Origin of the sequence: Streptococcus sp. 27098_8_66 (assembly GCF_041431945.1) — a bacterium.
GTDB classification, from domain to species: Bacteria; Bacillota; Bacilli; order Lactobacillales; family Streptococcaceae; genus Streptococcus; species Streptococcus dentalis.
The window spans coordinates 1-57,671 of the sequence record NZ_JAPVYS010000008.1 but is presented as its reverse complement, the minus strand read 5'-3'; the positions used below and the strand labels follow the sequence as shown (position 1 = coordinate 57,671).

Sequence of the window (57,671 nt, the reverse complement as noted above, 5' to 3'; positions counted from 1 at the left end):
CGCAAGGTTACAATGTCCTTCACCCAATGGGATGGGATGCTTTTGGTTTGCCTGCTGAGCAATACGCTATGGATACAGGGAATGACCCAGCGGAATTCACAGCAGAAAACATCGCTAACTTCAAACGCCAAATCAATGCGCTTGGATTCTCTTATGACTGGGACCGTGAAGTCAATACGACAGATCCAAACTACTACAAGTGGACGCAATGGATCTTCACTAAGCTTTACGAAAAAGGTTTGGCTTATGAAGCTGAAGTACCAGTAAACTGGGTTGAGGAACTAGGAACAGCTATCGCTAACGAAGAAGTTCTTCCAGATGGAACCTCTGAGCGTGGTGGCTATCCAGTTGTCCGCAAACCAATGCGCCAATGGATGCTTAAAATCACTGCCTATGCGGAACGTTTGCTCAACGACTTGGATGACCTTGACTGGCCAGAGTCTATCAAGGACATGCAACGCAACTGGATTGGGAAATCAACTGGTGCCAATGTCACTTTCAAAGTAAAAGGAACAGACAAGGAATTCACAGTCTTTACCACTCGTCCAGATACTCTTTTTGGTGCAACCTTCACTGTTTTGGCTCCTGAGCATGAACTAGTAGATGCGATCACAACACCTGAACAAGCTGAGGCTGTAGCTGACTACAAACACCAAGCCAGCCTTAAATCAGACTTGGCTCGTACAGACCTTGCTAAGGAAAAAACAGGGGTTTGGACTGGTGCTTATGCGATTAACCCTGTCAATGGCAAAGAAATTCCTATCTGGATTGCGGACTATGTTCTTGCTAGCTACGGAACAGGTGCTGTTATGGCTGTACCTGCCCACGATGAGCGTGACTGGGAATTTGCTAAACAGTTTGGTCTTCCAATCGTAGAAGTCTTGGAAGGTGGAAACGTTGAAGAAGCTGCCTATACAGAAGACGGCCTTCACGTCAACTCTGACTTCTTGAACGGTCTCAACAAAGAAGAAGCGATTGCTAAAATCGTGTCTTGGCTAGAAGAAAAAGGCTTTGGTCAAGAAAAGGTTACCTATCGTCTCCGCGACTGGCTCTTTAGCCGTCAACGTTACTGGGGTGAACCAATCCCAATCATTCATTGGGAAGATGGGACTTCGACAGCTGTTCCAGAAAGTGAACTCCCACTTGTCTTGCCAGTCACCAAGGACATCCGCCCTTCAGGTACTGGTGAAAGCCCATTGGCTAACTTGACAGACTGGCTGGAAGTGACTCGTGAGGATGGTGTCAAAGGTTGTCGTGAGACCAATACGATGCCACAATGGGCCGGTTCAAGCTGGTACTACCTTCGCTATATCGATCCACACAACACTGAGAAATTGGCTGACGAGGATCTCCTCAAACAATGGTTGCCAGTCGATATCTACGTAGGTGGTGCAGAACACGCTGTGCTTCACTTGCTCTACGCTCGTTTCTGGCATAAATTCCTCTATGACCTTGGTGTTGTACCGACTAAGGAGCCATTCCAAAAACTCTTTAACCAAGGAATGATCTTGGGAACCAGCTACCGTGACCACCGTGGCGCTCTTGTGGCAACTGACAAGGTTGAAAAACGTGACGGTTCCTTCTTCCATGTGGAAACAGGAGAAGAGTTGGAGCAAGCACCAGCTAAGATGTCTAAATCCCTCAAGAATGTGGTCAACCCAGACGATGTGGTGGAACAATACGGTGCCGATACCCTTCGTGTCTATGAAATGTTCATGGGACCACTCGATGCTTCTATCGCTTGGTCTGAAGAAGGTCTGGAAGGAAGCCGTAAATTCCTTGACCGTGTTTACCGTTTGATCACAAGTAAAGAAATCGTTGCGGAAAACAATGGCGCTCTAGACAAGGTTTACAACGAAACTGTTAAGTCTGTCACTGAGCAAATCGAGTCGATGAAATTCAACACAGCCATTGCTCAACTCATGGTCTTTGTCAATGCAGCAAACAAGGAAGACAAACTCTATGTAGACTACGCCAAAGGCTTTATCCAATTGATCGCCCCATTTGCGCCTCACTTGGCAGAAGAACTCTGGCAAACAGTCGCAGCAACCGGTGGGTCTATCTCTTATGTAGCTTGGCCAACATGGGACGAAAGCAAATTGATTGAAGATGAAATTGAAATCGTCGTTCAAATCAAAGGAAAAGTCCGTGCTAAACTTATGGTCGCAAAAGACCTTTCACGCGAAGAATTGCAAGAAGTTGCTCTCTCTGACGAAAAAGTCAAAGCAGAGATTGATGGCAAAGAAATCGTGAAAGTGATTAGTGTTCCTAATAAACTCGTTAACATTGTTGTGAAATAAAAATGAATCCTTCAGAGTTCAGCTCTGGAGGATTTTTGTGAAAAGGCAAAGAGTCGGTTTGAAAATAGTTGTTGGTTGGATGCGTGATATCAAAAAAGCTTCGGTAGGAAGAAACCTACCGAAGCTTTTTAACAAATTTCATTCTGCATTACAGTGAACATATGTAAAACTCAGTGTTGTTTTACAAGGAGTTTAAATGTTTCTCTTCTTCCAAGGAAAATGTTATTTCTATATCGAAATAGTTGACAGATGTAACAGGCAGTGGTACAATGACTTTGATATTTCGATATAGAAATAAAAAGGAGACAAAATGGACAAGATGCAAGGGGGATACCAAGCTTTACAGATACGCTTATTGAACGGGCGACTTTTTCAAAAACTCTTGAGCAAGGAACCAGATGCTCAATACAGAAGTGAACAAGGGAAAATTTTAACGATTTTGTGGAAGCAAGAGTTGGGGTGCGCTACTGCGACAGATATCGCTCTTGCGACGGGTCTAGCCAATAATACATTGACCAGTATGGTTAAGAAATTGGAAGAACAAGGTTTGGTTACGATTCAACCTTGCACGCAGGATAAAAGGAAAAAATATATTTCTTTGACAGACCTTGGTTGGGCGCAAAAAGAAATCGGTGACCGTGTCAGCAAAGAACTGGGAGAGATTTTTTACCAAGGCTTTTCGGATCAAGAAATCCGAGAATTTGAAGCCTATCAAGAGCGTATTATCACAAATCTAAAAGCTAAAGAGAGTGAATTATAGTAGAGGGGAAAATGCTTATGATTGGTATGACAGGTGTAACAGGGAAATTAGGTTCTTATGTAGCTGATCTCATAGATCAGAAAGGAATTGCTTCTATCCATTTGGCAAGAAGCCCAGAGCGTGCAACAGTTTATGCGTCTGCGGAAATCCGTAGAATGTCGTATACCAATACTCCAGAGGTGGTTGAGGCCTTGAAGAGTATCGATACCTTGTTGATGGTCTCTGCTCGAGAAAATCCAGAGCGTGTCAAGGAGCACAAGGAGTTTTTAGATGCTGCAAAGCTGGCGGGGGTGCAGCATATTGTTTATACCTCCTTTTATGGGGCAGATGAGAAGGCAACGTTTACTTTGTCTCGAGATCATGCCCAGACGGAAGCCTATATCAAGGAGTTAGGATTCACCTATACTATTTTGAGAGATAATTTTTATTTGGATTTCTTGATTGATATGGCACTTGAAAATGGAGAAATTCGCGGTCCGGCTGGTAGTGGCCTGGTATCAGCTGTTGCCCGTAAGGACACATCTAGGGTTGCAGCAGAGATTCTTTTAAATCCTAAGGAGTGGGAAAATCAAACCTTGAATCTGACAGGGCCAGAGGATCTTTCCATGGAAGAAATCGTAGCGCTTCTCTCAAAAGAGACGGGTGTCGCCATCACGTATGTGGATGAATCAGTAGAAGAAGCCTATGAGTCACGGAAAAAATGGCCAGCACAAACTTGGGAGTACGATGCCTGGGTCAGCACCTATACAGCGATTAAAGCTGGGGAACAAGCTGGGGTTTCTACAGATGTCGAAAAAGTCCTAGGGCATCCAGCAAGTAGTTTATTGGATATTCTTAGAGACAGAAAACTTATTGAGGAAAAATATGATTGAATACAAACATGTAGTCTTGCGCTACACGGAAAAGGACATTTTGAAAGATGTCAATCTCCGCATTGAAAATGGAGAATTTATGGTACTAGTGGGTCCTTCGGGATCTGGAAAGACTACCATGATCAAGATGGTGAACCGTCTTTTGGAACCGACAGATGGCAATATCTATATGGATGGGAAACGCATCAAAGACTATGACGAACGGGAGTTACGTCTCAGTACCGGCTATGTCCTTCAAGCCATTGCCCTATTTCCAAACTTGACCGTTGCGGAAAATATTGCTCTCATTCCTGAGATGAAGGGCTGGAGCAAGGAGCAAATCGCTTCGAAAACAGAAGAACTCTTGGCCAAGGTGGGGCTTCCTGCTGCAGACTATGCTCATCGGTTACCAAGCGAGTTATCTGGTGGAGAGCAACAACGGATTGGCATTGTGCGAGCTATCATTGGGGAACCAAAGATTCTATTGATGGACGAACCTTTTTCGGCCTTGGATGCCATCTCCCGTAAGCAGTTGCAGACTCTTACCAAAGAATTGCACAAAGAATTCGGTATGACCACTATTTTTGTGACCCATGACACAGACGAGGCTTTGAAATTAGGCGACCGGATTGCAGTACTGCAAGAAGGAGAGATTGTACAGGTAGCGGATTCTGAGACCATTCTTGCCCAGCCAGCCAACGACTTTGTCGCAGATTTGTTTGGAGGTGCTCACCATGTCTAAACTACTTGCAACCTTTCAAGAACGCTTTGGGGACTGGCTCGCTGCACTGGGGCAACATTTGCAACTGTCATTACTGACCTTGCTCCTTGCGATTTTTCTAGCTGTTCCTCTAGCTATTTATTTGAGTATCCACAAAAGAACAAGCAACTGGGTCTTACAGCTAGCTGGGATCTTCCAGACCATTCCTTCCATGGCTCTTTTGGGCCTCTTCATTCCTATTATGGGAATCGGGACGCTCCCGGCCTTAACAGCTCTTGTCATCTATGCCATTTTCCCCATCCTTCAAAATACCATCACTGGTTTACAAGGGATTGATCCAAGCTTGGAAGAAGCTGGAATCGCCTTTGGGATGACCAAGTGGGAGCGACTCAAGAAGTTTGAGATTCCCTTGGCTATGCCTGTCATCATGTCTGGGATTCGCACGGCAGCAGTGATGATTATCGGGACAGCTACTCTAGCTGCCTTGATTGGAGCAGGGGGACTCGGTTCCTTTATCCTTCTGGGGATTGACCGCAATAATGCGAGTCTGATTTTGATCGGTGCCCTATCTTCTGCCTTCTTAGCCATCGCCTTTAACCTTCTTCTTAAATGGATGGAAAAGGCCAAATTGCGGACCATCTTTGCTGCCTTTGCTGTCATGGTCCTGGGATTAGGATCTTCTTATACACCAAGTCTTCTTTCAAAACCAGAAAAAGAAAACCTGGTCATTGCTGGGAAGTTAGGACCAGAACCCGAAATTCTAGCTAATATGTATAAGATCTTGATCGAAGAAAATACAGATATGACAGTGACCGTCAAGCCGAATTTTGGAAAGACTACTTTCCTCTATGAAGCCCTGAAAAAAGGGGATATCGCTATCTATCCAGAGTTTACAGGTACGGTGACCGAAAGTCTCCTCAAGCCAGCACCACAAGTCGGTCATGATCCAGAAGCAGTCTACAAAGCTGCTCGAGATGGGATCAAGCGACAAGACGACCTAGCCTTGCTCAAACCTATGGCTTATCAAAATACCTATGCTGTTGCAGTCCCTAAGAAGATTGCCCAAGAGTATGAACTCAAGACTATTTCAGATTTGAAAAAGGTGGAAGGACAACTCAAGGCAGGCTTTACGCTCGAGTTTAACGACCGAGAAGACGGAAACAAGGGCTTGCAGAAGGTCTATGGTCTTCATCTACAAGTCTCAACGATGGAGCCAGCTCTTCGCTACCAGGCGATCCAGTCTGGTGATATCCAGATAACAGATGCCTACTCAACGGATGCTGAACTTGCTCGTTATGACCTGGTGGTCCTTGAAGATGACAAGCAACTTTTTCCACCTTATCAAGGGGCTCCCCTCATGAAAGAAGCTCTTCTTAAGAAACATCCCGAATTAGAAGCTGTTCTCAATAAGTTGGCGGGTAAAATTACGGAAGCCCAGATGAGCCAGATGAACTACCAAGTCGGAGTAGAAGGCAAGCCTGCTGCTAAAGTAGCGCGTGACTTTTTGGTAAAAGAAGGGTTGATAAAAAATTAACAAACCATTCTCAAGTCTTTGCACTTGAGAATTTTTTAATAGAAAGCAATTTTATATCCTTTCAGCAAGCTTTTGGGGTAGAGGGAAAGACCTTCTCTTCAAAAAAATCTCCATTGAGTCTGGCTTGAAATTGTGTTACAATAAGCCTTGAAGATGAATGAAAGAATATGGAAATAAGTATGAAAATAAGACCAGTGATTGGAATTACAGGAAATGAAAGACCCTTCCCAGATGATCCAGACGCGAACATGAGTTATGCGGCGACTGGTTTTGTCGAAGCGGTCAAAGAGGCAGGAGGGATTCCCTTGATCTTGCCAATTGGAGATACGGCCTTGGCCAAAGACTACATATCAATGATTGATAAGCTCATCATCACCGGTGGACAAAATGTCTTGCCCAAGTTTTACGGAGAAGAAATCACCATCGACAGTGATGACTACCTCTTGAAACGCGATCTCTTTGAGTTGGCCTTGATTGAAGAAGCGCGTGCGGCTAAAAAAGCTATCTTTACCGTTTGTCGTGGGACCCAGCTCTATAATGTCGCTCTGGGGGGAACTCTGCATCAAGACATTGAACACCACTGGCAAGACAATCCAGGTCAGTACACCAGCCAAGAGTTGGTGACCAAGGATCAGACGGTCCTGCAAGAGATCTATGGTAAGACCAGTCGCATCAATTCTTTCCATCATCAAAGTATTAAAGACTTGGCAGATGGCTTAGAAGTGATCGCGCGGGATCCGAAAGATGACATCATAGAAGCCGTTCAATCCACAGATGAGATCCGTTTCCTCGGCGTTCAGTGGCATCCGGAACTGCGTTTTGATAAGAGCCCAGCAGATCGAAAACTCTTTGAATATGTCGTGAATGAATTATAAAGAGGACCAGCTCCCTTAGGAATTTTTCCTAAGGGACTTTTTCTTTAATCTGCGTAAGAAAGACTGTAAATTGTGCCTAGGTTTTGGGGGAGGATTCGCTACAATAGAGCTAGTAGAATGAGGAGGATTAGGACATGTATCAATTTCCAAAGGATTTTTTATGGGGAAGTTCGACCTCGGGCCCTCAAACGGAAGGACGTCTAGCCCAGGATGGAAAGGGAGACAATCTCTGGGATTACTGGTATAGGATCGAGCCCAACCGCTTTTATCAAGGGCAAGGACCGGACAAAACATCGACTTTTTATGAACACTGGGAAGAAGATTTGGACCTCTTGTTAGAAACTGGCCACACGGCCTTTCGGACCTCTATTCAGTGGTCACGTATTTTCCCAGAAGGACGAGGAGAGATCAATCAAGCAGGCGTTGATTTCTACCGGCGTGTCTTTGAAAAGATCAAAGAAAAAGGGATTCACCTCTTGGTCAACCTCTATCATTTTGATTTACCGATGGCTCTTCAAGAGCAAGGGGATGGTTGGGAAAATAAAGAAACCGCCTATGCTTACCAGGAATATGCGCGTTTTTGTTTCAAGACCTATGGGGATCTGGTCGATCAGTGGATCACCTTTAATGAACCCATTGTCCCTGTGGAGTTTGGTTATTTTTATGATGCCCATTTTCCTCATAAGGTAGACGCAGCAGCAGCAGTAAAAGTAGCCTACCACACCCAGTTAGCAAGCTCTCTAGCAGTGAAGGCCTGTCACGAGGTGGATCCTAATTACCGTATCGGGATTGTGCTCAATTTGACACCAGCCTATCCTCGGAGCCAGCATCCAGCAGATGTGAAAGCTGCGCGCATTGCCGAGCTCTTTCAAGCCAAATCCTTCTTAGATCCATCTGTTCTTGGTCATTATCCTGAAGAATTAGTGGAGATCCTACGGGAGCGTGATCTCTTACCAGATTATGATCCCTTTGAATTGCGCTTGATTGAGGAAAATACAGTGGATTACCTAGGGGTTAACTATTACCAACCACTCCGTGTGGCGGCTCCTCGTTATGCTCCAAATCCAGCATCTCCCCTACTCTTTGAGCAATTTTATGAACCTTATGTTATGCCAGGGCGCAAGATCAATCCCCACCGTGGTTGGGAAATCTATGAGCAAGGTCTGTATGACATTGCCCAAAATATCAAGGAAAACTATGGCAATATCGAGTGGATCCTGACCGAAAACGGGATGGGGGTTGAAGGAGAGGAAAAATTCCGAAAAGATGGAGTGATCCAAGACGACTACCGGATTGACTTTGTTAAAGATCATCTTCGTGAGCTCCACCGGGCTATTCAAGATGGTGCCAACTGTAAAGGCTATTTGATCTGGACCTTTATTGACTGCTGGTCATGGCTCAATGGCTATAAGAACCGCTATGGTTTAGTTGAGTTGGAGCTTGAAAGTCAAAAACGAACCCTCAAAAAATCCGGCCATTGGTTTAAAGAACTAAGCCAAGCCAATGGATTTAAAGACTAAATCGAGATCCGTAGCCCATCTTCAATTCGTATTGAGCCTCCTCGCATCATCATTTTAAAGCTTGGAGTCAAACAGTTCTCCAAACAGTTTGACTCTCAATTATTCCGAATGTCTGAAACCATTCTGTTTCAGGCATTTTTCTTACAGTGGAAATTTTCTTGGTTGACTTTATCTCTAATCTTAACCCTAACTTAACTAGACCAATTTTCTTGGATTTCCTAGTTGACAAACTAGAAGAAGCATTGTATACTGACTCCGCTGGTTGTTTTTTGGTCAAATTAGACTAGACCAATTTTAAAGTAACTGAGAAATCGACTATAGGTCGTTTGACTAAGTAAAGGGGAAAGTATAGCAAGGCTATATCGTAAAATCTATGTGCGGAATCGTTGGTGTTGTAGGAAATACAAATGCTACTGATATTTTGATTCAAGGACTTGAAAAACTCGAATACCGAGGCTATGACTCTGCGGGTGTTTTCCTGGCTAGTGAAGGCAAGAGCCAATTGGTAAAGGCAGTTGGCCGCATTGCAGAATTGTCGTCTAAGGCAGAAGGTGTCGAAGGGACAGCTGGGATTGGACATACCCGTTGGGCCACTCATGGAAAACCAATTGAGGACAATGCCCACCCACACCGCTCTGAAACAGGTCGCTTTGTTTTGGTCCACAATGGGGTGATTGAAAACTACCTTGAAATCAAGGAAGAATACCTAGCAGGTCACCATTTCAAGGGGCAAACAGATACAGAAATCGCAGCCCACTTGATCGGAAAATTTGCTGAAGAAGATGGCTTATCTACGCTCGAAGCCTTCAAAAAAGCCCTCCACATCATCCGTGGGGCCTATGCTTTTGCTTTGATGGATGCGGAAGATCCAAGCACCATCTATGTGGCAAAAAATAAATCACCACTCTTGATCGGTCTTGGCGATGGTTACAATATGGTCTGTTCTGATGCCATGGCCATGATTCGTGAAACCAACCAATACATGGAAATCCATGACCAAGAGTTGGTCATTGTCAAGGCTGACAGCGTTGAAGTGCAAGACTATGATGGCAACGTCAAAGAACGGGCTAGCTACACGGCTGAACTCGACCTTTCTGATATTGGAAAAGGGACTTACCCATACTACATGCTCAAGGAAATCGATGAGCAACCAACTGTCATGCGTAAGTTGATCCAAGCCTATACAGATGAATCTGGTCAAGTAGTGGTAGATCCAGCTATTATCAAGGCTGTTCAAGAAGCAGACCGCATCTATATCCTTGCGGCTGGTACCTCTTACCATGCTGGATTTGCTTCTAAGAAGATGTTGGAAGAATTGACAGATACCCCAGTAGAACTCGGTATCTCCTCTGAGTGGGGCTACGGCATGCCACTTCTCAGCAAGAAACCACTCTTCATCTTTATCAGCCAATCTGGTGAAACAGCTGATAGTCGTCAGGTATTGGTCAAAGCCAATGAAATGGGCATTCCAAGCTTGACAGTAACCAATGTTCCAGGATCAACTCTTTCACGTGAAGCAGACATGACTATGTTGCTCCATGCTGGTCCTGAAATTGCGGTAGCTTCTACTAAGGCTTATACGGCTCAAATCGCAGCTCTTGCCTTTCTGGCTAAAGCTGTTGGGGAAGCCAATGGCAATGAGAAGGCCAAAGCCTTTGATTTGGTGCACGAATTGTCTATCGTTGCCCAATCGATCGAATCAACCCTTTCAGAAAAAGAAGTGATCGACGAAAAAGTTCGTGGCTTGTTGGAAACAACCCGCAATGCTTTCTATATTGGACGTGGCCAAGATTACTATGTTGCTATGGAAGCCAGTCTGAAACTAAAAGAAATTTCTTACATCCAATGTGAAGGCTTCGCTGCGGGTGAGTTGAAACACGGTACTATCGCTCTGATCGAAGAGGGTACACCGGTTATCGCCCTCTTGTCTGATCCAGTCCTAGCCAGCCACACACGTGGAAACATCCAAGAAGTGGCAGCACGTGGGGCTCATGTCTTAACCATTGCAGAAGAAAATGTCGCTAAAGAGACAGATGATTTGGTCTTGACAGCGGTTCACCCTTACCTCTCTCCAATCTCAATGGTGGTACCAACCCAATTGATTGCCTACTTTGCAACCCTTCATCGTGGGCTCGATGTTGATAAACCACGGAACCTTGCTAAGTCTGTAACCGTTGAATAAACTTGTCTCTATAGAAAAAACGAGGCTGGGACAAAAGTCCCAGCCTCTTAATTGTTTTTGGATTGTCTAGCAAGACGCAGTGGTTGAGTGGGCTCTACTACGCTGATTTCATCAGCTTTTATAGCCCTACTCAACTGTGCGGAGGTGGGACGACGAAATCGAATTCCAACGAATTACCGATTTCTGTCCCACTCTCATTTGTTTTATTTATCAAAACCTTGCAAGGCTTTGAGGCGTTCTTCTGTTTGTCCCTTGGCATCTAGTTTTTTACCTTGGTAAACAGCAGATTCCCATGATCCGTACATTGGATTTGGGAAGATGATGAATTTTTCACCAAATTCTTTTTGCAATTCGTCCAATTTCTTGTCGCGATCAGCTTCGGATGTCTTAGAGAAGTCTGCAAAGTCGACCAGGTTGTCCCCAAAGAGCAAGACAAGATTGGTCTTTTCTTGCACAGCTTGGCGACGGCCTTCTTTTGATTTGACACCATCTTCTAAGAACATGAGGTGGTCACGTCCTTGAACCGGAATTCCCTCTTTTTCAAGATTCTTGATGGTATCATCTACTTGAGAGGTTGTACGGTCAGAAATGTAGTAGATTTGAACCCCGTTTTGATCCGCATATTGAAGGAAATCTTTGGCACCTGGCACCGCTTTTGCGGCTGCTTTTTTCACCCAAACATCCCAATCTTTAGGATTGAAGGCCGTACCATCTTTGACGTTTTGAACTTGGTAAGGGCTGTTGTCTAAAACAGTTTCGTCCAAATCCAAGACGATGGAATAAGGCTTATCAGAAGGAGTTTGGAGGATCTCTTTCAAACGGTCAGTAGCGACATTGTAGCCTTGTAAATACAAAGCCTTGGTTTCTGCTGCCTTTTGGTACCAGAGAACAGACATGGTATTTTCTTGTGAGCGCTGTTGATCATAGGTCATCGTCACCTGATTTTTAGTGCTGCTTGCTTTTGTCTCTTGCGTTTTAGTGGTGTTGCTTCCACAACTCGTCAGTAAAATGACAGAAGCAAGAGCAGAAACGATGGTAAAGGTGGTTTTTGTTGTTTTCATAAACCGTACACTCCTTAAAATTATTCTACAAAAATTATACTCCTTTCAATCTTGCCTGACAAGAAAGAGGAGAAGGGGATCCAGGGAATGGTAAAATGAATAGGAAGAAAGAAATGTTGATATGAAGGGCTTTTTCACCTCAATAGATGCCATTTTTCAGCTTAAAAGAAGGGGTATAGTTTTATGCTATAACCGGATCAAGAAAAGATCAAAGTAGCCTTTTTCTTCTAAAATGAAAGAATAAAGAAAGATACTCGCAAGTCCCTATTTTCAAGGACTTGCGTTTTTTTGATGCCTTTCTCAATAAAGAAATTTTAAGGCCTTGATAGGGAAAATATATTAGTCAGCCACTTTTCGAGGTGATATCATGGTTACAAATTCCAGAAGGGAAGTAGTCAATCTTTCTGTTGGAGAAATATTGAGGAGGATGTACAGTATGAGTAAAAAAGAGTTGGTTCTTCGGGCCATTCGAGGCGAAGCAGTAGAGCGAATCCCTGTAGGATTTTGGCTCCATTATGTGACCCAAGAAGAAAAAGAATTGGGGCTAGACAATCCGTCTGTAGTTGAAAAAAGTATTAAGGGGCACCAACACTATGTTGAAGAAATTTCCCCAGATTTTGTCAAGATTATGAGCGATGGCTTCTTCCGCTATCCGAGTGCTCTTTATTCGAGAGAGATCACATCAATCCAAGAATTGAAAGATATTCAACCGATTGGAGAGCATCATCCTTGGATTGAAAAACAAATTGAAGTGGTCAAGGAAATTCGATCCCATTTCCATGAAGAGATTGCTTCTTTCTACAACATCTTCTCGCCCATTTCTTATTTGAAACGCTGGTTCCGTACGGATCAATCTCGTGGAGACCAAGTGATTGCAGACTTTATCAAGGAAGATCCAGAAACCTTGGCCCATGTCCTTGATGTCATCGCAGGAGATATCGCCATTCTTAGTCGCCGCTTGATCCAAGAAGCAGGTGTTGAAGGGATTTACTTCTCAACCCAGCAGGTCCAAGATGAGCGTGTGACAGATGAAGAATACCGCAAGATCATTGAACCGAGCAATATCGCTGTCCTAGAAGCGGCCAATGAAGCTGGAGGCATCAATATCCTTCATATTTGTGGTTTTGAAGGGGCCAGCAATGAAGTGGAGCTCTTCAAGGATTATCCAGCTCAAGTCATTAACTGGGCGACTCATCATGAGGGTCTTAGCCTAGCCGCAGGTCGTAAACTTTTCGGCGATCGTGCTGTCTTGGGTGGCTTTGTCAATGGCAAGAAAGGTTTGCTCTACCAAGGGGAACGAGAAGCTATTGAGCAAGAAACTCGTCGCTTGGTGGCTGAAGCCGGAAGTCGTGGTTTGATCCTTGGAGCAGACTGTACCGTGCCAGATGATTTCCAATTGGAACGCTTAGATTGGGTACGTCAAGCAGCTGTATTGTAAGAAGAAAGGAGAGGGAGATGAAAAAGATCAATGTATGGTGTATCCTGGTAACCGTTTTGTTTTTGCTTCTAGGGCTTAGTAAAGCTGCTCTAGCAAGCAGTCAGGGGAAAGCAAAAAAAGATCCAGATATGGCAAGACTGGAGAAGATTCCAGCTCATAGTTTCTCCCTCCTTCGCCCATCTGATCTAGCAGGAATTCTTCTGCTCGAAGATCAGTGATAAAAAAAGATGAAGAGCTTGATAAAAAATATATATTAGTCAAATAATTATCGAAGTGATAAGATAACAAACAAGAAAAGATAGAACGAGGTAAGAACATGTCATCAAAAAGAGAATTAGTCTTAAAAGCTTTCAAAGGAGAAGCAGTTGACCGTGTGCCAGTTGGATTTTGGCATCATTTTACAACAGAAGAAGAATGGTTGAAAGGATTTTCTAATCCGGAAATTATTGAAAAAAACCTCAATGGCCATAAAAACTTCCTTCACAAGGTCAAACCAGACTTTGTCAAACTCATGAGTGATGGTTACTTTACTTATCCAAACCCAGCCATTCACAAAGGCCTTGAAAATATCTCTGACTTAGCAGGGATTGAACCACTCGGAGCAGATCATCCATGGATCACAGAGCAGGTAGAGCTGGTTAAAAAAATCCGTGCTGGTTTTGAAGAAGACATTGTGGCTATCTACAATATCTTTGCTCCGGTGACCTACTTCAAATGGTTGGTCGGAGAAGTTTCAGGAGGAGATGACTTGATCGCAAACTTCATCGATCAAGATGCAGCAACTCTTAAAAAAGTATTGGATACGATTGGCCAAGATATTGCAAGTTTGAGCCAACGAATCATTAAAGAAGCAGGAGCAGACGGAATCTACCTCAGTGTTCAAAGTATCCAAGATGCGCGGGTTACACAAGAAGTTTATAAAAACATTATTGCACCGAGTGAACTCCATGTCTTAGAGGCAGCTAAGGAAGCCGGTGGCGTAAATATTCTTCATATCTGTGGCTACGAAGGAGCTCGCAATGATATCCATCTCTTCACAGACTACCCAGCCCAAGTCATTAACTGGGCAGTCGGACCAGAAGGCATCAGCCTAGCAGAAGGACGCGAAATCTTCGGTGGACGCACGGTTCTTGGTGGTTTTGAAAATGGTAAAAATGGTCTTCTTTACACAGGAGATAAGGCTGCGATCCAAGCAGAAACCAAACGCATCATCGCAGAAACAGGAACGACAGGATTGGTCATTGGTGCCGATTGTACGATTCCAAGTGACATTGATGAAGAACGAATCGAATGGGTTCGTGAAGCTGCAGCAGAATAAGGAAAATAGAAAAAGGGAGAACAAAGTATGAGTAAAAAAACATGGATTATCGGTGGGGTGGCAGTTCTTGCCATTGCAGGTGCAACCATTCTTGGACGGAGCTTAAACCATGCAAACGACAGCAAAGGCTCAACAGGATCGAACAAGGTAACAACCTTGAAAGTAGCCCACACTCAAAACTATGTACCGTATGATTTCGTTGATGAAAAAGGAGAATCAGATGGCTATGAAGTAGCCGTTCTCAAAGCCATTGACGAAAAACTACCAGACTACAAGTTTGAGTACACTGGAACAAGTGATGACGATCTCTTAATCGGTCTAGAATCTGGTAAATACGATATCGGAACCAAAGGAGCTTGGTATACCGAAGAACGTGCCAAGAAATTTATCATTCCAAAAGAACCAATCGGTGCAAGTATCATCGGATTTACCGTACGGAAAGAAGATGCGGATAAATACAAGAACATCGATGACTTCGCGAAAGAAAAAGGAAAATTGGTTCCAATTTCACCACAAAATGCGCAGTGGAATGTTATTAAAGAATACAATGAAAAGCATAAGGACCAACAAATCGAATTAACAGCTGCGGAATCTTTCAAAGTCGCAGATGCCTATGCTTGGGTTCTTGAAGGACGTTACGATGCCTTCTTTGACATCAAACTTTCCTTTGAAAAGGCTGTCACAGATAAAGATGGTTCTTACCACCAATATGCGGACAAACTGAGCTGGTTTGCCTACAAAGGAATTCCAACTTACCCATTGATCCATAAGGATAAGAAAAACGAAAAATTTGCGGAAGAATACAGCAAGGCCATCAAAGAATTAGAAAAAGATGGCACACTTGCTAAATTGTCGAAAAAATATTTCGGTGAAGATGTCTTCAGTTATGTAGATAAAGAGAAATAAGATGGAACTGGGTGCGCATAGCCCCAGCTTCCTTATTTCTATACGGATACAGAAAGGAAAAGAAACATGGTCTCATACGACATTTCCAAGGTCTGGTCATTTCTTCCAACCTTGGTCCAAGCCCTGCCAGCGACCCTAGCTTTGATGGTTTTAACGACGGTTCTCGGTTCTGCATTTGGCTTGGTTTTGACCTGGGCACAAGTATCAGAAGATAAGGTAGGAGCAGGTCTGGCAAAAGGTTATGTCTTTACTTTGCGTTGTACCCCTCCGATTGTCTTGCTCTTTTTGGTCTTTTATGGACTTCCCCAATTTTTGAACTGGTGGTTGGGCATTGACATTGACCACTGGTCCAAGTTTGTCTTTGTCCTTGTTGCCATGTTTCTTCTCTTTGCCGCTATGATCTCTGAGGTCTTCAAGGCAGCCTATTTGGCCATTCCAAAAGGTCAGATGGAAGCGGGCTTGAGTATCGGCTTGACGCCAGCTCAAACCATTTGGCGGATTGTCCTTCCCCAAGCCTTTCGCGTGGCTCTTCCAAATATGACGACTGCCATCTTGAACCTCATGCGCGATGCCGCTTTGGCTTATACCATTGGCTTTATCGATATCATGGGAGCAGGCAACAACTTGATCAGCCGCAATCTTGGGAATTATTCCCTCGAGACCTATACAGCTGTAGCAGTGATCTACTGGGGAATTGCCCTTGTGATCTCCTTCTCCGCTCAATTCCTTGAGAAACGACTCAGTGTAACAGAAAGGTAGCTTATGGATTTCAATTTTATTAGTAAAGCATTTCTAGCCACCTTGGGTGGTGTTCCAGTGACCCTTCTGATCATGGTCGTATCGATTCTTTTGAGTTTCTTTCCAGCCCTCTTTTTGGCGCTCGGTCAGATCTACAAGGTCAAAGGGGTTCGCAGTTTCTCAGTGGTTTACTTAGCCTTTATTCGCGCGACTCCTCCGATTCTCTTGATTCTCTTCTTTTATAGTCTCTTTCCCAGCCTCTTAAATAGCTTTTTTAAGAGTATTGGTAGTCACTTTAATGTCTTTGAGATCAATCCTATTTACTATGCCTTTATCATTTTTAGCTTGATGACAACGGGGAGTCTTGCTGAAATTCTCCGGTCAGCCATTCTGACGGTGGATAAGGGCCAGCTAGAAGCAGCGCAAGCCATTGGTTTGACCAACCGCCAAGCCTACATCCGCATTGTTTTTCCACAAGCCTTGCGTTCAGCCCTTCCCAATTTGTGTAACCTGGTCATCAACTTGGTCAAAGGAACCTCCCTTGTCTTTGTCATGACCATCAAGGATATCACCGCCATTGCCAAGATCGAAGCCTCTTATGGCTATCAATATTTTGAATCCTATCTAGTGATTTTTATTCTTTATATTGTCATTTGTGGGGTGATTCAGTGGGGATTCAATCGCTTAGAAAAACGCCTGACACTCGCATAGAAGAAGGAGAAATAAGAAGATGTTAGAAGTAGAACACGTATCGAAAAAATTTAAGGACCACCAGGTCCTGGTAGATGTTAATCTCAAGGTCAACCAAGGGGATGTCGTCGTTATTTTGGGGCCATCTGGATCAGGAAAAACAACCTTCCTTCGCTGCCTCAATCACTTGGAAAAGGCAGATACAGGGCACCTCACCCTAGGTGGAAAAGAGTACGACCTCTCAAAACTCAGCAAAAAAGAGATTCTAGAAATCCGCCAAAAGACAGCCTTTGTCTTCCAGCATTACAATCTCTTCGCTAATAAAACAGCGCTTGAAAATATCTTAGAAGGGCTGGTTGTAGCCCGTAAGATTCCAAAAGAAGAAGCCATCCAACGGGCAGAATCAGCCCTTGAAAAAGTTGGTCTCCTTGCTTATAAGGATTACTATCCTTCTCAATTATCAGGTGGTCAGCAGCAACGGATCGGAATCGCACGTGCCATTGCAGTGAAACCAGACGTGATCTTGCTGGACGAGCCGACTTCAGCGCTAGACCCAGAATTGGTTGGGGATGTCTTAGATGTCATGAAACAGCTAGCCCAAGAAGGAGTGACCATGGTTGTCGTAACGCATGAGATGGGCTTTGCGCGTGATGTGGCCAACCACGTCATCTTTATGGATGGCGGGCATATCATTGAAGAAAATGAGCCCCATGAATTCTTCAACAGTCCAAAAGAAGAACGAACCAAACAATTCCTATCACGGATTTTATCTGACGCCACTTATAGTGTCGAATACATGATTTAACAAGAGGCACACCTATGTAGGGTGTGTTTTTTGGATTCTGGAAAAAATTTTAAAAATTAGCTCATTTTTTAAAAATCATTACGAATAATCTAAGTGAGAGGGAAATATGACTGATAAAAAACAACGATTTGTACTATTATTCTTACTGACTTTGTTTATAGGAGGTTGCAGTCTTTTTACGGATAAAGCTGCTGAGAGAAAAGAGATGATTCAGATCGCAGAAAGCACGAAGATGAAAGTGGCAATTGAAAGCTATTTAAAAAATCTGGATCCAGAGGCATTAACTCCAAATGGGAAAATAAAGTCTTATAGAATTTTAAAAGATAAATTAAAATATAATCCAATGGAAGGAATTATTGTCGAAATTGTCATTAATAGGGATGATCGGTTGACGATTGATATGACGGTCATAGAAGAGGATTCAGGAGAATATCTTGTTGCCACATCAGGAACGCCTAAAGAATTAACGAAATTAATAGAAAGAGACAAACAATAGCAACCTCATCTATTTTATAGAATTTATTGATTGGGCCAAGTATGTTACATCAATATGTAGTGCTTGTAACGATTTGGCAATATTTTTTAACAAAAGTAACATTTCAGGTATGAATAGAATTTTGTATAATAAATTCTAAGAAACCTGAAGAAAGAATGGGAAGAAGATGAAAAAAAGTAAATTTATTGTGTTGATAATGGTAGTATTTAGCCTGAACTTAGGGGGATGTAGCTTTTTAAATGGACAATCTGCCAAGAAACAAGAAATGATTCAAATCGCAGAGAGTAAGAAGATGAAGGTAGCGATTGAAAATATGTTGAAAAAATTAGACCCTAAAGCTCTTACTCCAGAAGGAAAAATAACATCATATAAAATTTCTAAAGATGATTTAGATTATAATCCGATGGGAGGGCTGTTAGTAAAAATAGTTATAAATAATGATGAAAAATTAGTTTTAAGCACAACTATACAAGAGGATGCTACAACAGGGAAATATGAAGAGACCTATTTTGGGGAAACAGAGGAGTTAAGTGATTTATTAGATAAGGAGTGATAATGGCTAATAATTTAAATTTCAATGATCAACAAAATGTTAAAGCTGCCCTACTTGAATACGAAAAAGATGTCAAAATAAACGGAAAGTTTAAAATTGGGACGAAGAAAGACGAATACATTGGTAATGTCGCCCATATTTATGATAATGTAAATAACAATGAGGAGCAGGTCTTCGTTCTTACTAATAATGGCCAAGGCGCTCAACAAAAAGCAGTTCCTTATTCTGCTTCTGATGAAGATCGCGCCCAAATCCATGATGTGACAGTTTTGATGAAGGGATCTGAAACTGAAATAAGTACACAAAAATTGCTCCATGATACATTTACAGATTGGGTAGGGACAGATTTGCCAGCAGCTTCCAATATTTTGAACCCTGGTGGTGCAAGTGAGTACGCAACCGAGTATGCGAAGAATTATGCGCGAGATAAGGCTAAATATGGTTTTAACAATGCTGTAGAAGCTTTTGAAGATGCAATTATTCCTACATCTGTTAATCTTCCACCGGAGGCCACTCCCTTAGGTAGATTCATACAAAAAGCGATGGACAATCCTGTCAGCAATTTCGTACAGGAAAAAGCATCAGATATGGTCGGATTTTTTGCAGAAAGGACAGCCGAAGAACAGGTTAGATTTCCTACTTTAATGGGAGCTGCTTTTTTAAAAAAATACAATGACGAAAACGGTACTTTTCCACCTCCGCAATTTAAAGATGCTGCAGCTCATTTGAAAGAGGTGATCCGAAAATACCCCAATGCCAAGATTGATCTATATGGTCACTCTCTGGGATCTATGAATATTCAGTATGCTCTTGCCTGCTTGACCGAAGAAGAATCTTCTCATATTGGGACCGTCCATCTATACAATGGTCCTAATGCCTATTCCATCTTAACTCCAGAGCAAAAAGCGCGTATAGATTCGCTGAAGTACAAAATCTACAACCACATTGACCATAAAGATTTGGTTAGCTTGGGCTATCCAGATTCTGGAAGCAAGGGTGCCAGTGGGATTGTTAAGCACCTCAAAACGAAGAATTTGAAAAATATTGGCCTGCAACACATGATGCATGGTTATATCTATGATAAGGATGGGAATTTGGTTCTTGAAAAGGGAACGGAAGCTATCACTCGGAAGGAAATCATTGAAGAGCGGATGAAGGTATACTATCGCCTAAAGGATAAATTACAAAAAACAGGTGGTGGACTGAGTTCAAGTGAACAAATCTATCTCGATGCCTTGCAGGCGCGCTTGGCTTCTGATGAGCTGATTCGAGTAGTGGATGAAGGGCTGGAGCAAGCTCAGAAATCTAAGACACAACTGGATACGGATTTAGAAGCTTTAGAGAAAGTATTACAGACCGTTCCGAAAGGCTTTATTCTCAATCTTGCGGAAGTAGAAGAGGCCTATGCACAGGCTGGTGCAACAAGGCAAACAGTTGTCACTGAAGTAAGAGAACGGTGCGACAATCGTTTGGCTGCGTATCAGTCCTTATCGAATGAATTCCATGCTTTAAACGAGCAAGTGAATGCAGGAATTGAGCTCTTAAAAACAAAAGATCAAGAAGTAGCAGGAGAAATGAACCAGTGGGAACAACTAGCTTATTAATGTCATCTACTCCTTCGAAAAGGGAAAAGCAACTAGATCACTTGGAAAGAGAATTTCAAAAAGCGCGCTTGGAGCTCGATGAAAAGCGTTGCTTGGTGGAAAGAAAACAGCAGCTCTTCACCCGGATGTTGGAAGAAGAGTATGCGATGGCAGCTTCCTTTTTACAACAGCAGGAGGTTGATAGCAGTTGTGAATGGGAGTCCCTCCATCGCTGTATAGAGGAGTATGATCTCGAAGCTAGAGATGCAGCGCAAGTAGCCATAAAACAGATCGATACTGAAGAAGAGAATTTATGGCAATCCTACCGTAAAGAGAGATGCCAGTTGGAAGAGGAAATTGCACAAGATAAAGTTTCATAGTATAGAAGAGGAGGATGTATGGGTGATAGTCCTGTCAAAGATTTCTTTGATTTAGATATGAAAGATAAGATGAGGATCATCGAAAGCAGAAAGAAACTTGAAAAAGAATTAATACGGGTTGTCTATGCCCCCATTTTATTGACCTGCAAGGAAGGAGTCGAGAAACGCTTCAATGATGAATTGACTGCGATTGCAACAGTAGCTGAAGAAGACGTTCAGGTAGTCGGAAAGCAACTAGACCAATCCATGGTGGGTCAATTTGCTAAAAATGTACAGACGGCTATTCAAGAAAAAGCTGGGAAATTTAAATCTATCTAGCCAAGAACTTTCATTTAAATATGGAATCTGGAGTAACATCCAGATTTTTTTAATAAATTTAAAAAATTATGTAAAAAAGTGTTGACAAAGAAATCAGTCTGCGTTATAATAATTTATGTAAACAAAAAGAGGTTAGAAAATCTCAAGAGTTTACGAGATCAATAGTGGAAAGGAGATGGTAATATGCTATTTCCAAAACTAAGACAACTAATTGATAAAAGGAAAAATAGAAACTGTTAGCCTGTAGGGCTATTATTAAATCAATGAATTAAAATTATGTAAAAAACTAAACAGCAGCCAATTGGTCTGCTAATTTTCAAGAACGAATTAAAATTATGTAAATTAGAGGTATATAATATGAATAACAATTTTAACAATATGGATGATCTTTTCAATCAACTAATGGGAAATATGGGTGGTTTTCGTTCTGAAAGCCGTCGCTACATGATTAATGGTCGTGAAGTGACACCGGAAGAATTCGCCATCTACCGTCAAACTGGTCAACTTCCAAATGAAGGAAGTGAGCAAGCGCAACACCATCAAGGTAAAGGGATGAAACAAGATGGGATCCTTGCAAAACTTGGTCGCAACTTAACCGAAGAAGCTCGTGAAGGAAAATTGGATCCGGTCATCGGACGTAATAAAGAAATTCAAGAGACTGCTGAAATCTTGTCTCGTCGTACCAAGAACAACCCTGTCCTTGTAGGGGATGCCGGTGTTGGTAAAACAGCAGTTGTAGAAGGTTTGGCACAAGCTATTGTGAACGGTGATGTTCCAGCCGCTATCAAGAACAAAGAAATCATCTCGATTGATATTTCTGGTCTAGAAGCTGGTACGCAATACCGTGGTAGCTTTGAAGAAAATATTCAAAATCTGATCCAAGAAGTCAAGGCTATGGGAAATGTCATTCTCTTCTTTGATGAAATCCATCAAATCCTTGGTGCAGGTAGCACAGGTGATGGTCAAGGCTCTAAAGGTCTTGCGGATATCATCAAACCTGCTCTTTCACGTGGGGAATTGACAGTCATTGGGGCAACTACTCAAGATGAATACCGTAACACTATCTTGAAGAATGCGGCTCTTGCTCGTCGTTTCAACGAAGTGAAGGTCAATGCTCCATCAGCTGAAGATACTTTCAAGATTCTCCAAGGGATCCGTGATCTTTATGAAAAACACCACAATGTCATCTTGCCAGATGAAGTTTTGAAAGCAGCAGTTGATTATTCGATCCAATACATTCCACAACGTAGCTTGCCTGATAAGGCCATTGACTTGGTCGATGTGACAGCTGCTCACTTGGCAGCCCAACATCCTGTAACAGATGTTCATGCTGTGGAACATGAAATTGAAGAAGAAAAAACCAAACAAGAAGAAGCTGCGGCTAAAGAAGATTACGAAGCAGCTTTGAAAGCAAAAGTTCGTATCGAAGAACTTGAAAAGAAAATTGAAAACCATACAGAAGACCATAAGGTAACTGCAACAATCAACGATGTGGCTGAATCAGTAGAACGGATGACGGGTATCCCAGTGTCACAAATGGGTGCAACTGATATCGAACGTTTGAAAGATATGGGTCACCGTTTGCAAACTAAGGTTATCGGTCAAGACAAGGCTGTTGAAGCAGTGTCACGTGCTATCCGTCGGAACCGTGCAGGATTTGACGAAGGTAACCGTCCAATCGGAAGCTTCCTCTTTGTAGGACCTACTGGTGTTGGTAAAACTGAGTTGGCTAAACAATTGGCTCTTGATATGTTCGGAACCAAAGATGCCATCATCCGTTTGGATATGTCAGAATACAGCGACCGCACAGCCGTTTCTAAATTGATTGGTACAACAGCTGGTTATGTTGGTTACGATGACAACAGCAATACCTTGACAGAACGTGTTCGCCGTAACCCATACTCTATCGTCCTTCTTGACGAAATTGAAAAGGCGGATCCTCAAGTCATCACCCTTCTCCTTCAAGTCTTGGATGATGGTCGTTTGACAGATGGTCAAGGGAACACGGTCAACTTCAAGAACACTGTGATTATCGCCACTTCAAACGCTGGCTTTGGTTACGAAGCTAACTTGACAGAAGATGCGGATAAACCAGAACTCATGGATCGTTTAAAACCTTACTTCCGTCCAGAATTCCTCAACCGTTTCAACGCTGTCATTGAATTCTCACACTTGAGCAAGGAAGACCTTTCTAAGATTGTTGATTTGATGTTGGTAGATGTCAATAAGACTCTTTCTAAGAAAGAAATCGACTTGGCAGTGAGCGATGCAGCTAAAGAATACATGACTGAAGAAGGGTATGATGAAGTGATGGGTGTTCGTCCACTCCGTCGGGTAGTTGAACAACAAATCCGTGACAAAGTCACAGACTTCCACTTGGATAACTTGGATGCCAAACATCTCGAAGCAGACATGGAAGATGGTGTCCTTGTGATCAGAGAAAAAGACACAAAGAAGGAAGAAAACACTGATAAACAAGCAGACTAAGGCGAATTAGTTTGTGAAAAATAGAGACTGCTATCATATAGCAGTCTTTATTTTTTCTTCCCACCTGGGGGAAATTATTCGCCGTATAAGGACAAAATCCTCCTATTTGGGCTAAAAAAACATCAATAATTAGTGAAATTAATCCAATTTGAGCAAAATTATTAATAAATAAAGAAAATAAGTATATAATCTATACAAGAATAAAATTTGAGGAATGGAAGTAAGATGAGCAATACAATTGATATCTACTCAACTCCCGAATACAGAAAAGTGGAAGCCGTTGTTCAACTGATGGTTGACGGTCGCTTGACGAGCTATCGTGTCGCAACTGAAACAAACATCAGCAAAATGAGCTTGGCGACTTTGACGAAGGGAACGAGTAAAATCAAAAATATTACCTATCAAACGGCTTTGGCCTTGATTGATTGGTATGATGAGAATCATGAAAAGTATGGCATTACGATTGACTAGTCAGTAGCCCACTTTTCGTGGTTTTTTCTTTTTCATCAAAACTTGCCTCCTCTATGAGACTGGACTCTGATTTTGCTTGAAGAGGATGGGAAAACTTGAAAAGACGGGCGAAATTTGATATAGTATAGCATATATGAAAATTAAAGGAGAAACATATGCAAGGCGGAAGTTTGCTAATTATGCTCGTTCTTATGGTCGGTTTGATGTACTTCATGAGCCGTAGCCAAAAGAAACAGTACCAAAAACGGATGGAAAGTTTGAATAAACTTCAAAAAGGAAATGAAGTCATCACGATTGGTGGCTTGTACGGAACCATCGATGAAGTCGACACAGACCGCAAGACCGTTGTCTTGGATGTTGATGGTGTCTACCTGACCTTTGAATTGGGAGCGATCAAAACAGTTCTTCCTGTATCAGAAGGAATCTCAGCCACTGCTACAGAAGGTGCTAGCTCAGATGCCGATTCAGCCATCGAAGAATAATCATCAAAGAAGAGGCAAGGGCCTCTTTTTTGGTGGGCAAATAGGACGATGTGATGAAGGAAAGCCTTGCTGGTTCAAAAAAGAGGCCGGAGTCCCTATTTTATGGGGATTTATGGTATAATGAAGCGATAAATATTGAAATAGGTAGAAAAACATGTTTCGTTTTAAGAAAAAAGAAAAAATCGAGATACCTTTAGAAGTCCCGAAACACATTGGGATCATTATGGATGGCAATGGTCGCTGGGCGAAAAAGCGGATGCAACCGCGCGTCTTCGGTCATAAGGCAGGGATGGAAGCTCTCCAAGAAGTGACGATTGCAGCAAAAAATATGGGGGTTCAGGTCTTGACTGTCTATGCCTTTTCTACGGAAAACTGGACACGCCCTGAAGATGAAGTCAAGTTCATCATGCACTTGCCGGTCGAATTTTATGATCGTTTCGTCCCCGAATTGCATCGCAACAATGTCAAGATTCAAATGATTGGTGACACCAAGAAATTACCAAAAGAAACGCTGGAGGCTTTGGAAAGAGCAGAAGCGATGACCCATCTCAATACAGGCTTGATCCTGAATTTCGCACTCAATTATGGTGGACGTGCAGAGATCACTCAGGCTGTGAAGCAGATCGCCCAAGAAGTCTTGGATGCGAAGTTTAGTCCAGAAGATATCACAGAAGAGATGATCGCAGATTCTCTCTATACCGAGAGTTTGCCACGTGTCCTAAGGGATCCGGATTTGATTATTCGTACCAGCGGAGAGATCCGTTTGAGTAATTTCCTTCCTTGGCAGGCTGCTTATAGTGAGTTGTATTTCACAGATGTGATGTGGCCAGATTTTGGAGAGGAAGCACTACGAAGTGCCATAGTAGAATATAGCCATCGCCATCGGAGATTTGGTGGTGTTTAGGAGAAGATGATGACGAAAGATTTACAAAAACGTGTGATTTTTGGAGGAATTGCCCTGCTCTTTTTCATTCCAACAGTAATGGTTGGAGGGGTATTCTTCCAGATTGTGATTGGCTTGATCGCCATGCTAGGGGTTCATGAATTGCTCAAGATGAAGGGGCTTGAGACAGCGACGTTTGAAGGAGCGCTAGCCATGTTAGCGGCCTTCGTCCTGACTTTGCCGATCGAGGACTACCTCCCTTACCTTCCAGCAGATGGCAATATGATTGCCTATGGTCTGGTTGTCTTGATTCTCATGGGGACAACTGTTCTTGCTCAGAATTATAATTATGAAGATGTGGTCTACCCCATTGCGTCCAGCTTTTATGTTGGACTCGGCTTCCATTCCTTAGTAGATGCGCGAATCGCTGGTATTGATAAGGTTTTGTTAGCCCTCTTTATTGTCTGGGCTACAGATTCAGGTGCTTATCTGGTAGGAAGCCGGTTTGGGAAACGCAAGCTCATGCCTGCGGTTTCTCCTAATAAAACGATTGAAGGCAGTCTTGGGGGAATCTTGTCTGCAGTTGCGGTAACTGTGATCTATATGATCGTGGATCGCTCTGTGGCAGGTGGACATGGTTTTCTTGCTATGATCTTCTTTACCATCCTCTTTAGTATCGCAGGTCAGTTTGGAGATCTGGTAGAGAGCGCGATTAAACGCCATTTCGGTGTGAAAGATTCTGGGAAATTTATTCCAGGACATGGTGGTGTTCTAGACCGCTTTGATAGTTTGATTTTTGTCTTTCCCTTGATGCATTTCTTGGGTTTGTTCTAAGACAGAAGAAATAGAAAGGAAACCACGTATAGAACGATGCAGTTTATTGCCTTTATTGTTATTTTTGGAGTGATCGTTCTCGTTCACGAGTTTGGTCATTTCTATTTTGCAAAAAAATCGGGCATCCTGGTGCGAGAATTCTCGATCGGGATGGGTCCCAAGATCTTTGCCCATATTGGTCAAGATGGAACAGCCTATACGATTCGCATTCTACCTTTAGGTGGCTATGTTCGTATGGCTGGCTGGGGTGAGGATACAACTGAGATTAAAACCGGAACACCTGTCAGCTTGACGCTAAATGAGGTTAGCAAGGTTGTCCGGATCAATCTTTCAGGAAAGAATCTGGATCAGACAGCCCTTCCCATGAATGTTACCCAGTTTGACTTTGAAGACAAACTGGAAATTACAGGCTTGGTTCTCGATGAGACCAAGACTTATGATGTCGATCATGATGCGACCATCGTTGAGGAAGATGGGACAGAGGTGCGGATTGCACCGAGAGATGTTCAGTATCAGAATGCCAGCATTTGGGGACGGTTGATCACCAACTTTGCGGGTCCTATGAACAACTTTATCCTCAGTATTGTCGTCTACTCACTTCTAGCTTTTATGCGAGGCGGTGCGATTGACTACTACAGCAACAATGTTCAGGTGGCACCCGATGGGGCGCTGGCTAAGGTCGGTGTCAAAAGCAATGTTCAGATCCTTCAAGTCAATAACGATACCGTTAGCAACTGGGATGAGCTGACAGATGCTGTCGAGAAAGCAACCAAGGACAGCAAGACGGCTCCTGAATTGACCCTGAAAGTCAAAACAGACGGCCAAGAAAAAGAAGTCAAAGTGAAGCCAACCAAGTCAGGGAATCGTTACTATCTGGGTGTGACAAATGGCCTCAAGACAGGATTTGTGGATAAACTCTTGTCTGGTTTTACAGATACCTGGAATACAGCGACACGGATTCTTGGAGCTTTGAAAGATATCATTTTCCACTTTAGTCTCAATAAACTGGGTGGTCCGGTTGCCATCTACAATGCCAGCTCACAAGCTGCTCAATTAGGGATTCCGGCAGTCTTGTCTCTTATGGCCATGCTCTCTATTAATATTGGGATCTTCAATCTAATCCCGATTCCGGCTTTGGATGGCGGGAAAATCTTGATCAATTTGATCGAGGTCGTCCGGAGAAAGCCACTGAAACAAGAAGTAGAAACCTATATGACGCTTGCAGGTGTAGCTGTAATGGTTATTTTGATGATTGCTGTCACCTGGAATGATATTATGAAATTATTTTTGAAATAGAAAAGGATATTGTCCATGAAACAAAGTAAAATGTTGATTCCAACGCTTCGCGAAATGCCAAGCGATGCCCAAGTCATTAGCCATGCTTTGATGTTGCGTGCAGGTTATGTTCGCCAAGTATCAGCTGGTGTCTATTCTTATCTGCCATTAGCAAATCGAGTCATTGAAAAAGCAAAAGGCATCATGCGCCAAGAATTCGAAAAAATTGGAGCAGTAGAAATGCTAGCTCCAGCCCTTTTGAGTGCGGATCTCTGGCGTGAATCTGGTCGTTACGAAACTTACGGAGAAGACCTCTATAAGTTGAAAAACCGTGAAGGCTCTGATTTTATCTTAGGTCCAACTCACGAAGAAACCTTTACCGCTATTGTGCGCGACTCAGTAAAATCTTACAAACAATTGCCGTTGAATCTCTACCAAATTCAACCAAAATACCGCGATGAAAAACGTCCACGGAACGGTCTTCTTCGGACCCGTGAGTTCATCATGAAAGACGGCTATAGCTTCCATGCTAACTACGATAGCTTGGATGTCACTTATGATGAATACAAGGCAGCTTATGAGCGGATCTTCACACGCAGTGGCATCGACTACAAAGCCATCATCGGTGATGGTGGTGCCATGGGCGGAAAAGATAGCCAAGAGTTTATGGCTGTTACACCTGCTCGTACAGACTTGGATCGTTGGATTGTTTTAGACAAATCAGTGGCTTCCTTTGATGAGATCCCAGCAGAAGTCCAAGAAGAAATCAAAGCAGAATTGCTCAAATGGATGGTCTCTGGTGAAGATACCATTGCCTATTCAAGTGAATCAACCTATGCTGCGAACTTGGAAATGGCTACTAACGAATACAAGCCAAGTAACCGTGTCGTAGCGGAAGAAGAAGTGAAGCGCGTGGAAACACCAGGTGTCAAATCGATTGATGAAGTAGCTGCATTCTTGAATGTTCCAGAAGAAGCTACTATCAAGACTTTGGTTTACATCGCAGATGGTGAGCCTGTTGTTGCCCTTCTCGTAGGTAATGATCAGCTCAATGAAGTGAAGTTGAAAAACCACCTCGGCGCAGACTTCTTTGAACCTGCAACCGAAGTGGAAGTAAAAGAATTATTGGGAGCTGATTTTGGCTCTCTCGGTCCAGTTGATCTTCCTGAAAATGTTAAGATTATCGCAGACCGCAAGGTCCAAGACAGCCGTAATGCAGTAGTCGGTGCCAATGAAACAGGCTACCACTTGACTGGTGTCAACCCAGGACGTGACTTTACTGCAGAATACGTCGATATCCGTGAAGTTCGTGAAGGCGAGATCTCACCAGATGGGAAAGGGGTCTTGAACTTTGCACGTGGGATCGAAATCGGTCACATTTTCAAACTCGGCACACGCTACTCCGCTAGCATGGGAGCAGATGTCTTGGACGAAAACGGTCGTGCGGTTCCAATCATCATGGGCTGCTACGGGATCGGTGTCAGCCGTCTTCTTTCAGCCGTTATGGAGCAACATGCACGCCTCTTTGTCAATAAGACTCCAAAAGGGGAATACCGTTACGCTTGGGGAATTAACTTCCCTAAAGAATTGGCGCCATTTGATGTGCATTTGATTCCAGTCAATGTTAAAGATGAAGCGAGTCTTGCTTTGACCGATCGGATCGAAGAAGCCTTGGTGAATAAAGGCTATGAAGTCTTGGTGGATGACCGAAATGAACGCGCTGGTGTCAAATTCAGCGATAGTGATTTGATTGGACTTCCAATCCGCGTAACAGTTGGTAAAAAAGCAGCTGAAGGTATCGTAGAAGTGAAAATCAAAGCGACAGGAGATACCATTGAAGTTCATGCGGACAATCTCCTTGAAACTCTTTCAATCTTGAACAAATAAGAAAAAGCTTTCTGAGCCCTCACCAGTGTGGTGATGAAACTCAGGAAGCTCTTTTTATTTTTCTTCTTTGAGACCTTGATCTTTGAAATAGGTAAAGAGATCTTGAGGTTTGCCATTGAGGTATTTCTTGAACTCGGCTCTTTCTTCCTCCCCTTGATCTCCGTAGATGGTAGCAAACTCATCTTTCTTGATTTTTGAGAAGTCAGCCTGTAAGACTTTAGCATAGGATTGTTTATCTTTTGAAATTTGAATGCGGAAGCTAAGTCCAGGCTTACCATTTAAGGTTTTATAGATATCGCTATGTTCTAATTCTTCTTGGTAGATTTCCTTTAATTCAGGAAGATCCATGTCTTGCAAATCTGAGGAAATGGGTTCAAAACTAAGGAAAGTAAAAGAGACAATTTCCTCATTCTTGTAGCCAATTTGAATTTTGTTTTGGTGGTGATCACCGAGGTCACTAACAAAGGTCTTGGTTTGGACTTGCTCCTTTTTGTTTTGAGTGGCCTCTTGTTTGGAAGAAGCGGCAGTAGTTCCTTTGCCTTGTTGGCCTTGGCTACAAGCGGTAAGAGCTAGTAGACAGACAGAGGCAAGTAGAAATTTTTTCATATATACTCCTTATAGGTTAATGGTGTTCGATCTTGTATGAAACAAGTTTTGAACAGGTTTCATTATACGATAAAAGTTTTAAAAATGAAAAAATATACAAAAATCTTCAAAATTTGCTTTTAAAAACACCTAAAATCAACAATTTTTATCTATGTGTTGAGTTAATATAAAAGGACAGAGTGTCTTCTTTTCTTCTCAGAAATAATACTAGTTGGAGACTACTGGGGCAAGGAATTCAGAAAATATATTACAGATTTATGACAAAATGTTACACAATTGTAACAAAGTTACAATGTTTTATCAGTTAGCCCTCTAAACTTGACATTCTGGCAATATTTCATTAAGATATTTTTAAGTAAATAATACAAACAGGGAGCAAAAGGTAAAATATACAGTTGTCTGGCATTTTACTAATTCGTACTAAAATGTATTGTTTATGAAAAAAATATAAGGGTATCAGCCCAAAAGGAGAAACATATGGCTCAAATTAAATTAACTCCAGAAGAACTACGTCAATCAGCACAACGCTATGCACAAGGTTCTCAAGAAATCGATCAAATCCTTAACACTTTGACTCATGAACAACAAGTCATCGACGCAAACTGGGATGGATCTGCATTTGATAGCTTTGAAGCACAATTCAACGAATTGTCTCCAAAAATCAAACAATTCGCTCAATTGTTGGAAGACATCAACGCTCAATTGATCAAAGTTGCTGATATCGTTGAACAAACTGACCAAGATATCGCTGCACAAATCCACTAAGATAGTCTTGGAGGTGATCTTACTTCTTGTAGGTAGATCACCCTTTTGTCTTTTGATATATAGAAAATAGGGGTTAGATTTTTAATTCCTAACCCCTATTTTGTATCTATGAATTAGAAAAAGGAAAAGGTATGGAAGTTAAAAATAAAAAATGGTTAAAATACATCGGTCAGAGTGCGGTTGTGCTCCTTTTGATGGGATCTGTAGTGGGTCTTTATACGACGGTTCAAAAGGACCAAAAGCAAAACGAAGCCAAGACCGTGCAAACGACAGAAAACACCAAGCTCAACATTGCGGTTGTCAATGAAGACAAGGCGGTCAAACTGAATGATAAAGAATACAACCTTGGGGCTAGCTATGTAAAGAATATCGAACGGGATAATTCACAAAACTGGTCTGTACTCCCTCGTGGAGCCGCTGAGTCAGGGCTTGCAGATGGCAAGTACCAATTGATGATTGTCATTCCAAGTGACTTCTCAGAAAAGGTCTTGGAAGTGAACGCGGTAAATGCAGAGAAGACCATGGTGACGTATAAGGTCAATGCGGCTGGAAATTCTCAGGTTGAAAACGAGGCCAATAAAGTCGCTAAAGATATCGTTTCAGACTTGAATAGCCAGTTGGTTGATATGTATATGGTTAGCATTTTGAGCAACCTTTATACAGCTCAGAAGAACGTGGAAACAAGTAACAAGATCCAATCGACCAACATTGGTTCATACCGGAGTAACTTGCTGGATTCAGCTTTAGATTCCAAGAATATCTTCCCAAGTCTCTATAGCTTGTCTACGTCTTCTGTCGAGTCGAACAATGCCTTGAAGACAGTCCTTGAGTCTTATACACAGGCTTTTGATCAATTGACCCAATCTCAGGATCAGTACGGTCAAAACTTCGACACATTGATCAAGCAACGCTCTGAGGATAAGATCAGCCATGAAGAGTTCATGAACCAGCTGATGTCTATGAACCAGTCTGTTGTCAGTGAAAAGACCCAAGAGTTGTATAAGAATCTACAACAAAACCAAGAAGCAATTACCAAACAATTGAGTCAACCAACTGAAACAGAAGGAGATTCTTCAGGGACCAAGACCTATGCAGGCTTGACAAAAGATGTGAATGATCGTGTGGCAGACCTCGAAAAAGGGATCAAGGCAGAACGCGACAAATTAGATGAGCACGAAAAGAACATCGAGTCTACTGTAAAAGCGAAGATCCTTGACTACTATGGTCTAAAAGAAGGAGACAAAGTCACTCTTCGTACCTTGCTTGGAAAGACGAGTATCAAGACATTAAGTGAAGCACGTAATAAAGCGGATGAAGATATTCGTAAAGCAATTGAAAAACTTCCGTCTTTAGATCCTGCTAGTCTGAATTTGAATAAGTATGGGAATTTCAACGCAGCGATTGATTTTGATAGTGCTTTTGCTGGAACGAAGGCGCAAGCAAAAGGGAATGCCGATGAATTAAAACGATTGGCTGCTGAAGTGGATGCCAAATTAACGGCAGTTGCGGATGTCCTTAATGCTAAATCTGGGAAACAGAAAGTTAGTATTCATGTCCCTGCAGGGGTCAAGGTTGATACTTGGACCTATGATGGACAGACTTATGCAGGCAGTGGTGAGCAGGAAGTCGAACTGAAAGATGGCAAACAAATTCAAATTCACCTTGTTGAAGATGGAGGAGCTATGCCAAGCGCGATTGATGTTGAAGTCCTTGTGAATGGAGTTTCTTCAACCAGTGTGACTGTATCTGCAGAAGACTTGAAAACAGCTGTCGCTAACTATGCATCGAAAGCTAGTGAAATCGCCCTGGATTATCAACGCGCGGGAGCATTGATCGATGCTTACTATCCAAAAGATGACAAGGGAGATCGTCATTCGCTCTATGATCCGATCGAAGATATGGATTTGACAAATGCTTTGGTCGATGTCGTGAAGGCTGCCGTTTCAAGTAACATGAAGGACTACCGTAAGAGTATTGAAACGGATGAATCTGGGGATGCAACGAAGAGTGTGAAAGCCCAGTTAGATGGTACCCTTAAACAGTTGCAAGACTTGGGACCACAATTGCAGGCAAATCTTCAAGCAATCGAAAACACCAACAAGGATCTAACCCAAAATATCAACGATCAATTGAAGCAGTATGCAGACCTTCAAAAACGCCTAGAAGAGATCTCAAAAGCGCAGGAAACAGTGACACAGGCTCAAACCAAGACCGATGCAGATTTGTCAGCTCTTGGTTCTGAATACACGTCATTATTGAGCTCGACAGAAGGCGTTAAGAGCTCATCTCGTAGCAATGTAGAAGCTGCTAACTCTACCAATGAAATCTTTAGTCAATTGAACAAAGAATTGGAAAAAGCCCAAGGCAATACAGAGAAATTGTCTAGCAATGCGGAAAGTTTGATGGGTGAATTCGACAAGGAATTGTCTGAAAACGGGAACTTCGTCGAAGCCTTCCGTAAGGTCTTCAACAATGCCTATGAAAACGGAGTGCCGAATGAAGTCTTGCTTGACTTCTTGTCAAATCCAGTTGCAGAGAAATCGTCTTCTGTGAAAGCGACCATCAACGTCTACCGTCCATTTATTTGGATCTTTATGTTGGAAGTCTTGAGCCTCTTTACAGCTTATCTCTTTGCGACTCAACCAATCATTCGCAAGGTTAAGGATCGTTTCAAATTGGATCGCTTGCAAGAATCAGATCTCTTATCTGTCGGTGTCCTTGTGGGACTTTCTCTCATCCTTGGACTGGTGATCGGAATGATTTCAAGTATTCAACTCTCTGTCGGTCGTGAATATATACCTTCATGGGTATTTTTAGCAGTTCTAGCAAGCTTTGTCTTGGTACAACTACAATACCTTCTTTTGAAACACTTCCGTGTGATTGGAATGGGACTGGCCTTCTTCATGTTGATCAGTTATGTCTACCTATCTAGCGCGATCGGAACAACCGCAACCTTGTCAGGCCTTCCAGCACTGGTGAAAAATGTCAACCTCCTTTCTATTTTGGAAGGACAGTTTGCGGGTTACTTTGATGGACAAACAGCTGGTATCGGCGTCTTCTTCGGATTGTTGGTTCTCTTCGGTCTTTTGGCGGTTGCCAATATCTTCGTCCCAAAGAAGTTTACTCAAACAAAGGAAATTGAATCAAGCATATGAAAAAAATGATGTATCTTCTCTTTGTCTTTAGTCTCTTGCCAGTAGCTGTTGTTTCTGCAGATGATTTTATTGATAATCGTCTTCAGGTCAACAACTCACGTCTTGAGACAGAACAGGAAAAGACACTTGGTGGCCAATTGGATGCCACTGAGTCTCTTTTCAATGAGAAGGATCAGAAAAAATTAATAGATGAAAAACGCAAGCAAGAGAAACAATTGACCGATTCAGACGGCCAGTTGTTTTCTGCTATAAAGGGAAAGAAAAAAACAGAGCCTGAAGCGGACCTGTTCCAGCCTGAAAATCAAAAATTATCTAAATTTGAGTCCAATGTAGAGGACAATTCGGCTAGTTTGTCGGATTTTATTCCAGCCTTGCAAATGCTGGCTTGGAGTGCCCTTCTCTTTGGGATTGCTGGCTATATTTCCTATCGAATTTATAGAAAAGAGGCCTAAATGGACCAACATATCAATGTCACCTTCCGTATGAATGGTGCAAGCCATGACCTCCGAATCCCAACGCGGATGGAGGTGCGACGCTTGATTCGGGAATTGGATCAGATCTTTGGGTCTACCATGGAGCCTAGAAGTAAGTATCAGTTGCGCGTGGTAAATAAGGGCATCTTGCTAGATGAAGGCAAGGTAGTACAAGAGTATCCGATCACAAGTGGTGATCTGATCGAGATTGAGGAGTGGTAAGGTGAAAGAAGAACAATTTACACTGGAAGAACAAGTCTTCCGCTTTGAAAAAGAAGAAACGAGCTGGCGATTGGACCTCAAGCGTTCAGAAGTGGATAGCCAGGATTTACGCAATTTATGGATTTTGGATCTCCATCATCCCTTGTTTTTAGAGCAGAGCATGACAGCTGATCAAGACCAGATTCATCTGACCTATCAGACAGATGCGCTAGGCTTGAGTGCTGAAGAAATCCAGGCATTACCGGTTTCAGACCGTCTGCGTCTAGCCATTAATGTCTTGGATTTGGCGCCAGCCTTGGAGCTTCCGGTGACCTTTATGTTGCATCCTATCAATTTGTTTGTGACCAAGGATGCGCAAGTCAAGATCGCTTATCGCGGGGTTCCGGGAATGATGGTGCCACGCAAGTGGGATCAGGTTGAATTCTTGCGTCAGGCCAAGTGCTATGCTGTCACTCTTTTTGGGGACTGGGATTTCATGGAGCTCTATCAAGGTACACTCGAATTAGAAGATCTACCAGATTTCTTGGTAGAAATCCGTGATGCTACTAGCTTAGAAGAGATGAAAGCTCTCTTAGAGAAAGCCTACCAGGAACGCAAGGAAGAGGAAGAAAAGACCTTAACCTTGGTTTCAAGCCGTCAACACCGAATCTTTAAGTTGGCAACAGTGTGGCTTTCAACTGTAGTGGCCTTCCTCCTCTTGCCTTTGATCTATTTGGTCTTTTTCCAAGCACCCTTTAAAGAAAAGTTGCTTCAAGCGGATACAGCCTATCTCAAGGTAGACTATACCGGTGTGATCGATGAATTGGAGGGAGTGGCTCCAAGTAGTCTTCCAATGACACAGAAATATGAGTTGGCGACGTCTTATTTGCAAGGCTTGAATTTCTCAGAGGACCAAAAGAAGGTCATCCTTAACAACGTCACGCTCAAGTCAGATAGCCTCTATCTCCACTACTGGGTCTATATCGGCCGTCATGACTTTACCCAAGCGCTGGATACAGCCAAGCGGATCGACGATTCAGACTTGATCATCTATGCCCTTCGTAAAGAAATCAAGGCGACACGTGATAACGAAAAACTCTCTGGTGAACAGCGAGAGAAGAAACTTTCTGAGCTCGAGGGCGAATACAAAAAATACTGGGATGCCCGCTCAAAACTCTTGGAAGCAGAGACAGATGAAACCAAATCTTCTACTAGCAACTCAACAACGACTTCGTCTACAAAAGACTCCTCAGCAGAAAGTTCGTCTTCTACAGTTGCAAGCTCAACAGAGTCTAGCGAACACAAGGAGTAGTCTATGAAAAAACGTATCATACTCTATAAAAGAGGTTTTCGCTATGAGCTAGCGCTAGAAGAGGGAAAAACAGCGACCGTATCGAATCAAGAAACAGCTCAGTTGACCCTAGCTTCGCAAGAAAATCCCCTTCATTTCCAATGGAGTCAAGGAGAAATCTTCTACCAGTATGGGGAAGACAATGGTGTGCTCGAAAATAGCAAGATTCTTGGGGATGTGGTCTGCTACTTAGCGACAGGGGAAGTCCATACCTATGAACTGCTCGACAAGGAAGAAATCCTCGTAGCAGATGAAAAGGGTGCGGATGTGCGCTTGCACTATCCAGTACGCTTTCTCCTTGTGAAAAAAGATCAGACTTGGACTTGTCAGCTCTTATCCGGAAAACTCTACCATAACCACAAACTCGTTAGTGAAGCGACTTTTCCACTGGCCTTTGGGGATGAGCTGGCTATTGGAGATGTGACCTTTAAGCTCTATCCGGAAGAATTTGGCGTGGAAGGGGCTGTCGAAGTAAGTCCTTATCTGGTGCCACGCTTGCATTCGCGTTACGACTTCTACAAGGACTATCCCGAGTACCACCGGTCTCCGCGGATCATCTACCGGAGTTCGGAAGACAAGATCTTGATCAATCCTCCGGGAGCGGAGCCTCAAAAGCCATCAGATGAACTCTTGAAGTTAATCATGCCACCCCTCATCATGGTTGGGGTGACTCTCTTGATCACCATTTTCCAACCGCGGGGGCTCTATATCATCGCGACAGTATCCATGTCTGTGGTCAGTGTGATCTTTTCGGTTCAAGGATTCTTCAAGAATCGTAAAAAATACAAAGAAGACAAGAAAGAGCGCGTGGAGCTCTACCATCTCTATCTCAAAGACAAGGCGAAGGACTTGGAACAGCTATCTCGGAAGCAGCGAGAAGGCATGTTTTACCATTTCCCAGCGATCGAGGACTTGACCAAGATGGTCAAACGCTATGACTCGCGGATCTACGAAAAAACACCCCTTCATTTTGACTTTTTGGCCTATCGTTTGGGCTTGGGCAAGGTTCCAACCAGCTATGAGCTCAAATATGGTCAGGAAGAGCGCAGTGGGAAGAAAGATGCCTTGGAAGAAGAAGGCTATGCCCTTTTCCAAGCTCACCAAAAGATTGACAATCTTCCGATTGTAGCTAGCCTTAATCGGGGACCTGTAGGTTACGTCGGTCCTCGTCCTATCGTGCTAGAGCAGTTGCAGCTCCTGGTTGCCCAATTGGCTGTCTTTCACTCTTACCATGATCTGACCATTATTCCGATCATTCCAGAAGAAGAAAAAGAAAACTGGGATTGGATGCGCTGGTTGCCTCATGCGACTCTGCAAGATATGAATGTCCGTAGCTTTGTCTACAATCAGCGGACACGTGATCAGGTCTTGAACAGTCTCAACCAAATCCTCAAGCTCCGCAAGGCGCAAAAAGAGGAAGAAAAAGCCAATGATACCAAGATCTTCTATCCGCATTATGTGGTGCTCATCACCGATGAGACTTTGATTTTGGACCATGTCATCATGGAGTTCTTCCGTGAGGATCCGACAGAGCTAGGCTGCTCCATCATCTATGTGGCAGACGTACTCTCATCTCTTTCTGAAAATATCCAAACCGTTATCTCCATCAAGGACCGCAACCAGGGGCAATTGCTCTTGCAAGAAGGGGTTCTTCGTGAGCTTGACTTCCAATTGGATCACTTCCCTGAAGACTATGACAAGGAAGCCATCTCGCGTGGCCTTGCGCCTCTGAAGCATATTCAACAGCTCAAGAGCTCGATTCCAGACTCGGTGACTTTCCTTGAAATGTACCAGGCGGAAACTTTCAATGACCTCAAGGTCTTGAGTCGTTGGGAGAGCCATGCTCCTTACCAAAGTTTGGCCGTGCCGATTGGTCTGCGTGGGAAGGACGATTTGGTCTACCTCAATCTCCATGAAAAAGCTCATGGGCCACACGGTTTGATCGCAGGGACGACTGGTTCTGGTAAGTCTGAAACCATTCAGTCTTATATCCTGAGCCTTGCCGTTAACTTCCACCCCCACGATGTGGCTTTCCTCCTCATCGACTACAAGGGTGGGGGAATGGCTAACCTCTTCAAGGATCTGCCTCACTTGCTTGGAACCATCACCAACTTGGATGGTGCCCAGTCCATGCGGGCCCTAGCCTCTATCAATGCGGAGATCCATCGTCGGGAGCGCCTCTTTGGCCAATATGGGGTCAACCATATAAACCAATACCAAAAGAAATTTAAACTGGGTGAAGCGACCGAACCGCTGCCTCACCTCTTCTTGATCAGTGATGAGTTCGCCGAACTCAAGGTCAACCAACCAGACTTCATCAAGGAGTTGGTCTCTATCGCGCGTGTCGGGCGTTCCCTCGGGGTACACTTGATCCTTGCAACGCAAAAACCTTCTGGAGTCGTGGATGACCAGATCTGGTCCAACTCCCGCTTCAAGCTAGCCCTCAAGGTGGCAGATCGTGGAGACTCCATGGAGATGCTGCGGACGGCAGATGCAGCTGAGATCACCCAGACCGGTCGTGCCTACCTCCAAGTCGGAAATAACGAAGTCTATGAACTCTTCCAAACCGCCTGGTCAGGAGCAGACTACCAGCCTGAGAAGGACCAGCTAGGGATCGAAGACCATACCATCTACTTGATCAATGAACTGGGCCAATACGAAGTTCTCAACCAAGACCTCTCCGGTCTGGATATGGCAGAAGAAATCAAGGAAGTGCCAACAGAGTTGGATGTCATCGTGCAGGAAATCAATCACTTGCACCAACAAGAAGGCATCGCAGCTGTGGCCCAACCATGGTTGCCACCGCTCAAAGAGCGGATCACGCTGGATGAGATGGACAAGGTCGTGCCGATCGAGGCTTGGCAAAAACGGACAGCTCCAAGCGTCCTGATCGGGGTTGCCGATATCCCGCAAGCGCAAAAGCAAGAAGCAGTCGCCATCGATCTGTCAAAAGATGGGAATATCCTCCTTTACGGAAGTCCAGGTACAGGAAAGACCACTTTCTTACAGACAGCCGCAATGGATCTAGCTCGCAAGCAGAGTCCAGAAAATCTGACCATGTACCTGCTGGATTTCGGAACCAATGGTCTGGCACCCTTGACTCAATTGCCACATGTGGCTGATAGCCTCTTGCTGGATCAGACGGAAAAAATCCAGAAATTTATCCGGATCATCAACCGCGAGTTGGATCGTCGCAAGAAGCTCCTCTCCGAGCATGGGGTCGGCACCATCGCCCTCTACCGTGAAGTGACCGGCAAGCAAGAGCCAACCATGGTCATCCTGATGGATAGCTATGAGTCTATGAAGGACGAACCTTATGAGACAGACCTCTTCAAGCTCTTCATGCGGATCTCTCGTGAAGGTCTCAGCATTGGTGTGCACTTGATCATCACAGCTAGCCGTCAGAACAACCTACGGGCTCAGCTCTATTCAAACTTCAAGCACCAGCTGACCTTGCCACAAAATGATATCTCTGAAGTCCGCGGTATCGTGGGAGCAACCCCACTAGCAGCTACGATGGAAGACATCAAGGGACGGGCACTCATGAAACGTGACGAAGTCGATGTTGTCCAGTTCGCCCTACCCGTCGCTGGAGATAATGATATTCAAATCATCAACAACCTCCGCGACCAAGTCCAAAGCCTCAAAGAGATGTGGACAGGCCACACCCCAGCAGGCATTCCAATGGTGCCAGATGAGTTGACAGAAGCAGCCTTCTATGGACGTGAGGATGTAGCAACTTTGCTGGAGGAAGGTGAAATTCCTGTTGGGTTAGACATGGAAACTGCGAAGGCAATGGGATGGAATGTAAAACGAGGTCATTTGGCTTATATTCTTGAAAAAGAAGAACAAATGTCACAAATTACAAAACATCTTGCTTCGATGAGTGTAAAACTTGGTAAAAAGACAATTATACTCGCACCAGAATATCATCAAATAAATAATATTGATTCTTCTGTAACACTAATTTCAGATAAAGAGAAATTACATGAAATGATTCAAACTATTTCGGTTAAAATGGATGATCGATTTGCGGAAAATGAGACAAATTACACAACAACTTTTATTGTGTATAACTTATCTGAAATTGTTGATTTGTTAAATGATGAGGACATTAGAATTCTTGCTAAACTTTTTGAAAAAGGCCATCAGGTTGGTTTCCTAACCGCAGTATTAGCTACACCAGCTCTAGTGCGTAAGATTGATATAGCATCAAAAGCAATTAGAAATTATAAACAGGCTATTTTAGCAGTGAGACAAAATGATCAACAACTTATCAATATTTTAAATAAAACTTTAAGAGAGCCAGTGTTACCAAAACAAGTGAATTATTTTGTTGTAGATGGTATAGCTCAAACTATAAAAGTATTTATTGACTAAAGAAAGGAAAGTGAAAATGAGTGAAGTAAGTAATCTCAAAAGCCAGATAGCACAGGTTGATCAAAAGGTTCAAGCTTTGAGAAGTGCACTAACTAAAGTTCAAGGTGTGGATCTTAACGTAGATGATGTAATGGAAGGCTATGAAAAGTTGCATGTGTTTGGAACAAAATATGACGAACAAAGACTTCAGGAAAGTAAGGTTATCGTTGACGGAAGAGAGGATCTTGATAAAACATATAAACAAGCTACAATTGATGCTATCAATGCAGAGATTATAAGATTGGACGCAGTGAGGAGATCATTAGATACACAACTTACAGATGCAATTGCTCGAAAAGAATATGAAAAAATGGATAGGAAGAAAAGTAGGAGGTAATTTATGACCGTTACAGTTATTTCAAAAAGTGGATTACTTGATCACGGTAATAAAACAAAAGAAGCTGCAGTAGAGTACCGAAGTCAGATATCATCTGTTCAGAGGAAAATTGAAGCAAAAGTGACGGGACAAGAGGCAAATGCCATTAAAGCCTTTATAGCAAAGTTGAATTCTTTATCACAAACATTACATGATTCATATCCATTAACATTAGAATTATATAGTGAGGCAGTCCTTAAATATGAAACAGGATTGACGGCGGCTGGTTTTTCTTCTGAAGTGGTAAAGACAAAAGCAGCAGATATCCAAAGTATTAAGACATGGTTAGGGGAAACAAAAAGTAAAGAGTTTTTGGAAAAAAGTGAAGATCTTGATGCTGCAATTCAAGTAGCAAGTAAAGCACTAGCCCTAGAACCAGGAGCAGTTGAATTTACAAGAGATGCGGGAGCACGTGCACACTCCATAGCAATGAATTTAGCAAAACATGGAGATGAACGTCAAACAACTCATGATGAATTAGAGAATAATTTAAAGCAATTTATTAGTAGTTTAACTGTGGTAAGTGAACGTTTGGTTGGTGTGAAAGCAACATTAGATAACGCAAGATTTATCAGTAGTTTTAGTTTAAATACAGCAATGGATTTAATCTCCAAAGGTTATTTGAACGAACAAAATATGGATTTTCTGGATTCCATTCAAAATGAGGGGGATGCTAAAGTTCTTAAGGTTATTTTAGGAGAACATGGATATAGCGCTCCAACAGGATTTTTTACAGCATTGGGGAGTGTAGATACGACAAAAGTTAGCCATGCGATGATGGATATTGTTTATAACCGAGTTAATAAAGAATTTTCAAATGTGGAAAAAGATAAGAGTCCTGCAATGGAAAATCTTCGTACTTATATTCAAGCAATTTCTAATCAAGACCAAGAAAAAGCAAAAGCCTATTTTGAGAATTTAGTCTTGGCTGGAGATAGGTATGCTCAAACAATAACTGAATTGGCAAAGGCTCTAGTTCCTGATTTTCCTAAAACAAATGATAGTGAAAGTAAATTTAAGAATTATGAAGCGGAGAAACTTAAAATCCAACCTCAACTTGAAGGATTTAATGAACACATAAAACGTGCTGGAGTTTTAACAAGTTTATTTGAATCACTGTACGCAGTTGGCATTGGAAAGTCAAAGAAGGTTTATCCTTATATGGGCCATATGTCACTTGATACATCTATTGTTTTAAGTGGATTAACATTTAATGGGAAAAACGGTTTTGAATTTAATGTATCAGCACCTGATTCTGTGGGGATTCGTAGAGATAAAAGTTATTCAACAGAATTTTTCAATACAGGGGATGGAGTTCAAGATGCTGAAGCGATATCTGAAATTCGTGAGTTAAGAGAAAAACGGGATAAAGAGGCGGCTTTATTTGCAGTTGATTTAGCAAAAATGGCTTTAGGTTCTTTTATTCCTGGTTCGGATAAAATACTGGATTTAATTTCTTCCGGCGTTAAAATTGATAATAATCTAAGTTCAAGTCTAAATTTTGGCGATAAAGCAGGAGCTGTAACTTTTTCAGATCTTTACAAGAAAAAAGTTGGAGAAAAAATATCAGATTCTTCAACGCTTTCAGATCATTTAGAAAAATATTATGAGTATGATCAAAGAATAACAAAACGTGAGCAATATTTAGCTGGCAGTATCTTTGGTACAGGGGGACGTCGGCTATCAGGTGATTCTAAAGATGAATTTGTAAAATATGATCTAACTTATGACTTGCAAGCAGATATGAAGATTTACGATTTAGAAAAGAATGGATTAAAAACATTTGTATACCACAATACAGATGGTGAACTTTCATCTAAAATAAATTCGGTAAAAAACTATGATAAAATAATGAAAAATATTGCTTCTGAGAATAAAATTGATAATTCAGATGATAAAAAACATTATAGAATATTAACTAAAAATACTTATAATTTGTTTATCAATGGAGATGATACACGAGTATCTGAAATTCCTTCTTCAAATATTTATCAAGGATTAAGGAAGTTAGATAAAGAGTTTGAAAATAGAGATAAATCTAAAATATTTCAGAGCCAAAAATACCACAAGTGGGATCCGTCTGGTTTAAGCTCGAGTGATTCTGATTTTGGAACCGAATAGGAGAAAATAATAATGAAAAACAAAAAGGCCAGCATAATAATAGCTATCATAATGCTTATTGTTGGTGGTATAATTTTTATGAGACTTAAAAAATCATCTGAGAAGATATATATAGATGATATGCCGTCTAAAATTAGAAAAATACAATTATTTGATAACGATAAATTTGTTTTTGTTGCCGTAAATAATTATTTGGATGGTGTTGTTTTATATGGAGAAAATTATGTTACAACTGTTTCTTCGCATACACTTTATACAGGCAATTTGGAGAAGATTCCTCCGATTGGAAATGAAGAATATTATCAAATTATTAGTTATGATATACAAAGTGATAAAGAAAAAATTATTAAATTTGACTTATATAAATTACTTGGGAAAAATAATTTGTACCGTGCACCAAATAATGCTCCTCAAACCTATTTACAAAACGGAGACGATTATCTTACACTTAATTTGGAAAAATTAAGTGATCACGACTTGATGGGTGATAATATTAGACCTATCCTGTTTTTAGCTAATGGGGGAGGATATAATGACATTTCTGAAAAAGAGATGCAGAAGATCAACCAAAAGCAACAACAATATTTTAAAAACAAATATGATTGGTATAGGGGTGGGATCTCTGAACAGATCGACGCGAATCTAGCAAAGTATAATCTTTCAAGAAACGAAAATTCACTTTATCCAATGAATTATAAACCGTCTCAAATAAATGTCTCTGGTTCTAACTTTTCTAAATTATATCCAGAATTAGAAAAAAATATAAAATATCTAAATGCATTATATTTCCGTCCGAAACAATACAATGAGCGCGAATGGTTTGATAAAATCATTCATTGGTTTGCGCCAGCAGGTCAAGAAGTCATGGAACTGTATGCTACAGACGAAACAACTGGAGAGAAAACACAAATTCACTCTTATGACGAGTTTGTAGCCTGGATAAAGGCCCATCCAAAACAGGAGGAGGAAAATGAGTAAAAAGAATATTAAACCTGAAAATATAAAAGGTGTTAAGGCTAAATTTGATGCTGCATTTATCAATTTTGGATCTGGGATTGGACTGGTTGTTGAAGATGATTCTAAAGCGAAATTAGAAGAATGTTTCAATGGATTTAAAGAAACTGCTGGCACTATTCAAGAGACAATTGTAAGTTTTAACGACTATTTAGATCAAGTAGCTACAGCATTTGAAGATACAGATTCATTCTTAGCATCAAGAATTGAAGGAAAAGGTGATGTAAAAGACTATAGAGAAGGACAAAATTTTAGGTCAAAAATGAGTGACGAAGTTCGTAAGAATATTTTCTATGGTCAGATTTAATTTTACTGCATCCTATACTCAAAGAATAGCTAGCCAAATTAAACTCTTAAATGAGCTGACTGAAAAAGAAGGGAAGTAAAAAGAAATAAGCTCTTTCTCAACTGTGTTGGTTGATAAAAGTTACAATTTGGAGAGGACCAAAATAGGTTCTCTTTTTTAATATTCTAAGCAATAAAACTTATCCCCTACTTACAAGTTTCCCCTTAAAATAAAGTGTATTTTAAGAGAAAACATTATAAATGAGAAGGAAGGTCTGTGATAAATTTCAAAGTACTGTATACTGACCTTAGTTTATCCAAATTGCCTTTTGACCATGTTATGAAACGAAGTCTCCTCCGGTTTTTTATAATTAGTGATTAACTTGATCTTTAAAGTAAATTCCGATATGATAGTAGTATTTAATGGAGTTTTTATCACTTCCAGATGACTATGACAAGGAGAGTACCTCACGTGGCCTTGCCTCACTAAACTGTCTCCCGCAAGCGCAAAAGCAAGAAGCTGTCGCCATCGATCTGTCAAAAGATGGGAATATCCTCCTTTACGGAAGTCCAGGTACAGGAAAGACCACTTTCCTCCAGACAGCCGCAATGGATCTGGCTCGCAAGTAGAGTCCAGAAAATCTGACCATATACCTGCTGGATTTCGGAACAAACTCAATTGCCACATGTGGCAGATAGCCTCTTGCTGGATCAGACGGAGAAAATCCAGAAATTCATCCGGATCATCAACCGCTAGTTAGATCGCAGGAAGAAGCTCCTCTCCGAGCATGGTGTCGGCACCATGGCCCTCTACCGTGAAGTGACCGGCAAGCAAGAGCCAACCATGGTCATCCTGATGGATAGCTATGAGTCTATGAAGGACGAGCCTTATGAGACAGACCTCTTCAAGCTCTTCATCAGGAATGGTTTTGGAATCTTTTATATAATAACAGAAAAATGGATGATATTTTTTTCGCTGTTATAAGCTCCCCTGAAGCTGCAAAAAAAGCTCCAGCAAAAATTGCTGAAAAATTGTATAATAGCGATTGGTTCTTCGATGCATTAGGGAAAGTAATGGCTTCAGTCTAAAGTTTTTAGATGCTATGGTTGCAGCAGAAGATGAAACTTTTTGGTCAAAATTGATTAAAAGTCCTTTAGCTAAGAAATTATTTGCAAATGTTCCTAAGTTGGAATGGTTTGGAGAAAGGAGTTAGAAAATGAAGCTATTTAATTATTCATTTGAACAAAGTCAGTCCTTTGTAAATGAAGATATTGTAAACAAATTAAATCAAAAAGGGAATTGGAAACGTTACATAGGCTTATTGATCACCTCAGTTGTTCTTTACTTTTTTTTGGTTGCTATTCCGATGTTTGTAAGTGGGCATACAGTGGATCAAGCTCCTAATTATAGATGGCTACAGTGGCCTGTAATCTTTTTGTTCCTAATCATGTATTTGGTATATCTTTTCTTTTCAATCAAGTATAGAAATAGCCCCATGAAATTAAAATTTTGTACTTATTTTTATATGGTGATTTTGCTTTCAATGTTTACAGTGTGTTCTGGAATTATGATGATGACACGTCGTAATATGGCTAGTATAGTAGCGGGTGTCACGTTTGGTCTTGCAATTTTTTACTTGGTTCGAACGGTACCTCGTAAGATGAAAGAAGCTGTTTGTAATCGGACTGAATTTAGTCCGATGTCATCTATACTGACAGATAGAATTTCAGATGGTTTGATTTTTTTAGGTGGAACAGGGATTACAGCTGGTCTAGTTCTATTTGATCGCTCAACTGGAAGTAATACGAGAGGTGGTATTGATGCAGTTTTGATGCCTTTAATGCCTGCAATATTTGTGTTTGCCACTTATGTATTTTCGATTGATTTGTTAAGGGGATATTATCTCTTCAAATACTCAGAGGAGTATCGAGAGCAATTTGGTTATTCGTCCAAGGCTTGGTATGGTGAAAAGTCAAAGGAATATAGACAATCACTGAATAAGGAAACAATTTAATCGTTCAGATACATACATAGAGCCAACGATATGAATTGAGATATCAATTTAGCTATAATAGAGAAAAAGTTGAACGTTACTTTTTAGATAATGATAGAATGCCATTCAGGATAGATAAGAAATAATGTTTGATAAAAATAATTTAATATCCTAAGATATACGTTTTGGTAACGATTCTTAATAGCCAACGATTAATGGTTGATTTTGTAATGTACTTGATTATTTTCTTTAAGGTTGTTTGAATAATTCTATTTATCTGGTAACTAATTAATAAAAACAATGGCTCTTTGTCAACTGTATTGGGTTGATGAAAAGTTATAACTTAGAGAGAATCGCCTGGTTCTCTCTTTTTCATTTTCTCAACTCTCTCCACCCAGCGTCTAATTTGCTATTCATAGTAAATTCCGGTATGATAGTAAGGAATAAATTTTGAAACTACTCGATTATAAAAGGAGGGAACAATACATGAAAAAAAGCATGGTATTGCTGGTGAGTGTGCTTGTTTTAACAGCCTGTGCTCAGCCTAAAAAAGAAGCCAAGGAATCAACAGAAAACAAAACGGAGCAAAGTACAAAAGCTTCCTCATCTGCTAAAGAGGAGAAGGGCTTGAAATTTGTAGTCGCACCTCAGAATGAAGGAAAGACATCGGACTTGATTGAACTGGGTAAGAAGTTAGTTACGGAACATCCGGAAATCGGCGCTCAAGGAGAGATTACTGTGTATTTTACAGGTGGTACCTATACTTTTAAACAACAGGAATATGCAGTTTTTATGTTGGTCAACAAAACTACAACGAATCTTGATCGTGATGCCACCTTTAAAATTAGTTGGAGTTATGATGGCCACTCTATTTATCAAGATCAAGTGGTCCAGTATAGTCTATCTAATAACCCTAAGTTACCGACACAATCAGCGACACTTTTACTGCTCCCTTTGACGAGTGAACAGAGCTCGATCGTAGAAACAATGGCTGATGAAACGAAGATGAGTCTAAGTATCACAGATGTTTTAATGAATTAGGTGTAGCCGATATCTAAAGAAACGTATTTACAAGTAAAATAAGAGTTTTAAATGCGTTTTATTTTTAATGTGGGGATTAAGGTGATCGGTCTTGTGTTATTGATCATTATGCGCCTCAAACAATCGCGTTATATTCCCTACTTGATCGTGGTCATCGGGCCTTTCTTTGCCATATTCCGTCCAACCCTCCAAGCGTAAAAAGAACAAGAGGAGAAAGTGGAAATCCGGCAGAAGTTGCAGTCTGTCATGGAGGATATCCAAAAGCAAGAACAAAGCTTGAGAGAAACCGTCTAGTTACAGATGAAGGATCTACTTTGGACACCGCGTTCAAGCTCAGTGACGGATACGACGGGACAATGATCAGGATTGCCTGCTGTTGGCCAATCATCGAGAAATCACCTCTAGTCCGGTGATTTTTTTGTCTTCACTTCTCTCTCGAATTAATCCTTAAATTGTGATAAAATAAAAGTTACGAATGTTTTTGACTGGTCTGTTTTTGCTTAGAAGCGGGCCACTCAAAAGCGAGCAAAAGAATCAAGATCAAGGGAGAAACAATGTCCAACACCTTTGAAATTTTAATGGATCAGCTGGATATGCCGCTGGAAATGCGATCTTCCAGTGCCTTTTTGCATGCGGAGATTCAAGAAGTCGTGGTGCACAAGGTCAGTCGGGTCTGGGAGTTCCGCTTTGATTTTGCGGAAATCTTGCCCATTACTTTGTTTAAGGAATTGCGCCAGCGCTTGAAGGACGAATTTTCAAAGACAGGAAACCAGGCGACCTTTACCATCCAAGTGTCCAATCAGGATTTTTCTGCTGATTTATTGCGGGCCTACTACCGGGAGGTCTTTGAGGAAGGACCTTGTGCTAGTCAAGGCTTTAAGGGACTTTACCAAGACTTGCAGGTGCGAGCAGAAGGACAGGAATTGATCATCTCTGGTCCTTCTTCGGTTGATACGGAGCATTTTCGTAAGAACCATTTGCCCAACCTTGCTAAGCAGTTGGAAGCCTTTGGTTTTCCGCACTTCACCTGTCGGGTGGAGTCTGATGAGGAATTGACAGAGCAAGAAGTGGCGCGCTTTGAGGAGGAAAATGAAAAGATTTTCCAAGCAGCCAATGAAGAGACCTTGCGGGCTATGGAATCCTTGGCTCAGATGGCTCCGCCACCAGCAGATGAAGAAAAACCTGCCTTTGATTTCAAGGCTAAGAAGGCTGTGGCTAAGCCCAAGCTAGACAAGGCCGAGATCACTCCGATGATCGAGATTACGACAGAAGAGAATCGGATTGTCTTTGAGGGTGTGGTCTTTGACGTGGAGCACAAGGTGACACGGACCGGTCGCGTCTTGATCAGCTTTAAGATGACTGACTATACCTCGAGTTTTTCCCTTCAGAAATGGGTTAAAAATGAGGAAGAAGCTCAGAAGTTTGACATGATCAAGAAAAACAGCTGGCTCCTGGTGCGGGGAAATATCGAAATGAACAATTTCACGCGCGACTTAACCATGAATGTCCAAGACATCCAGGAAGTCGTGCACTACGCCCGCAAGGACCTGATGCCAGAAGGTGAGCGCCGGGTGGAGTTCCACGCGCATACCAATATGTCGACTATGGATGCTCTGCCGGAAGTCGAAGAGCTGATCGCTAAGGCAGCTGAGTGGGGGCATAAGGCTGTGGCCATCACCGACCATGGCAATGTGCAGAGCTTCCCGCATGGCTTTAAAGCAGCCAAGAAGGCTGGAATTCAGCTGATCTATGGGATGGAAGCCAATATCGTAGAGGACAAGGTGCCCATCACCTATAACGAGGTGGATCTGGACCTCAATGAAGCGACTTATGTGGTCTTTGACGTGGAAACAACGGGACTTTCAGCCATCTACAATGACTTGATTCAGGTCGCTGCTTCTAAGATGTACAAGGGCAATGTCATTGAGGAGTTTGATGAGTTTATCAATCCGGGCCATCCTCTGTCCTCCTTTACGACCCAATTGACAGGGATCACCAATGAGCATGTCCGGGGGGCTAAGCCTTTGGTACAGGTCTTGAAGGAGTTTCAGGCCTTCTGTGAGGGGACCGTTCTTGTCGCCCACAACGCTACCTTTGACGTGGGCTTCATGAATGCTAACTATGAGCGCCATGGCCTTCCCAAGATCACCCAGCCAGTCATCGATACCCTGGAATTTGCCCGCAACCTCTATCCAGATTTTAAACGGCATGGCTTGGGGCCATTGACCAAGCGCTTTGGGGTAGGCTTGGAGCATCACCACATGGCCAACTACGATGCGGAAGCGACGGGGCGCCTGCTCTTTATCTTCATCAAAGATGTCGCTGAAAAGCATGGGGTGACCAATCTCAAGGACCTGAATATCGATTTGATCGATGAGAATTCTTATAAGAAGGCGCGGGTCAAGCATGCGACCCTCTATGTCAAGAATCAGACCGGCCTTAAGAATATGTTTAAACTAGTCTCACTTTCTGGGACCAAGTATTTCGAAGGAGTTCCACGGATTCCTAAGACCGTGCTGGACGCCCACCGCGAGGGCTTGATCCTCGGATCGGCCTGCTCAGAAGGGGAAGTTTTTGATGCGGTCATGTCGCAAGGTGTGGATGCGGCGGTCGAAGTGGCCAAGTACTACGACTTTATCGAGGTTATGCCACCGGCTATCTACGCACCTCTCATTGCCAAGGAGCAGGTCAAGGACATGGAGGAGCTACAGACTATTATCAAGAGCTTGATTGAAGTGGGAGATCGCCTCGGCAAGCCTGTTCTTGCGACAGGTAATGTCCACTATCTGGAGCCGGAAGATGAGATCTATCGGGAGATCATTGTCCGTAGTCTCGGTCAAGGGGCCATGATCAACCGGACCATAGGGCACGGAGAAGATGCCCAGCCAGCGCCACTGCCAAAAGCGCATTTTAGAACCACCAATGAGATGCTGGATGAATTTGCCTTTTTGGGAGAAGACTTGGCACGCAAGATTGTTATTGAAAACACCAATGCGCTCGCAGAGACCTTTGAGCCGGTCGAAGTGGTCAAGGGTGACCTCTATACGCCATTTATCGACAAGGCCGAAGAAACGGTTGCGGAATTGACCTATAAGCGGGCCTTTGAGATCTACGGTAATCCGCTTCCTGATATTGTCGATCTGCGAATTGAAAAAGAATTGACCTCCATCTTGGGGAATGGCTTTGCCGTGATTTATCTGGCTTCACAGATGCTGGTGCACCGTTCCAATGAGCGGGGCTATCTGGTTGGATCGCGTGGATCTGTCGGATCCAGCTTTGTCGCGACCATGATTGGGATCACCGAGGTCAATCCTCTTTCGCCTCACTATGTTTGCAGCCAGTGCCAGTATAGTGAATTCATCACAGACGGTTCTTATGGATCTGGTTTTGATATGCCGGACAAGGATTGTCCAAACTGTGGCCACAAGCTCAGTAAAAATGGACAGGACATTCCCTTTGAAACCTTCCTTGGTTTCGATGGGGACAAGGTACCCGATATCGATTTGAACTTCTCTGGGGAAGATCAGCCAAGCGCCCACTTGGATGTCCGCGATATCTTTGGGGAAGAATACGCCTTCCGGGCAGGAACAGTAGGTACAGTTGCGGCCAAGACTGCCTATGGGTTTGTGAAAGGCTATGAGCGAGACTACGGCAAGTATTACCGGGATGCAGAGGTGGAGCGCTTGGCTCTTGGTGCAGCCGGGGTCAAACGGACGACCGGTCAACACCCGGGAGGAATCGTTGTTATTCCAAACTATATGGATGTCTATGATTTTACTCCGGTCCAGTATCCGGCAGATGATGTGACAGCTGAATGGCAGACCACTCACTTTAACTTCCACGATATCGATGAGAACGTCCTCAAGCTCGATGTCCTTGGTCATGATGATCCGACCATGATTCGCAAGCTCCAAGATTTGTCAGGTATTGATCCGAACGATATCCCTATGGATGATCCAGGGGTCATGGCCCTCTTTTCTGGGACAGAAGTGCTAGGGGTGACAGCCGAGCAGATCGGAACGCCGACAGGAATGTTGGGGATTCCAGAGTTTGGGACCAACTTTGTTCGGGGCATGGTCGAAGAGACTCATCCGACGACCTTCGCAGAGTTACTTCAGCTCTCTGGTCTGTCTCACGGTACCGACGTGTGGTTGGGAAATGCCCAAGACTTGATCAAGGCGGGCATTGCCGATCTATCGACCGTTATCGGGTGTCGGGACGACATCATGGTTTACCTCATGCACGCGGGTCTCAAGCCTAAGATGGCCTTTACCATTATGGAGCGCGTGCGGAAAGGCATGTGGCTCAAGATCTCAGAAGAAGAGCGCAATGGCTACATCCAAGCCATGAAGGAAAACAATGTCCCTGAATGGTACATTGAGTCCTGTGGGAAGATCAAGTACATGTTCCCTAAAGCCCATGCGACGGCCTATGTTATGATGGCCCTTCGTGTGGCCTACTTTAAGGTGCATCATCCTCTCTATTACTACTGTGCTTACTTCTCGATTCGGGCCAAGGCTTTTGACATCAAAACCATGGGGGCAGGCCTTGAAGCCGTGAAAGCGCGGATGAAAGAAATCGCTGAGAAACGCAAGAACAACGAAGCTTCTAACGTAGAGATTGATCTCTACACCACCCTTGAGATTGTTAATGAAATGTGGGAGCGGGGCTTCAAGTTTGGCAAGCTAGACCTCTATCGCAGTCAGGCGACAGAATTCTTGATCGATGGGGACACCTTGATTCCACCATTTGTCGCTATGGATGGTCTGGGAGAGAACGTTGCCAAGCAAATCGTGCGGGCGCGTGAAGAAGGAGAATTCCTCTCTAAGACTGAGCTCCGGAAGCGTGGCGGGGTTTCGTCTACCCTGGTTGAAAAGATGGATGAGATGGGCATTCTTGGCAATATGCCAGAGGATAACCAGTTGAGCCTCTTTGATGATTTGTTTTGATGGAGAGAATCCATTCATAAAAGTTGATGCAGTTTCATCTAATGAAAAATGAATACCAATTAGAAGGCTATTGTATATCCAATGGATTTACAACAGCCTTCTTTTTTGTTACAATAAAAGCTAGAAAGAAGGTGAGAAGATGTCAAAGACGAGCATGAGTATCCGTTTGGATAGCGAGGTTAAGGAGCAGGCCCAACTGGTGTTCAATCATTTGGGAATGGATATGACAACAGCTATCAACATTTTTCTTCGTCAGGCTATTCAATATCAGGGCTTACCTTTTGATGTTCGATTAGACGATCATGGGAAGTTGCTTCAAGTAGTAACGGATGTAGAGCAAAATCGGAATATGAGTCAACCCTTTGAATCAGTCTCAGACTTGATGGAGGACTTGCGTGCTTAAGATTCGTTATCATAAACAGTTTAAAAAAGATTTTAAGTTAGCAATGAAGCGAGGTTTGAAGGCAGACTTGTTAGAAGAAGTCTTGAATTTTCTGGTTCAAGAAAAAGAACTTCCTGTCAGATATCGTGACCATCAATTGACCAATTCCAAGCATTTCCAAGGTGTTCGGGAGTGTCATATCCAGCCGGATTGGCTTTTGGTTTACAAAGTAGATAAGGACGAATTGATTTTAAACTTGCTGAGGACGGGAAGTCACAGTGATTTGTTCTAGAAACAAAGGAGGAGAACATGAAGTTAGAAATTTTTGCAGAAGACAAACCAGCTGAAAAAGTCTTTGAGTACAAGCTAGAGGTGGCAGACAATGTGCTGCTCCTTTCCACCGCCCTGCTCTCAGGAGCAATTGCTCTAGCCAGCTTATTTTCAGCCTTGAAAGATTAACTGACAGCCTCTATTTTTCTTTTGAAAATAGAGGTTTTTCAGTCCTTTCAGATCTGATAAGTGTTTTCTTTGGCACTGGATTGTGTTACAATTTTTAGTAACGATTGTTTGTGACAAGGAAATAGAATAGATGAAACAAAGGAGAAGAGCGTGGCAAGATATTTAGTAGGCCCTTACAATAATAGTTGGAACTTTATGGATGCGGTTGAAAAAGCGCAGGATGGAGATACCATCGAGTTTGAAAATGGGTATGTGTTTCAATGGCCGACAGATGAGGTGATTGTAATCAACAAGAGCCTTCATTTTGTGGGGCATGTAGTTCCAAATCCAAATGGTAATGGGCGCATGTTTAACAACACGATTGAGGCTTCTTTCCGATTTGTAGAGGGAGCTCAGGTGACATTTGAAGATCTGTGGTTTAAAGTTGGTGGGAACTATACTGCCTTGACCTTATGGAATGAGTCAGCTATCACCTGTAAACAGGTCTATTTTGAAATCACCACTCCGACAAATAGTGAATTTTTTATCTATATGGATACGCATTCGAAAATGACATTGGATGGAGTTGGGATGAAGGTTCCAGAAAAACACCAAAGTGTCATCGGAATGTCAGCATCAGAATTGTCCATTCAAAATTCAACGATCTTTTCTAAGATAGATCTGTCAGAAGGCTCCAAGTTGACCTTAGAAAATGTCTATATTGAAAAATTTGGGAATAATACGATCCATGCCAAGGACTCAGAAGTGATCGCAAAAAATTCAACGATTACAGGCGGGGATCTGGAAAAGGACTTTCCACCAGTTTGGTTGAGGAATGTCATTTGGGAGTCCGAAAACTGTAAAATTGAGCTGCCTACTGGAACTGGAGTCTGTCTTGACAACAATGTTCAATTCAATTCGGATTCGGATCGTATGACCTCCATCAATTCATTTAATAGTATGATCCGAGCTCACCAGGCTACATTCACAGAGTTTTTATGCGTCTATGAAGAGTCCTTTGCTTCCCTGACTGGGGAAACGACCTTCTTGAATGAGAATGCCCAAACCATTTCATTTGGCGTTTTTGATGATGGTGTACTGATGGCTGAGCATATGATTTGTCATAAGATTGCGGATCCTAATATACGGCTTCAAGGTGGAGCTTTTGTGAAGGTGGACACCATGACCTATAGGCAGGGGGATGCGCGTGATCTGACCAAGAAAATCGAGGATGACTGTAACTATCTTGTTGGCAGAGAAGTGGCGAAGGGCAATGCGCAAGTAGTTTCTACGGGACAGGCGACAGATGCAACGGTGGCTCCAACTACCGCAAGAGACTCTGGACCAGAGAAGAAACAAGATGCTCTTCAAGAACTCAATAGCCTGATTGGTCTTGAAAAAGTCAAACATGAGATCAAGAAAATGATCAACATGGTGGAATTTAACAAGAAACGAATCGCTAGTGGCAAGGCTCCTGAAAAGCAAACCTTGCATGCTGCCTTTATGGGAAATCCTGGTACAGGGAAAACGACTGTAGCCCGTCTGTTGGGACAAGTGCTCTTTGATGCAGGTGTTCTCTCAGGGGAAGAATTCCGTTTTGTGGAAGCAACGGAGTCCGATCTGATCTCTTCGAATATTGGAGGAACAGCTGAACAGACCCAAGCCCTGCTTGAAAAAGCGCGAGGAGGCATCCTCTTTATTGATGAAGCCTATAGCTTGGATAAAAAAGACAGCGGTGCGGACTTTGGGATCGAGGCGATCAATACCATCCTCAAATTTATGGAGGACAATCGCGACGACATCATGATTATCTTTGCTGGCTATACCAAGGAAATGGAGGAGTTCTTAAAGACCAATCCAGGCCTTCGTTCTCGGGTGCCAAATAATTTCATCTTTGAAGATTTCACAGGAGATGAGATTGTCCAACTAGGTGAAATGATCCTAAGCAAAGGGGACTACAAACTCGAAGACCGGGATTACTATGCGCGGCACGTTAAGCGGGCTTATGATGGCTCGCTAGATAAGAGCAATGGTCGCTGGATTCGTAACCTGGATGAGCAATTGACCAAGACCATGGCAGATCGGGTGGTGGCCCAAGGTTCCGATGATATTGAGACCATCCTCAATAGCGATATCGATGCTGTCCTTAACCAAGGTAAGTATCAAGCAGGAGCCGACAAGGAAGAAGATGGGATGGCTGCCCTCAACCGTTTGGTTGGAATTGCTAAGGTGAAAGAGCAAGTCGAACAATTCGTGGCCATGGCTGAGTTCAATCAAAAACGGGCTGAACAAGGTGGCATCGTCGAAGACACGACCTTGCACTCTCTCTTTCTTGGAAATCCTGGTACAGGGAAGACCACCGTGGCCCGCATTTTGGGCAATATCCTCTTCCAAAAGGGGGTTATCAAGCAGAAGAAATTCATCGAAGTATCCCGGAGCAATCTGGTTGGAGGCTACCAAGGTCAAACAGCCTTGAAGACGCGCGAAGTCCTAGAAAGTGCACTGGGTGGAGTCCTCTTTATCGATGAGGCCTACACGCTCTATACCGGTTTAAATGATGATTTTGGGAAGGAAGCCTTGGATGAAGTCCTCAAATTTATGGAGGACCACCGTCGCGATATCGTCATTATCTTTGCCGGTTACACGAAAGAGATGCACGACTTCTTGCAGGTCAATTCAGGTCTGCAAAGCCGAATCCCAACTACATTTGATTTTGAAGACTACAGCCCAGATGAGATCGTGGAGATCGGTCTGTTAGGATTGCGTAAGCAAGGTTACCAAGTCAATGAAGCCCTTTATGGAGAGATTGTGAAAGGAAATTATATGCGTGCCAATGACCATAGTAATGGTCGCTGGGTTCGCAATCTCAATGAAAAACTCTTGCGCCAAGTATCAACTCGGGTAACCCGTGAAGGTAGTACAGACTACAATTCCATTTTGGATCAAGATTTGGAAGCTTTGAGAGAGAATAGAAGTTCTGAACAACCTCATACCGTGGATGATCAAGGCTATGTTCTTCCTTAAGTTGAAGACAAAGTCTTCTTAGAAACTTTCCTTAGGTGAGTACGGACGTCAGCGAACTTCTACGAAGTTCCATGACTAAATCAAGATACAAAGGGCGTCTGCGGATAAAGTCAAAATAGGAAGTTTGACGCAGAATCTTTCGATTCTAGGAAAACTTATCTTTTTGACACAATCCGCAGCCCGTGTTCAATTCGTATTGAGCCCCTTTGCTCTTTAATTTCTTGGCTCAGGCTAAAACAGTTTCCCAAACTGTTTTACTCTCAATAATTCCGAGTGCCTGAAACTATTAAGTTTCAGGCACTTTTCTCACAGCAGAAAGTTTCGGTATTTCTTGATTCGTTCTAAAAAGAACTCATTTTTATTTCTTTTCAGAATCACTTAACCTATTTTATATTAAAAAAGGTTGTTTACGTTCAAAAAGAATTCTACATGGACTTATGGTATACTAGGAGAAGATTATTCACTTATGAAGGAGAATGCAATGGTTTTACCAAATTTTAAAGAAAATCTCGAAAAATACGCTAAATTGTTAGTGGCGAACGGTATCAACGTGCAACCTGGCCATACCTTGGTCTTGAACATCGATGTGGAACAAAGAGAATTGGCCCACTTGATCGTGAAGGAAGCCTATGCTTTGGGCGCGCACGAAGTGATTGTCCAATGGGCAGATGATTTCACTACCCGGGAAAAATTCCTCCATGCACCGATGGATCGTTTGGACAATGTGCCAGACTACAAGATTGCGGAGATGAACTACCTCTTGGACCACAAGGCTAGTCGCTTGGGTGTGCGCTCGTCTGATCCAGGTGCCTTAAATGGTGTTGATGCAGAGAAGCTTTCTGCCTCGGCTAAGGCTTTGGGCATGGCCATGAAACCAATGCGTATCGCTACTCAATCCAACAAGGTCAGCTGGACGGTTGCTGCTGCAGCAGGTTTAGAATGGGCGAAAAAAGTCTTTCCAAATGCGGCAAGCGACGAAGAAGCAGTGGACCTCCTTTGGGACCAAATCTTCAAGACTTGCCGTGTCTACGAAGAAGATCCCGTCAAGGCTTGGGAAGAGCATGCAGCTATTCTCAAGAGCAAGGCAGAAATGCTCAACAAAGAGCAATTTTCAGCTCTTCACTACACAGCGCCTGGAACGGACTTGACACTTGGCTTGCCGAAGAACCACGTCTGGGAATCTGCCGGAGCCATCAATGCCCAAGGCGAAAACTTCCTGCCAAACATGCCGACAGAAGAGGTCTTCACAGCTCCTGACTTCCGCCGTGCAGAAGGTTATGTCACCTCTACAAAACCGCTTAGCTACAATGGGAACATCATCGAAGGGATCAAAGTGACCTTTGAAAATGGAGAAATCGTAGACATCACAGCAGCAAAAGGCGATCAAGTCATGAAAGATTTGGTCTTCAAAAACAAGGGAGCGCGTGCCTTGGGTGAATGTGCTCTTGTTCCAGATCCAAGCCCGATTTCCCAATCAGGCATTACCTTCTTTAACACTCTATTTGACGAAAATGCTTCTAACCACTTGGCCATCGGGGCAGCCTATGCAACCAGTGTAGAAGGTGGCGCAGAGTTCACAGAAGAAGAACTCGAAGCAGCCGGCCTCAACCGCTCAGACGTCCACGTCGACTTCATGATCGGCTCAAGCCAAATGGATATCGACGGCATTCGAGAAGACGGCACCCGCGTCCCAGTCTTCCGTAACGGAGATTGGGCAATATAGGGAGCA

48 protein-coding genes and 1 pseudogene (1 of these 49 running past the window's edge) are annotated in these 57,671 nt (G+C 42.7%); 47 read left to right on the top strand and 2 right to left on the bottom strand.

The features are described 5' to 3' along the window. The 8 genes from leuS to glmS form a co-directional block, all read left to right on the top strand. A protein-coding gene (gene leuS, locus O3642_RS07015; protein WP_371605666.1) for a leucine--tRNA ligase crosses the window boundary here: on the top strand, positions 1-2,300 show its 3' portion. It extends 202 nt beyond the left edge of the window; only the last 2,300 of its 2,502 coding nucleotides appear in the window; its start codon lies off the left edge, out of view; its stop codon occupies positions 2,298-2,300. Between the two features lie 310 nt (positions 2,301-2,610). Next, a complete protein-coding gene (locus tag O3642_RS07010) occupies positions 2,611-3,060 on the top strand; it encodes a MarR family winged helix-turn-helix transcriptional regulator (protein ID WP_003013716.1) in 450 nt (149 codons plus the stop codon). 17 nt (positions 3,061-3,077) lie between these two features. Continuing rightward, complete coding sequence (locus tag O3642_RS07005) at positions 3,078-3,932, top strand: SDR family oxidoreductase (RefSeq protein WP_371605665.1); 855 nt, start codon at positions 3,078-3,080, stop codon at positions 3,930-3,932. Continuing rightward, entirely contained in the window at positions 3,925-4,653 is a 729-nt protein-coding gene (locus O3642_RS07000) for an ABC transporter ATP-binding protein (RefSeq protein WP_155127211.1), read from the top strand. Before O3642_RS07005 ends, O3642_RS07000 begins: the two co-directional genes overlap by 8 nt. Continuing rightward, positions 4,646-6,166 (top strand): ABC transporter permease/substrate-binding protein, encoded by a 1,521-nt coding sequence (locus O3642_RS06995; protein WP_371605664.1) that lies wholly within the window; start codon positions 4,646-4,648, stop codon positions 6,164-6,166. Before O3642_RS07000 ends, O3642_RS06995 begins: the two co-directional genes overlap by 8 nt. 179 nt (positions 6,167-6,345) lie before the next feature. Further along, positions 6,346-7,041: a gamma-glutamyl-gamma-aminobutyrate hydrolase family protein gene (locus O3642_RS06990; protein ID WP_371605663.1), complete on the top strand. Its 696-nt coding sequence runs from the start codon at positions 6,346-6,348 to the stop codon at positions 7,039-7,041. A 134-nt stretch (positions 7,042-7,175) separates the two neighbouring features. Further along, a complete protein-coding gene (locus tag O3642_RS06985) occupies positions 7,176-8,561 on the top strand; it encodes a glycoside hydrolase family 1 protein (RefSeq protein ID WP_151379116.1) in 1,386 nt (461 codons plus the stop codon). Between the two features lie 373 nt (positions 8,562-8,934). Then, positions 8,935-10,743, top strand: a complete 1,809-nt coding sequence (gene glmS / locus O3642_RS06980) for a glutamine--fructose-6-phosphate transaminase (isomerizing) (protein WP_371605662.1) — start codon at positions 8,935-8,937, stop codon at positions 10,741-10,743. 203 nt (positions 10,744-10,946) lie between these two features. On the opposite strand, the gene O3642_RS06975 is transcribed toward glmS, so the two are convergent. After that, entirely contained in the window at positions 10,947-11,804 is an 858-nt protein-coding gene (locus O3642_RS06975) for a 5'-nucleotidase, lipoprotein e(P4) family (RefSeq protein ID WP_003004374.1), read from the bottom strand. A 427-nt stretch (positions 11,805-12,231) separates the two neighbouring features. On the opposite strand from O3642_RS06975, the gene O3642_RS06970 reads away from it, so the two are divergent. From O3642_RS06970 to O3642_RS06880, 19 genes are all read left to right on the top strand, one after another. Then, positions 12,232-13,242, top strand: a complete 1,011-nt coding sequence (locus O3642_RS06970) for a uroporphyrinogen decarboxylase family protein (protein WP_371605661.1) — start codon at positions 12,232-12,234, stop codon at positions 13,240-13,242. Positions 13,243-13,259: 17 nt separating this feature from the next. After that, positions 13,260-13,460 carry a hypothetical protein gene (locus tag O3642_RS06965; protein ID WP_303469856.1) on the top strand — a complete coding sequence of 67 codons (201 nt, stop codon included), beginning with the start codon at positions 13,260-13,262 and terminating at the stop codon, positions 13,458-13,460. 98 nt (positions 13,461-13,558) lie between these two features. Further along, entirely contained in the window at positions 13,559-14,560 is a 1,002-nt protein-coding gene (locus tag O3642_RS06960) for a uroporphyrinogen decarboxylase family protein (protein WP_303469858.1), read from the top strand. 27 nt (positions 14,561-14,587) lie between these two features. Continuing rightward, a complete protein-coding gene (locus O3642_RS06955) occupies positions 14,588-15,466 on the top strand; it encodes a transporter substrate-binding domain-containing protein (protein WP_049474424.1) in 879 nt (292 codons plus the stop codon). 66 nt (positions 15,467-15,532) lie between these two features. Then, complete coding sequence (locus tag O3642_RS06950; RefSeq protein WP_298617308.1) at positions 15,533-16,225, top strand: amino acid ABC transporter permease; 693 nt, start codon at positions 15,533-15,535, stop codon at positions 16,223-16,225. 3 nt (positions 16,226-16,228) lie between these two features. Continuing rightward, the gene (locus O3642_RS06945) at positions 16,229-16,915 is read left to right on the top strand and encodes an amino acid ABC transporter permease (RefSeq protein WP_371605660.1); all 687 of its coding nucleotides are present in this window, start codon (positions 16,229-16,231) and stop codon (positions 16,913-16,915) included. A 19-nt stretch (positions 16,916-16,934) separates the two neighbouring features. After that, positions 16,935-17,699: an amino acid ABC transporter ATP-binding protein gene (locus O3642_RS06940; protein WP_003016067.1), complete on the top strand. Its 765-nt coding sequence runs from the start codon at positions 16,935-16,937 to the stop codon at positions 17,697-17,699. A gap of 106 nt (positions 17,700-17,805) precedes the next feature. Beyond that, a complete protein-coding gene (locus O3642_RS06935) occupies positions 17,806-18,195 on the top strand; it encodes a DUF1310 family protein (protein ID WP_371605659.1) in 390 nt (129 codons plus the stop codon). Between the two features lie 166 nt (positions 18,196-18,361). After that, complete coding sequence (locus O3642_RS06930) at positions 18,362-18,748, top strand: DUF1310 family protein (RefSeq protein ID WP_371605658.1); 387 nt, start codon at positions 18,362-18,364, stop codon at positions 18,746-18,748. 2 nt (positions 18,749-18,750) lie between these two features. Further along, positions 18,751-20,352, top strand: coding sequence for a hypothetical protein (locus tag O3642_RS06925; protein ID WP_371605657.1), 1,602 nt, complete (start codon positions 18,751-18,753; stop codon positions 20,350-20,352). Continuing rightward, entirely contained in the window at positions 20,331-20,711 is a 381-nt protein-coding gene (locus O3642_RS06920; protein ID WP_371605656.1) for a type III secretion protein, read from the top strand. Before O3642_RS06925 ends, O3642_RS06920 begins: the two co-directional genes overlap by 22 nt. A gap of 18 nt (positions 20,712-20,729) precedes the next feature. Next, the gene (locus O3642_RS06915; protein ID WP_371605655.1) at positions 20,730-21,029 is read left to right on the top strand and encodes a hypothetical protein; all 300 of its coding nucleotides are present in this window, start codon (positions 20,730-20,732) and stop codon (positions 21,027-21,029) included. 357 nt (positions 21,030-21,386) lie between these two features. Beyond that, complete coding sequence (locus O3642_RS06910) at positions 21,387-23,516, top strand: AAA family ATPase (RefSeq protein WP_371605654.1); 2,130 nt, start codon at positions 21,387-21,389, stop codon at positions 23,514-23,516. A 225-nt stretch (positions 23,517-23,741) separates the two neighbouring features. Next, complete coding sequence (locus tag O3642_RS06905) at positions 23,742-23,987, top strand: hypothetical protein (protein WP_003009969.1); 246 nt, start codon at positions 23,742-23,744, stop codon at positions 23,985-23,987. Positions 23,988-24,142: 155 nt separating this feature from the next. After that, positions 24,143-24,469 (top strand): preprotein translocase subunit YajC, encoded by a 327-nt coding sequence (yajC, locus tag O3642_RS06900; protein ID WP_003004444.1) that lies wholly within the window; start codon positions 24,143-24,145, stop codon positions 24,467-24,469. A 154-nt stretch (positions 24,470-24,623) separates the two neighbouring features. Continuing rightward, the gene (locus O3642_RS06895; RefSeq protein ID WP_003009971.1) at positions 24,624-25,373 is read left to right on the top strand and encodes an isoprenyl transferase; all 750 of its coding nucleotides are present in this window, start codon (positions 24,624-24,626) and stop codon (positions 25,371-25,373) included. A gap of 9 nt (positions 25,374-25,382) precedes the next feature. Then, complete coding sequence (locus O3642_RS06890) at positions 25,383-26,186, top strand: phosphatidate cytidylyltransferase (protein WP_023919527.1); 804 nt, start codon at positions 25,383-25,385, stop codon at positions 26,184-26,186. A gap of 36 nt (positions 26,187-26,222) precedes the next feature. Continuing rightward, entirely contained in the window at positions 26,223-27,482 is a 1,260-nt protein-coding gene (gene rseP / locus O3642_RS06885) for an RIP metalloprotease RseP (RefSeq protein ID WP_150905240.1), read from the top strand. A 15-nt stretch (positions 27,483-27,497) separates the two neighbouring features. Continuing rightward, positions 27,498-29,348 carry a proline--tRNA ligase gene (locus O3642_RS06880; RefSeq protein WP_340281558.1) on the top strand — a complete coding sequence of 617 codons (1,851 nt, stop codon included), beginning with the start codon at positions 27,498-27,500 and terminating at the stop codon, positions 29,346-29,348. Between the two features lie 54 nt (positions 29,349-29,402). Here O3642_RS06880 and O3642_RS06875 read toward each other — a convergent pair whose 3' ends face one another. Beyond that, on the bottom strand, positions 29,403-29,954 hold the full coding sequence (locus O3642_RS06875; RefSeq protein WP_049473082.1) for a hypothetical protein: 552 nt from the start codon (positions 29,952-29,954) through the stop codon (positions 29,403-29,405). Positions 29,955-30,431: 477 nt separating this feature from the next. Between O3642_RS06875 and O3642_RS06870 the strand changes: the two genes are divergently transcribed. The 20 genes and pseudogenes from O3642_RS06870 to O3642_RS06775 all read left to right on the top strand — a co-directional run bounded on the left by O3642_RS06870 (position 30,432) and on the right by O3642_RS06775 (position 57,665). Continuing rightward, the gene (locus O3642_RS06870; RefSeq protein ID WP_031576577.1) at positions 30,432-30,719 is read left to right on the top strand and encodes a WXG100 family type VII secretion target; all 288 of its coding nucleotides are present in this window, start codon (positions 30,432-30,434) and stop codon (positions 30,717-30,719) included. Positions 30,720-30,850: 131 nt separating this feature from the next. Then, positions 30,851-33,874, top strand: coding sequence for a type VII secretion protein EsaA (gene esaA / locus O3642_RS06865; protein ID WP_371605653.1), 3,024 nt, complete (start codon positions 30,851-30,853; stop codon positions 33,872-33,874). Next, complete coding sequence (essA, locus tag O3642_RS06860) at positions 33,871-34,326, top strand: type VII secretion protein EssA (RefSeq protein ID WP_155172935.1); 456 nt, start codon at positions 33,871-33,873, stop codon at positions 34,324-34,326. Before esaA ends, essA begins: the two co-directional genes overlap by 4 nt. Beyond that, on the top strand, positions 34,327-34,569 hold the full coding sequence (locus O3642_RS06855; protein ID WP_118228561.1) for an EsaB/YukD family protein: 243 nt from the start codon (positions 34,327-34,329) through the stop codon (positions 34,567-34,569). A 1-nt stretch (position 34,570) separates the two neighbouring features. Further along, the gene (essB, locus tag O3642_RS06850; protein WP_338323963.1) at positions 34,571-35,860 is read left to right on the top strand and encodes a type VII secretion protein EssB; all 1,290 of its coding nucleotides are present in this window, start codon (positions 34,571-34,573) and stop codon (positions 35,858-35,860) included. Between the two features lie 3 nt (positions 35,861-35,863). Then, complete coding sequence (essC, locus tag O3642_RS06845) at positions 35,864-40,279, top strand: type VII secretion protein EssC (protein WP_371605652.1); 4,416 nt, start codon at positions 35,864-35,866, stop codon at positions 40,277-40,279. Between the two features lie 16 nt (positions 40,280-40,295). Then, positions 40,296-40,655 carry a hypothetical protein gene (locus O3642_RS06840; RefSeq protein ID WP_155172941.1) on the top strand — a complete coding sequence of 120 codons (360 nt, stop codon included), beginning with the start codon at positions 40,296-40,298 and terminating at the stop codon, positions 40,653-40,655. Positions 40,656-40,658: 3 nt separating this feature from the next. Further along, complete coding sequence (locus tag O3642_RS06835; RefSeq protein WP_371605651.1) at positions 40,659-42,815, top strand: hypothetical protein; 2,157 nt, start codon at positions 40,659-40,661, stop codon at positions 42,813-42,815. Positions 42,816-42,827: 12 nt separating this feature from the next. Continuing rightward, positions 42,828-43,793 (top strand): hypothetical protein, encoded by a 966-nt coding sequence (locus O3642_RS06830; protein ID WP_155172945.1) that lies wholly within the window; start codon positions 42,828-42,830, stop codon positions 43,791-43,793. Next, complete coding sequence (locus O3642_RS06825) at positions 43,786-44,136, top strand: hypothetical protein (protein WP_371605650.1); 351 nt, start codon at positions 43,786-43,788, stop codon at positions 44,134-44,136. The genes O3642_RS06830 and O3642_RS06825 overlap by 8 nt, the downstream gene beginning before the upstream one ends. 473 nt (positions 44,137-44,609) lie before the next feature. After that, positions 44,610-45,036, top strand: a pseudogene (locus tag O3642_RS06820) (FtsK/SpoIIIE domain-containing protein); the annotation flags it as partial. A gap of 295 nt (positions 45,037-45,331) precedes the next feature. Beyond that, a complete protein-coding gene (locus tag O3642_RS06815) occupies positions 45,332-46,129 on the top strand; it encodes a hypothetical protein (protein WP_371605649.1) in 798 nt (265 codons plus the stop codon). Positions 46,130-46,594: 465 nt separating this feature from the next. Beyond that, positions 46,595-47,149 carry a hypothetical protein gene (locus O3642_RS06810; RefSeq protein ID WP_155127295.1) on the top strand — a complete coding sequence of 185 codons (555 nt, stop codon included), beginning with the start codon at positions 46,595-46,597 and terminating at the stop codon, positions 47,147-47,149. Positions 47,150-47,200: 51 nt separating this feature from the next. Further along, the gene (locus tag O3642_RS06805; protein WP_155172952.1) at positions 47,201-47,347 is read left to right on the top strand and encodes a hypothetical protein; all 147 of its coding nucleotides are present in this window, start codon (positions 47,201-47,203) and stop codon (positions 47,345-47,347) included. A 356-nt stretch (positions 47,348-47,703) separates the two neighbouring features. Next, positions 47,704-52,098 (top strand): PolC-type DNA polymerase III, encoded by a 4,395-nt coding sequence (locus O3642_RS06800; protein WP_371605648.1) that lies wholly within the window; start codon positions 47,704-47,706, stop codon positions 52,096-52,098. A gap of 139 nt (positions 52,099-52,237) precedes the next feature. Continuing rightward, a complete protein-coding gene (locus O3642_RS06795; RefSeq protein ID WP_009732165.1) occupies positions 52,238-52,501 on the top strand; it encodes a type II toxin-antitoxin system RelB/DinJ family antitoxin in 264 nt (87 codons plus the stop codon). Then, positions 52,494-52,772: a type II toxin-antitoxin system YafQ family toxin gene (locus tag O3642_RS06790; protein WP_003013623.1), complete on the top strand. Its 279-nt coding sequence runs from the start codon at positions 52,494-52,496 to the stop codon at positions 52,770-52,772. The genes O3642_RS06795 and O3642_RS06790 overlap by 8 nt, the downstream gene beginning before the upstream one ends. Before the next feature lie 17 nt (positions 52,773-52,789). Then, on the top strand, positions 52,790-52,939 hold the full coding sequence (locus O3642_RS06785; RefSeq protein ID WP_155127304.1) for a hypothetical protein: 150 nt from the start codon (positions 52,790-52,792) through the stop codon (positions 52,937-52,939). 150 nt (positions 52,940-53,089) lie between these two features. Next, on the top strand, positions 53,090-55,942 hold the full coding sequence (locus O3642_RS06780; protein ID WP_371605647.1) for an AAA family ATPase: 2,853 nt from the start codon (positions 53,090-53,092) through the stop codon (positions 55,940-55,942). 481 nt (positions 55,943-56,423) lie between these two features. Then, positions 56,424-57,665 carry an aminopeptidase gene (locus tag O3642_RS06775; RefSeq protein ID WP_371605646.1) on the top strand — a complete coding sequence of 414 codons (1,242 nt, stop codon included), beginning with the start codon at positions 56,424-56,426 and terminating at the stop codon, positions 57,663-57,665. Positions 57,666-57,671: the final 6 nt, after the last annotated feature.

Bases quoted from the DNA above. Each gene is read 5' to 3' on its own strand.
- O3642_RS06985 (WP_151379116.1), top strand. From the start codon at position 7,176: ATGTATCAATTTCCAAAGGATTTTTTATGGGGAAGTTCGACCTCGGGC.
- O3642_RS07005 (WP_371605665.1), top strand. From the start codon at position 3,078: ATGATTGGTATGACAGGTGTAACAGGGAAATTAGGTTCTTATGTAGCT.
- O3642_RS06840 (WP_155172941.1), top strand. From the start codon at position 40,296: ATGAGTGAAGTAAGTAATCTCAAAAGCCAGATAGCACAGGTTGATCAA.
- O3642_RS06870 (WP_031576577.1), top strand. From the start codon at position 30,432: ATGGCTCAAATTAAATTAACTCCAGAAGAACTACGTCAATCAGCACAA.
- glmS (WP_371605662.1), top strand. From the start codon at position 8,935: ATGTGCGGAATCGTTGGTGTTGTAGGAAATACAAATGCTACTGATATT.
- O3642_RS06905 (WP_003009969.1), top strand. From the start codon at position 23,742: ATGAGCAATACAATTGATATCTACTCAACTCCCGAATACAGAAAAGTG.
- O3642_RS06930 (WP_371605658.1), top strand. From the start codon at position 18,362: ATGAAAAAAAGTAAATTTATTGTGTTGATAATGGTAGTATTTAGCCTG.
- O3642_RS06915 (WP_371605655.1), top strand. From the start codon at position 20,730: ATGGGTGATAGTCCTGTCAAAGATTTCTTTGATTTAGATATGAAAGAT.
- essC (WP_371605652.1), top strand. From the start codon at position 35,864: ATGAAAAAACGTATCATACTCTATAAAAGAGGTTTTCGCTATGAGCTA.
- O3642_RS06785 (WP_155127304.1), top strand. From the start codon at position 52,790: ATGAAGTTAGAAATTTTTGCAGAAGACAAACCAGCTGAAAAAGTCTTT.
- yajC (WP_003004444.1), top strand. From the start codon at position 24,143: ATGCAAGGCGGAAGTTTGCTAATTATGCTCGTTCTTATGGTCGGTTTG.
- rseP (WP_150905240.1), top strand. From the start codon at position 26,223: ATGCAGTTTATTGCCTTTATTGTTATTTTTGGAGTGATCGTTCTCGTT.
- O3642_RS06775 (WP_371605646.1), top strand. From the start codon at position 56,424: ATGGTTTTACCAAATTTTAAAGAAAATCTCGAAAAATACGCTAAATTG.
- O3642_RS06970 (WP_371605661.1), top strand. From the start codon at position 12,232: ATGTACAGTATGAGTAAAAAAGAGTTGGTTCTTCGGGCCATTCGAGGC.
- O3642_RS06935 (WP_371605659.1), top strand. From the start codon at position 17,806: ATGACTGATAAAAAACAACGATTTGTACTATTATTCTTACTGACTTTG.
- O3642_RS06805 (WP_155172952.1), top strand. From the start codon at position 47,201: ATGCGTTTTATTTTTAATGTGGGGATTAAGGTGATCGGTCTTGTGTTA.
- O3642_RS06890 (WP_023919527.1), top strand. From the start codon at position 25,383: ATGACGAAAGATTTACAAAAACGTGTGATTTTTGGAGGAATTGCCCTG.
- O3642_RS07010 (WP_003013716.1), top strand. From the start codon at position 2,611: ATGGACAAGATGCAAGGGGGATACCAAGCTTTACAGATACGCTTATTG.
- O3642_RS06800 (WP_371605648.1), top strand. From the start codon at position 47,704: ATGTCCAACACCTTTGAAATTTTAATGGATCAGCTGGATATGCCGCTG.
- O3642_RS06810 (WP_155127295.1), top strand. From the start codon at position 46,595: ATGAAAAAAAGCATGGTATTGCTGGTGAGTGTGCTTGTTTTAACAGCC.
- O3642_RS06960 (WP_303469858.1), top strand. From the start codon at position 13,559: ATGTCATCAAAAAGAGAATTAGTCTTAAAAGCTTTCAAAGGAGAAGCA.
- O3642_RS06995 (WP_371605664.1), top strand. From the start codon at position 4,646: ATGTCTAAACTACTTGCAACCTTTCAAGAACGCTTTGGGGACTGGCTC.
- O3642_RS06965 (WP_303469856.1), top strand. From the start codon at position 13,260: ATGAAAAAGATCAATGTATGGTGTATCCTGGTAACCGTTTTGTTTTTG.
- O3642_RS06940 (WP_003016067.1), top strand. From the start codon at position 16,935: ATGTTAGAAGTAGAACACGTATCGAAAAAATTTAAGGACCACCAGGTC.
- O3642_RS06835 (WP_371605651.1), top strand. From the start codon at position 40,659: ATGACCGTTACAGTTATTTCAAAAAGTGGATTACTTGATCACGGTAAT.
- O3642_RS06975 (WP_003004374.1), bottom strand. From the start codon at position 11,804: ATGAAAACAACAAAAACCACCTTTACCATCGTTTCTGCTCTTGCTTCT.
- O3642_RS06950 (WP_298617308.1), top strand. From the start codon at position 15,533: ATGGTCTCATACGACATTTCCAAGGTCTGGTCATTTCTTCCAACCTTG.
- O3642_RS06815 (WP_371605649.1), top strand. From the start codon at position 45,332: ATGAAGCTATTTAATTATTCATTTGAACAAAGTCAGTCCTTTGTAAAT.
- O3642_RS06880 (WP_340281558.1), top strand. From the start codon at position 27,498: ATGAAACAAAGTAAAATGTTGATTCCAACGCTTCGCGAAATGCCAAGC.
- O3642_RS06895 (WP_003009971.1), top strand. From the start codon at position 24,624: ATGTTTCGTTTTAAGAAAAAAGAAAAAATCGAGATACCTTTAGAAGTC.
- O3642_RS06910 (WP_371605654.1), top strand. From the start codon at position 21,387: ATGAATAACAATTTTAACAATATGGATGATCTTTTCAATCAACTAATG.
- O3642_RS06855 (WP_118228561.1), top strand. From the start codon at position 34,327: ATGGACCAACATATCAATGTCACCTTCCGTATGAATGGTGCAAGCCAT.
- O3642_RS06875 (WP_049473082.1), bottom strand. From the start codon at position 29,954: ATGAAAAAATTTCTACTTGCCTCTGTCTGTCTACTAGCTCTTACCGCT.
- O3642_RS06990 (WP_371605663.1), top strand. From the start codon at position 6,346: ATGAAAATAAGACCAGTGATTGGAATTACAGGAAATGAAAGACCCTTC.
- O3642_RS06825 (WP_371605650.1), top strand. From the start codon at position 43,786: ATGAGTAAAAAGAATATTAAACCTGAAAATATAAAAGGTGTTAAGGCT.
- O3642_RS06925 (WP_371605657.1), top strand. From the start codon at position 18,751: ATGGCTAATAATTTAAATTTCAATGATCAACAAAATGTTAAAGCTGCC.
- O3642_RS06955 (WP_049474424.1), top strand. From the start codon at position 14,588: ATGAGTAAAAAAACATGGATTATCGGTGGGGTGGCAGTTCTTGCCATT.
- O3642_RS06945 (WP_371605660.1), top strand. From the start codon at position 16,229: ATGGATTTCAATTTTATTAGTAAAGCATTTCTAGCCACCTTGGGTGGT.
- O3642_RS06830 (WP_155172945.1), top strand. From the start codon at position 42,828: ATGAAAAACAAAAAGGCCAGCATAATAATAGCTATCATAATGCTTATT.
- O3642_RS06795 (WP_009732165.1), top strand. From the start codon at position 52,238: ATGTCAAAGACGAGCATGAGTATCCGTTTGGATAGCGAGGTTAAGGAG.
- O3642_RS07000 (WP_155127211.1), top strand. From the start codon at position 3,925: ATGATTGAATACAAACATGTAGTCTTGCGCTACACGGAAAAGGACATT.
- esaA (WP_371605653.1), top strand. From the start codon at position 30,851: ATGGAAGTTAAAAATAAAAAATGGTTAAAATACATCGGTCAGAGTGCG.
- essA (WP_155172935.1), top strand. From the start codon at position 33,871: ATGAAAAAAATGATGTATCTTCTCTTTGTCTTTAGTCTCTTGCCAGTA.